Consider the following 56985-nt stretch of genomic DNA (forward strand, 5'->3'; position numbering starts at 1 on the left):
AAGCGTAATAGCTCACTAGTCGAGTCGGCCTGCGCGGAAGATGTAACGGGGCTCAAACCAGGCACCGAAGCCGCGGATTCATACTTATGTATGAGTGGTAGGGGAGCGTTCTGTAAGTCTGCGAAGGTGTATCGAGAGGTATGCTGGAGATATCAGAAGTGCGAATGCTGACGTAAGTAACGATAAAGGGGGTGAAAAGCCTCCTCGCCGGAAGACCAAGGGTTCCTGTCCAACGTTAATCGGGGCAGGGTGAGTCGACCCCTAAGGTGAGGCCGAAAGGCGTAATCGATGGGAAGCAGGTTAATATTCCTGCACGACTTGTAATTGCGATGGGGGACGGAGAAGGCTAGGTGGGCCAGGCGACGGTTGTCCTGGTGAAAGTGCGTAGGTGGTGTTTCTAGGCAAATCCGGAGACACAACACTGAGACACGAGACGAACGCACTACGGTGCGGAAGCCATTGATGCCCTGCTTCCAGGAAAAGCCTCTAAGCTTCAGATTACAAGTCATCGTACCCCAAACCGACACAGGTGGTCGGGTAGAGAATACCAAGGCGCTTGAGAGAACTCGGGTGAAGGAACTAGGCAAAATAGAACCGTAACTTCGGGAGAAGGTTCGCTCTTGACAGTGAAGTCCCTTGCGGATGGAGCAGTCGGGAGTCGCAGTGACCAGATGGCTGGGACTGTTTATCAAAAACACAGCACTCTGCAAACACGAAAGTGGACGTATAGGGTGTGACACCTGCCCGGTGCCGGAAGGTTAATTGATGGGGTTAGCGCAAGCGAAGCTCTTGATCGAAGCCCCGGTAAACGGCGGCCGTAACTATAACGGTCCTAAGGTAGCGAAATTCCTTGTCGGGTAAGTTCCGACCTGCACGAATGGTGTAACCATGGCCATGCTGTCTCCACCCGAGACTCAGTGAAATCGAATTCGCCGTGAAGATGCGGTGTACCCGCGGCTAGACGGAAAGACCCCGTGAACCTTTACTACAGCTTGGCACTGAACATTGAACCTACATGTGTAGGATAGGTGGGAGGCTTTGAAGGCGTGACGCCAGTTGCGCTGGAGCCGTCCTTGAAATACCACCCTTGTATGTTTGATGTTCTAACGCAGGGCCCTGAATCGGGCTCGCGGACAGTGCCTGGTGGGTAGTTTGACTGGGGCGGTCTCCTCCCAAAGAGTAACGGAGGAGCACGAAGGTTGGCTAATCCTGGTCGGACATCAGGAGGTTAGTGCAATGGCATAAGCCAGCTTAACTGCGAGACGGACAGGTCGAGCAGGTACGAAAGTAGGTCATAGTGATCCGGTGGTTCTGAATGGAAGGGCCATCGCTCAACGGATAAAAGGTACTCCGGGGATAACAGGCTGATACCGCCCAAGAGTTCATATCGACGGCGGTGTTTGGCACCTCGATGTCGGCTCATCACATCCTGGGGCTGAAGTCGGTCCCAAGGGTATGGCTGTTCGCCATTTAAAGTGGTACGCGAGCTGGGTTCAGAACGTCGTGAGACAGTTCGGTCCCTATCTGCCGTGGGCGTTGGATGATTGAAGGGAGTTGCTCCTAGTACGAGAGGACCGGAGTGAACGAACCTCTGGTGTTCGGGTTGTCACGCCAGTGGCACTGCCCGGTAGCTAAGTTCGGAATCGATAACCGCTGAAAGCATCTAAGCGGGAAGCGAGCCCTGAGATGAGTCATCCCTGACCCCTTGAGGGTCCTAAAGGGCCGTTGGAGACCACAACGTTGATAGGTGGGGTGTGTAAGCGCGGCGACGTGTTGAGCTAACCCATACTAATTACCCGTGAGGCTTAACCATACAACACCCAAGAAGTGTTCTGGGCCTTGTAGCGAATGAACGAACTACTTAAAAAATTCAGTGATAGCGACAAGCATCAAGCAACATCGTTATTCACGTCAGCTTTCTCAGATTGAAGAATTTGCCTGGCGGCCATAGCGCCGTGGAACCACCTGATCCCATGCCGAACTCAGAAGTGAAACGCGGTAGCGCCGATGGTAGTGTGGCATTCGCCATGCGAGAGTAGGACACTGCCAGGCATCAATTAAGCAACTGCAGCGATGTGGTTGGTCGCGATACAACGTCAGGTTGTGTTGGACAAAAGATTTAGATAGCGCACACAGTGCGGTCTTTACCGGTTAGTGTGCTGATATGGCTCAGTTGGTAGAGCGCATCCTTGGTAAGGATGAGGTCCCCAGTTCGACTCTGGGTATCAGCACCATGAAAGCAAAAGCCTCCCTGAAAAGGGAGGCTTTTTTGCATTTGTCTCTCGGCAAAATGCCACCATATCCTCTGCTGATCTCCATTTCTAGGGGTTTCATACTTCTCCATCACTCTTCATTTTTGTGGTTCGTTTGACCACAAAACCTATTAATTTCCCGATATTCATCGTGGTTTGATTGACGTAAAACGTTTTACATGTAAAATCCGGCGCGTTTTGCCTATTACGTGGAGAGAGAGCATGGCGCAGGATAACGAATATTGTTTGGGGGCGGTTCCCGCCAAGGGGCGCAAAGGTGTGTTGTCGCTGATGCTGGTGATGCTCGGCCTGACGTTCTTCTCTGCCAGCATGTGGACCGGTGGGGCGTTGGGCACCGGGCTGGTGTTCGATGACTTCATCAAGGCGGTACTGATCGGCAACTTGCTGCTGGGGATCTACACCGCCTGTCTCGGTTATATCGGTGCTTCAACCGGTCTCTCTACCCATCTGCTGGCCCGTTACTCCTTTGGGGTGAAAGGTTCCTGGCTGCCTTCGCTGCTGTTGGGCGGCACTCAGATCGGCTGGTTCGGCGTTGGCGTGGCAATGTTTGCGCTGCCGGTGCAGAAGGCGACCGGCATCGATGTGAACTGGCTGATCGCTATTTCTGGCATTCTGATGACGGCGACCGTCTACTTCGGGATCTCCGCCCTGATGGTGCTGAGCTTTGTGGCCGTACCGGCCATTGCGTTGCTCGGCGGTTACTCGGTCTGGCTGGCGGTGACCTCGACCGGTGGCGTGGCGGCGTTGCAGCAGGTGCAACCAAGCAATCCCATCGAGTTCACCACGGCGCTGACCATGGTGGTTGGTTCCTTTATCAGTGCAGGAACCCTGACCGCCGACTTTGTCCGATTTGGTCGCAAACCCTGGGGCGCCGTCATGATTACCATGGTGGCGTTTTTTTTGGGCAACACTCTGATGTTTATCTTCGGTGCAGCTGGCGCGGCGGTGACCGGTCAGGCTGATATTTCGGAAGTGATGCTGATGCAGGGGCTGCTGATCCCCGCCATTCTGGTACTGGGCCTCAATATCTGGACCACCAACGACAATGCCCTCTATGCCTCTGGCCTCGGTTTTGCCAACATAACGGGTCTCAAGAGCAAGCCGCTCAGTGTGATCAATGGATTGATTGGTACGGCTTGCGCCCTCTGGCTCTACAACAACTTTGTCGGCTGGCTGGCCTTTTTGAGTACGGCGATCCCGCCGATCGGTGGCATTATCATCATGGATTTCCTGCTCAATCGTGAGCGTTACCGTCAGTTTGCCGATCAGCAGTTCGAGACGGTGCGCTGGCAGGCGCTGGTCGCCACGGCAGTCGGGGTGGCTGTCGGCAAGTGGCTGCCGGGCATAGTGCCACTCAACGCGGTATTGGGCGCCGCCTTCACCTATTTCATTCTGGTTCGCCTCACCCAGCGGCCGGTTCTGGTACAGGAAGCTAGCAAATGCTGATTCAACATATTCGTTTGGCCGATCGGGAAGGGTTGTGGCAGATCCGCTGTCAGGATGGGGTCATCACCGCCATCGAACCCCATGACGAACATGCCGTAGCCGGTCGGGTACTGGACGGGGAGGAGGGTCTGGCTATCGCTCCCTTTATCGAACCCCATATTCACCTCGATACCACCCAGACGGCGGGCGAGCCGAGCTGGAACCTCTCCGGCACCCTGTTCGAGGGGATCGAGCGCTGGGCCGAGCGCAAGGCGCTGCTGACCCATGAGGATGTGAAACAGCGCGCCATCCAGACACTGAAGTGGCAGATCGCCAACGGCATCCAGTTTGTGCGTACTCACGTTGATGTCTCCGACCCCAATCTGATTGCCCTGAAGGCGATGCTGGAAGTGCGGGAAGAGATGAAGGAGTGGGTGGAGCTGCAGATCGTCGCTTTCCCGCAGGAGGGGATCCTCTCCTACCCCAATGGCAAGGCACTGCTGGAAGAGGCGCTCAAACTGGGTGCCGACGTGATCGGCGCGATCCCCCACTTCGAGTTTACCCGGGAATATGGGGTCGAAAGTCTGCACTATATCTTCGATCTTGCCGAGAAGTATCAGGTTCTGGTCGATGTGCACTGCGACGAGATTGATGACGAGCAGTCCCGCTTTATCGAGACGCTGGCGACTCTCGCCTACGAGCGGGGTATCGGTCATAGAGTCACCGCCAGTCACACCACCGCTATGCACTCCTACAACGGCGCCTATGCTTCCCGCCTGTTCCGGCTGCTCAAGATGGCAGATATCAACTTTGTGGCCAATCCGCTGGTGAACATTCACCTGCAGGGGCGGTTCGACAGCTATCCCAAACGCCGCGGCATTACCCGGGTGAAGGAGATGCTGGAGGCGAACATCAACGTCTGCTTCGGCCACGACGATGTGTTCGATCCCTGGTATCCCATGGGTACTGCCAACATGTTGCAGGTGCTGCATATGGGGCTGCATGTCTGCCAGATCATGGGCTACGAGCAGATCAACGACGGCCTGAAGCTGATCAGCAGCCACAGCGCCCGCACCCTGAATGTGCAGGATCGCTATGGCATCGAGGTCGGCAAACCGGCCAACCTGCTGATCCTGCCCGCCGACAACGGCTTCGATGCGGTACGTCGTCAGGTGCCGGTGCGTTACTCGATCCGCCACGGCAAGGTGATTGCCCAGACCCGCCCGGCCCAGACCGAAATCGTGCTGGGTCAGCCCGAGCCGATCGATTTTCGCCGCTGAGATTTCAATCAGGCTGGATGACGATTAGTTCCGCCTCTGGGCACAAGGGCCGCCATTGCGACATAATGGCGGCCTGACCCTGAGGGAGTGACAACATGCAAACCTGGTTCTATGTTGCTGCAGGGGGCGCCATCGGCGCCTGCCTTCGTTTTGGGATTGCCGAACTGATGGCCTTGCTGCTGGGGCGCCACTTTCCTTACGGGACGCTGGCCGTCAACGTGGTGGGTTCCTTCATCATGGGGGTGGCCTACGCCCTCATCAGCCACGGCCATATCGTCGAGCATCCAATGAAGCCGCTGCTGATGGTGGGGATCCTCGGTGCCCTGACCACATTTTCTTCCTTTGCCCTCGATACGGTAGTGCTGGCCCAGCATGGAGCCTATTTGAAAGCGCTGCTCAATATCGCGCTCAATCTCTTCCTCTGTCTGGCCATGGTTGTGCTGGGCATGCAGTTGGTTGCGAGCCGGGTTTAAGGTGTCCGGACGCCAGTGGCTCTGGTAAACTGGCGGCCATTCTTTGCTCTATGGGTGTTTAAGGGATGTCAGAACAAGCAACGACAACGCATTTTGGCTTTAAAACCGTGGCCGCGACCGAGAAGGAAACTCTGGTAGCAGGTGTCTTCCATTCGGTGGCAGCCAAGTATGATCTGATGAACGATCTGATGTCGTTCGGCATCCACCGCCTGTGGAAGCGCTTCACCATCGACTGCTCCGGTGTACGCAAGGGGCAGAAGGTGCTGGATCTGGCCGGTGGTACCGGTGATCTGACCGCCAAGTTCTCCCGCATCGTCGGCGAGACCGGTCAGGTAGTGCTGGCGGATATCAACGACTCCATGCTGAAAGTGGGCCGCGACAAGCTGCGCAATCTGGGGGTCGCCAACAACGTCTCCTACGTGCAGGCCAATGCCGAGGCGCTCCCTTTCCCCGATAACCACTTCGACGTGATTACCATCGGCTTCGGTCTGCGCAACGTCACCGACAAGGACAAGGCGCTCGCCTCCATGTTCCGGGTGCTCAAGCCGGGTGGCCGTCTGCTGGTGCTGGAGTTCTCCAAGCCGGTCAGCGAAGTGATCGCCAAGCTTTATGACCTCTACTCCTTCAAACTGCTGCCGAAAATGGGCGAAATCGTCGCGAACGACGGTGAAAGCTACAAATATCTGGCCGAGTCCATCCGCATGCACCCGGATCAGCAGACCCTGGCGGGCATGATGGAAAATGTCGGTTTCGAGCAGGTCGAGTTCTTCAATCTGACTCAGGGCGTGGTCGCCCTGCACCGCGGTTACAAGTTTTAAGGTTGCCTATGCCGATGGATGCCATGGTCACCGCGGTGATCGAAACCAGCCTCAACCAGTTACTGGCGCTGGACAAACAGAGCCCGGAGCGGCTGCGCAAACTGGTGGGCAAGGTGCTCAAGCTGGAGCTGCGTGAACTCAAGCCACTCTGGTTTGTCTTCTCCGAGCCTCGGCTGGATGTGCTGGCCCAGCATGAAGGGGAGGCCGATGCGGTGCTCAGCCTGTCGCTGACCGCCCTCGGTCTGCTGAAAGATCCGTCCGCCCTGACCCGTTATATCCGTGAGGAGAAGCTGGATCTGAGCGGTGATCCCCAGCTGGTACAGGCATTCAGCGTGCTGCTGGGTGAGCTGGATATCGACTGGGAAGAGGAGCTGTCGCGCTATACCGGCGACGTGCTGGCCCACACCCTGTTCAGCGGTGCCCGTCAGGCGCGCCGCCTGGTTGGCCGCGAGCTGTGCCGCACCCGCAGCCAGCTGGCGGAATATCTGACCGAAGAGGCCCGCCTCGCCCCCGGCCCGCTGGAAGTGGCGAGTTTCAACGATGACGTCGAGGTGCTGGCCCAGCAGCTCAAGGCCGTCGAACTGCGGCTGGCCCGCTTCGAACAGCAGGTGACCTGATGACCCCGAAGGAGTTCAAACGCCTCTATCGCATCATCACCATCTTGCTGGAGCAGGGCATCGACGAACTGGTGCCCGCCCGCTATCAACCCTGGCCGGGTCGTCTGGCCCGTCGCTCGCTGTTCTGGCTCAAGAACAAGCAACCGGATCTCAGCCGCGGTGCTCGCATCCGGCTCGCCTTCGAGGCCCTTGGCCCCATCTTCATCAAGTTTGGCCAGATGCTCTCGACCCGCCGCGACCTGCTGCCGCCGGATATCGCCGAAGAGCTGGCTCTGCTGCAGGACCGGGTGCCCCCCTTCTGTGGTCAGGCGGCGCGCCAGCAGATCGAGCTGAGCCTGGGTTGCCCCATCGAGACCCTGTTTGACGACTTCGACGAGACGCCGCTGGCGTCGGCCTCCATCGCCCAGGTGCACACCGCTCGCCTGAAGGAGAGTGGCCGCGAGATCGTCATCAAGGTGATCCGCCCCGACATCGAGCCGGTCATCGAAGCCGACCTGCGGCTGATGCAGGCGCTGGCCCGTCTGGTGGCCCGTTTCGTGCCCCAGAGCGCGCGACTGCGCCCCATCGAGGTGGTGGAGGAGTATCGCAAGACCATCCTCGACGAGCTGAATTTGATGCGCGAAGCGGCCAACGCCATCCAGCTGCGCCGCAATTTCACCGGCTCCGAGGCGCTCTATGTGCCTGAAATTATCACCGATCTCTGCCGCGAGCAGGTGCTGGTGATGGAACGCATCTACGGTATTCCGGTCTCCGACATCCCTGCGTTGGAAGCCAACGGCACCAACATGAAGCTGCTGGCCGAGCGCGGGGTGGAGGTTTTCTTCACCCAGGTGTTCCGCGACAGCTTCTTCCACGCCGACATGCACCCGGGCAACATCTTCGTCTCCTATGAGCACCCGGAAAACCCGCTCTGGATCGGCATCGACTGCGGCATCGTCGGCACCCTCAATCGGGAAGACAAGCGCTATCTGGCGGAGAACTTCCTCGCCTTCTTCAACCGCGACTATCGCCGGGTGGCAGAGCTGCACGTGGAGTCGGGCTGGGTGCCGGCAGACACCAAGGTGGACGAGTTCGAGTTCGCCATCCGCACCGTGCTGGAGCCCATCTTCGAGAAGCCGCTTTCCGAGATTTCGTTCGGTCACGTGCTGCTCAATCTGTTCAACACTGCCCGCCGCTTCCATATGACGGTGCAGCCACAGCTGGTGCTGCTGCAAAAGACCCTGCTCTATGTGGAAGGGTTGGGGCGTCAGCTCTACCCGCAGCTCGATTTGTGGCAGACCGCCAAGCCCTATCTGGAAAACTGGATGCACGAGCAGGTCGGGCCGAAAGCGGTGTGGAACGCCATCAAGGAGAAGGCGCCATTCTGGGCTGAGAAATTGCCGGAGCTGCCGGAGCTGGTCTATGAGACCCTGCGCCAGACCCGTCATCAGCAGCGTCATTTCGACCAGATGTTTGCCGAGTTCCGCCGTCACAGCCGTCGGCAGGGGCAGGCCCGCTACCTCTTAGGGGTTGGAGCCAGCCTGCTATTGGCGGGTGTATTCTTGCTGACCCAAAAACAACACATTGAGTGGGGACAAGCCAGTCTCGCCGGAGCAGCTCTCTGCTGGCTGGTCGGCTGGTTGCGAGCCCGTTCCCATTAATCAACAACCGCGCCGTCAGGCGCCTGTTCTGGAGAGAAAGTCATGGGTGGTATCAGTATTTGGCAATTGTTGATCATCGCAGTCATCGTGGTGCTGCTGTTCGGTACCAAGAAACTGCGCGGCATTGGCGGTGATCTGGGCGCGGCGGTCAAAGGGTTCAAGAAAGCCCTCTCCGACGAGCCGGCCGATGCCAAGGCCGAGCAGAAAGATGCCGAGTTTCCCCCGAAACAGCTGAACGAAGCGGCCACTCAGAGCAGTGAGTCCGCCAAGCAGAAAGACAAAGACCAGGCCTAAGCCATGTTCGATATCGGTTTTTGGGAGCTGGTCGTTATCGGTGTGGTCGCACTGGTGGTACTGGGGCCCGAGCGGCTGCCGGTTGCCATTCGCACGGCTACTCACTGGATCCGCCTCATTCGTTCGACCGCGAACTCGGTCAAGTCCGAGCTGGAGCAGGAGCTCAAGTTGCAAGAGCTGCACAACGACCTGAAGAAGGCCGAACAGTTGCAGATGAGCAACCTGAGCCCCGAGCTGCAGGAGTCCATCGAACAGCTCAAGGCGGCGGCCCAGTCGGTCAATCGCCCCTATCAGGTGGAGAACGAGATCCGTCCGCCGCGCCCCGAGCCGGTAGCCCAGGCTGAGCCTGCCACGCCGGTGGAGCCTGCAGTGCAGCTGAGCCACGACGTGCCGCCGGTCAACAGCCAGCGGGAGAGCGAGCCGGTGCCGGTCAGCGACTCCGCAGTAAAAGGGGAGGTGAAGCCATGAGTCAGGCCGAACAACCTCTGATCAGCCATCTGGTTGAGCTGAGAACCCGTTTGCTGCGCTCCATTTCCGCCATTCTGGTGGTGTTTCTTGGGCTGATCTACTTCTCCAACAACATCTACGACTTCGTGGCCCAGCCGCTGCTCAGCCAGCTGCCGGAAGGGACCAGCATGATCGCGACGGATGTGGCGACCCCCTTCCTGACGCCGATCAAGCTGACTCTGGTGGTCTCCTTCTTCGTGGCGATCCCCTATCTGCTCTATCAGGCCTGGGCCTTTATCGCCCCCGGTCTGTATCAGCATGAGCGGCGGCTGATCATGCCGCTGGTCGCCTCCAGTGCCGTGCTGTTCTATGCGGGCATGGCGTTCGCCTACTACGTGGTGTTCCCGCTGGTGTTCGGTTTCTTCACCAGTACCGCCCCCGCCGGGGTGACGGTGGCGACCGACATCGCCAGCTATCTGGACTTCGTGCTGACCCTGTTCTTCGCGTTCGGGGTTGCGTTCGAAATTCCGGTAGCCACCATACTGCTGTGCTGGACCGGCGTGACCACCCCCAAGAGCCTGAAGGATAAGCGTCCCTACGTCATCGTCGGGGTGTTTGTGGTCGGTATGCTGCTGACGCCGCCTGATGTCTTCTCCCAGACCCTGCTCGCCATCCCGATGTGGGCGCTGTGGGAGATAGGTCTGTTCTTCGCCCGCTTCTATGTGAAGAAAGAGGATGAAGAGCAACAGGAACAACCGGATGTGGAGAGCTGAGGCTCTGTTCGTCACCTGTTTGCCGGACGGCGAGAGGATGACGAAGTCCTCAGGAATAGCAGAACGAGGGGAGCTGAGGCTCCCTTCCTCTTTTCATGCTCCCGTTCGAGGCGTATGGTGTTGGCCCATCGAGTAGATGGTTTTCAAATACCTGATATGTCTTCCTTTTGTTCGGAACGCCTCATCCCATGATCGATATCGGTTTAAACCTGACCAGCAGCCAGTTCGCCGGTGAACAGCCTGAACTGGTGGCCCGCGCCCGCGCCGCCGGGGTCGAGGCCCTGATCCTCACCGGTACCGATCTGGCTGGCAGCCGCGAGAGCGCCGAGTTGGCCGCCTGTTGGCCGGGCTACTGCTTCTCCACCGCCGGGATACACCCTCACGACGCCAAGAGTGTCGATGAGGCGACCCTGCCCGCCTTGCGCGAGCTGGCGGCGCTGCCGCAGGTGGTGGCCATCGGCGAGTGCGGTCTCGACTACAACCGCGACTTCTCCCCCCGTCCGGTGCAGGATGCAGTGTTCGACGCCCAGCTGGCACTGGCCGCCGAGCTCGGGATGCCGGTGTTCCTCCATTGCCGTGACGCCCATGCCCGTTTCATCGAGATCCTCCGTCCCTGGCTGCCGAAGCTGCCGGGGGCTGTGTTGCACTGCTTCACCGGCTCCGATGAGGAGCTGGACGAGTGTCTGGCGCTGGGTCTGCATATCGGGGTGACCGGCTGGCTCTGCGACGAACGCCGTGGTCAGCTGCTGCGCGAACAGGTGGCCCGTATACCGGCCGGTCGGCTGATGATCGAGACCGACGCCCCCTATCTGGTGCCGCGGGATCTGAAACCCCGCCCGAAACGCAACGAACCCGCTTTTTTGCCGCACATCGCCCAGGTGGTGGCGGCCTGTCGTGGTGAAGCGCCCGAGGCCTTGCTGGCCCACACCCGGGCCACCTCCGCCGCGTTCTTCCAACTTCCTCTCCAGGAGTGATTCATGGCTACAACTCTTCCGGGCGCCTTTCCGGGCCGCCGCCTGCGCCGTCTGCGCAAACATGATTTCAGCCGTCGTCTGGTGCGCGAGAACGTACTGACCGTCAACGATCTCATCTATCCGGTGTTCGTGCTGGAGGGGGAGAACCGTCGGGAAGCCGTTCCCTCCATGCCGGGGGTGGAGCGCCTCTCCATCGATCTGCTGCTGGAAGAGGCTGCCGAGCTGGTAGAGCTGGGCGTGCCCGCCATCGCCCTGTTCCCGGTCACCCCGCTGGAAAGCAAGAGCCTGATGGCGGAAGAGGCCTACAACCCGAACGGACTGGCCCAGCGCACCGTGCGTGCCCTCAAGGCCCGCTTCCCGGAGCTGGGGGTGATCACCGACGTGGCGCTCGATCCGTTCACCACTCACGGTCAGGACGGCATCATCGATGACGAAGGTTATGTGCTGAACGACATCACCACCGAGATCCTGATCAAGCAGGTGCTCTCCCACGCCGAGGCCGGGGTCGATATCGTCGCGCCGTCCGACATGATGGATGGCCGCATCGGCGCGATCCGCGCGGCGCTGGAAGAGAACGGCTTCATCAACACCCAGATCATGGCCTACTCCGCCAAGTACGCCTCCTGCTACTACGGCCCGTTCCGCGATGCGGTCGGCTCTGCCGGCAACCTCGGCAAGAGCAACAAGGCCACCTATCAGATGGATCCGGCCAACAGCAACGAAGCCCTGCACGAAGTGGCGCTGGATATTCAGGAAGGGGCCGACAGCGTGATGGTCAAGCCAGGCATGCCCTATCTGGACGTGATCCGTCAGGTGAAGGATCAGTTCGGTGTGCCGACCTTTGCCTATCAGGTGAGTGGCGAGTACGCCATGCACATGGCGGCGATCCAGAACGGCTGGCTGAAAGAGAAGGAGTGCATCATGGAGTCCCTGCTCTGCTTCAAGCGGGCCGGGGCCGATGGCATCCTCACCTACTTCGCCAAGCGCGTGGCGCAGTGGCTGAAAGAAGATGCCCGTTAAGCGGATGTGTCCGAGCGTGTAACGGATAGAAAAGAGGGGAGCCGATGGCTCCCCTCTTTCGTTATGAATGTAGCCCGGACATAACTCCGAGCTGTGCCAATCGCGGTTGATGCGAGTGGCTGAGGGAGCCAACGGCCCCCTCTTGCTTATGACCTGCTGATTACAGCTTGGTCCAGGCATCGCTCCAGGCAGAGCCGGTACCCGGTGCATAGTGGCTGGTAGAACCACCACACCAGCCGCTGTAGGGCCAGGGTTTGCACTCGAAGTTGCCACCGGCGTTGCTGACTCGATCACCCGCTTGGTAGGTGGTATTGGGGGCGTAGGCCGGGTAGTCGCCATCATTGCCGCCGTTGCCGCTCTCTTCGGCCAGGGTGACCGGGAAGCGCTGTACCACCGGCTTCTGGCCGTCAGCCAGACCGGTGATCACCACGTCGTAGCTGCCATCGGTGACGTTGTTGCCCTGCAGTACCAAGGTGCTGGTGCCGTTCACCTTGCTGCTGGTGGTGCCGTGGCTGCGGCCGTTCTGCTCCAGGGTTGCGGTGATCTGTACCGGGTTGGCGGTGGTCACGTTGAAACGGATGCTGACCTGACCGTTGACGATGGTGTAGTCGGAGCCCATGGCGCTGACGGTGAAGTCGCTGCTGTTGATCACCGGCGGCTTGTTGCCACCATCGCAATCGCTGTCGCCCTGAACTTTCCAGACGCCCCAGTCACCGGTGGTTCCCGGCTCTTCATTCTGGGTCCACCAGCCTGCCAGCCAGTTCTTGCCGTTGTGGCTGACGATGTCGCCGCCCACGTAGACCTTCTTGGCATCCCAGCTGTTTTCACAGATGGCGCCCTGCTCCTTGACGGTCACGTTGCGCTGCTGGGTCACCAGCTGACCTGCGCTGTCGCTCACCTGATAGGTGAGGGTGTAGCGGCCAACCTTGTTGCTGTCGACGCTGCCGCTGACCTTGATCTGGGCGGTCAGATCGCCATCTTCTTCGTCATGGGCGCTGACGCCGGTCATCGGATCGAAAGCGGTGCCCAGCTCCAGCGTGGTATCGGTGACGCCGCTGAATACCGGCTTCATGCTGTAGACCTCGACGCTGCGCACCTGTTCGGTGACGTTGTTGTCGCGATCGCTCACCTTGTAGGTGAGGGGGTAGAGACCGATGCGCTGGCTGTCTACCGAGCCTTCCACCTGGATCTGGCCAGTCAGGTCGCCATCTTCTTTGTCGTTGGCGGTGACACCGGCCATCGGATCAAAGGCGGTGCCCTGCTTGATGCGGGTATCGCTCACGCCACTGAACACCGGCTTACCGTTGTCGATCGGCGGGGTGATTTCCTGATCGTGAATGAAGGGGCCGTAGCTCTTGATGAAGGATTCGTTGTAGGACTGACCGGCGGCATTGCGGCCCATGTCCCAGTTGATGGACCAGGTCATCACGCCGCGCAGGGGCTGACCCTGATTCTTCAACTTGTTGAAGGCATCGAACAGATCCTGCGGATTCTTGACGTAACCGGTGGCAGCGGCATCGATGTTGGTCGGGATGCCGAACACCAGCTTGTCATGGGGGATCTTGTAGTAGCCGCGGGTGCCGTTGATCAGCGAGTCGGCGATGTAGTAGATGAACTCTTCTTTCAGGGCATCGTTGTTCTGGGCAATCCAGCCGATACCGTCGATCCAGATGCCATCGCCACCCTGGTTGTAGAACTGCGGGTTGATCCAGTCGTAGTAGCCTTCCAGCGCCCGCAGATAGGGGGTGTAGAGGCCGTTGGCGGTCAGGTAGGGGAACTCCGGCGCCATGGTGATGAGGAAGTTTTTCCCTTGGGCGCGGTAGTGATCCTTGACCAGACGCAGGGCGGCCGGGATCACGGTCTGGTTGTTGGCGGCGGTGACGGCAGCCTGCTCCAGATCGATATCCAGACCATCGAAGCCATAGGTCTCCACCAGACGGATGATCTCGTCGGCGAAGGCCTGCTCCTGACCGGTACGCAGTTCGATGTGCGCATCGGCACCACCCAGCGCCAGCAGCACGGCACGGCCCTGGCGGTTCAGCTCGGCGATTTGCTCGATGAACTGGCTTTCGCTCATGCCGGTGGCGGTATCCAGCTTGAAGGTCGGGATCGGATTGCTGCCATAGACCTTCATGAAGGAGACATCGACCACGTTGTATTGCGGGTTGACCTGATCGAGTTTGACGCAGGGGGCGGTGCCGCCCTGATAACCGGCGCCGCCGCACCAGTTGTGCCAGTAGCCGACCACTACGCCGGATTGCGGGTTGACCATGCTCTGGCCAGCGGTTGCTGCGTGCAGCATGGGGCTGGTGGCGCCGATCAGGCAGCCCAGCAGGGAGAGTTTGAACTTGTTCATCATTGCTCCGTACATTGCAAAAGGAGGCCCATCAGGGGATGGGCTTCGGGGGCAGCTCCGCTGTCATAGGAAAATCCCTTAGACCGGTGGCTTTGCGTGGTGGTCTTTCGAACCACCTTGCCTTTTTCACCCGACCTCTGTCTGGTACAGAGAATCAAGCAGCCCCCAAATTAGCCGCATATGGTAGGAGGGGGAAGATAAATTAATCAATGTGCTCTTCTGTATGTCACATTTTGGAAAAATTTAATAATTCAATGTGTTCCATACGATGTTTGCTTAAATAACGCGATGCGCGACAAGGGGCCAACGCTGATGGCCACAGGCTTGGTGAGGACTTTGGCCATCACAATCGGCGCGAGCGAACTCCTGATTTGTCGCGCGGGAAATATGGGTCACAGGCCCGGCGGCTTGTGTCATGAGTTGACGCGCAGGGGGCAGGCGGAGCGCCGGTTGTGAGACGAATGGCAAAAAGGGGGCGGGAGTGTGATTCCAGCTTGATTATTGCATGGGTTGCCCACATGTTAGAAAGCCATACAGAGCTGCTAAAGCGGTCTGTTCAAGACCAAACAAGAGGTAACCGGGATGAATAACCCTTTGCTGACAATGGATTCGCTGCCCCCTTTCAGCCAGATCAAGCCGGAGCAGGTACAGCCTGCCGTGATTCAGGCGATTGCTGATTGCAAGCAGAAGATCAGCGATGTGCTGGCCCAGCGTGAACCCCATACCTGGGATAGCCTGATTGCCCCGCTGGAAGAGGTAAATGACCGTCTGTCACGGATCTGGTCACCGGTCAGCCACCTCAACTCCGTACTCAACAGCGAAGCACTGCGCGAGGCCCATGACGCCTGCCTGCCGCTGCTCTCCGAATTCCAGACCTATGTCGGTCAGCATGAAGGGCTCTATCAGGCCTATCTGGCCCTCTCCCAGAGCGATGATTTCCCGCTGCTGAGCGGCGCCCAGCGCAAGGAGATCCAGAATACCCTGCGTGACTTCCGCCTCTCCGGTATCGGTCTGCCTGCCGAGGCGCAGCAGCGTTACGGCGAAATTCAGGCCCGCCTCTCCGAGCTGGCCTCCCGCTTCAGCAACAACGTGCTAGATGCAACCCAGGGCTGGCACAAGCTGGTGGCCGATGAAGCCGAACTGGCCGGTCTGCCCGACAGCGTGCGTGCCGCTGCTCGTCAGATGGCCGAGCTCAAGGGCAAAGAGGGGTGGCTGTTCACTCTGGATATTCCCTCTTACCTGCCGGTGATGATGTACTCGGACAACCGCGAGCTGCGTGCCGAGATGTATGAGGCCTTCACCACCCGCGCCTCCGATCAGGGCCCCAATGCGGGCAAGTGGGACAACTCCGCCATCATGAGCGAGCTGCTCACCCTGCGCCGCGAACTGGCCCAGCTGCTGGGCTTTGCCAACTATGCCGAGCTCTCCCTGGCCACCAAGATGGCGGACAAGACCGAACAGGTGGTGAGCTTCCTCACCGATCTGGCGGCCAAATCCCTGCCGCAAGGCAAAGCCGAGCTGGAGGAGATCCGCGCCTTCGCCGCCGAGCAGCACGGCCAGAGCGAGCTGGCCGCCTGGGATCTCGCCTACTACGCCGAGAAGCTCAAGCAGCACAAGTTCTCCATCTCCGACGAGCAGCTGCGCCCCTATTTCCCCGCCAGCAAGGTGGTGAAGGGGTTGTTCGAGGTGGTGAAGCGGGTGTTTGGCATGAAGGTGCGCGAGCGCCTCGGCATCGACACCTGGCACCCTGACGTGCGCTTCTACGACATCTTCGATGCCGATGACGAGCTGCGCGGCAGCTTCTACCTCGACCTCTACGCCCGCGAGCACAAGCAGGGCGGTGCCTGGATGGATGTCTGCCTGGGTCGTCGCTATCGTCAGGATGGCTCGCTGCAAAAGCCGGTGGCCTACCTGACCTGCAACTTCAACGGCCCGGTGGATGGCAAGCCTGCACTGTTCACCCACAACGAAGTGGTCACCCTGTTCCACGAGTTCGGCCACGGCATTCACCACATGCTGACCCGCATCGACGTGGCCGGTGTCGCCGGTATCAACGGCGTGGCCTGGGATGCGGTGGAGCTGCCGAGCCAGTTCCTCGAGAACTGGTGCTGGGAGTCCGAGGCGCTGGCCTTTATCTCCGGTCATTACGAGACCGGTGAGCCGTTGCCTGCCGATCTGCTGGAGAAGATGCTGACGGCTCGCAACTTCCAGGCGGCGATGCAGATGCTGCGTCAGCTGGAGTTCGCCCTGTTCGACTTCCGTCTCCATCAGGAGTTTGACCCGGCCAATCCGGCACAGCTTCCGGCGCTGCTGGATGAGGTGCGCAGTCAGGTAGCCGTGATGACGCCACCGGCGTTCAACCGCTTCCAGCACAGCTTCTCCCACATCTTCGCGGGCGGTTATGCGGCGGGCTACTACAGCTACAAGTGGGCCGAGGTGCTCTCTGCCGATGCCTTCTCCCGCTTCGAGGAGGAGGGGATCTTCAACCCGGCGACCGGCCAATCTTTCCTGAAGAATATTCTGGAGAAGGGGGGCTCGAAGGAGCCGATGGAGCTGTTCCGTGCTTTCCGTGGTCGCGAGCCCAAGGTGGATGCCCTGCTCAGACACAGCGGGATTGCCGCCTGAGGCTGAGGGCCCCGGACCGCACTGAGCTTCAAGTAGATACTTTTTTGCGGCATAGTGGGATCAAACCGTGATTTTTACGACAAAAAGGGACCTTTTGATCCCTTTTTTCAAGGCTTTTTAATATCTTGCTGATTGCATATTTGCACTGCCCACGGCTCTTCAGTAGAGTCGTGTTCTAACCTTCAAGGAGAGAAAGCCACTTGCCATGAGGCGAGCACTCGATTCCGTCTATCAAATCATCTCCAGTCTGGCTCATTCGAGCGGCCAGGGATATTTCGATACTTTTGTGAGTGAAATCGCCGCTGCTGTGATGGCTGATGTCGTCCTGATCGCCAGCAGGGAATCAAATGCTTCCTATCTGACGGTGCAGGCTGCCTACCCCTCCTCCCTTGACCCCGATACCCTGACGCTGCCCCTGACTGACACCCCTGATGCCATTACCTGGCAGGAGGGAGAGGCCTGGTTCAGCGATCGTCTGTTGCAGCTGTTCCCCGCGATGCCGCTCGCCGAGGCGTGGCAAGCCCAGGCCTACGCCGGGATTGCCCTCAAGGATGCGGATGGCGAGACCATCGGCGTATGCTGCCTGCTCTATCACCAGCCGCAGGCCAATATGGGCAAGGTGATGGGGCTGCTCAGGTTGCTGGGGCCGCTGGCCGGGCGCGAACTGGCGCTGATGTTGCAGCGACAATTGCCACAACCTGTGCCCGATGCTCCCCAGGTGCTGCAGAGCATGCTGTTTCAGGCGCCGGTGGGGATCGGCAAACTCGATCTCTCCGGCCGGATTCTCTGGGCCAATCCGGCCATCGAAAAGATGCTGGGTTATTCCCTCGACGAGCTGCTGTATCGCTCCATCTCCGACATCAATCACCCCGAAGATTGGCAGCGCAGTCTCGAATGTTACGAGCAGATCCACCGTGGCGAGCGCAGCAGCTTCACTCAGGAGAAGCGCTACTTCTGCAAGGGGGGCGAGATCTTGTGGGGGCGGGTAACCGTCACTCTGATCCGCGACGAGCAGCAGCAGCCGGACTACCTGATGGTGCTGCTGGAGAATATCGATCCTCTCAAGCGCCATGCGGAGCAGCTCAAGCTCTCCCACCGGGTCTATGACAACCTCTCCGAGGCCATTCTGGTGTGCGATGCCGACAGCCGCATCGTCTCGGTCAACCCGGCCTTCGAGCAGATCACCGGCTACAGCGGTGACGAGGCGCGGGGCCAGCGGCCCAGCATGCTCAAGTCCGGGCTGCACGATCAGACCTTCTATGCCGACATGTACCATGCGCTGGAGCGGGTGGGGGTATGGCGTGGCGAGGTGTGGAACAAGCGCAAGAACGGCAAGCTCTATCCCCAGCAGCTGATGATCAGCACCCTGCGCGAAGCCGGCAAAATTCAGCAATATATCGCCATTTTCAGCGATCTTTCCCAGACCAAGCAGGCCGAGCAGAAGATCGCGACCCAGGCCAACTATGACAACCTCACCAGCCTGCCGAACCGCTGGCTGTTTGGCCGCTGCCTCACCCGCTTCTGCGAGCGGGGCGAGCGCTTTGCACTGATGGTGCTCGATCTCAACAACTTCAAGGCGGTCAACAACAGCATGGATCACCATGCTGGCGATGCCCTGCTGCGAGAGGTGTCGGATCGGCTGGTGAGCCGGGTACGCACCGAAGATCTGGTGGCCCGCATCGGCGGCGACGAATTTGCCTTTCTGGTGCCCGGCATCGTCACCCGCCGTCAGGCCGAGGTGTTTGCCAAGCAGGTGATCGGCAGCTTCGCCCGCCCGTTTATGCTGGCGAATCAGCATCTCTACGTCACGGCCACCGTTGGCATGACCCTCTGTCCGATCGATGGCAGCGAGAGCGACGAGCTGCTGCGCAATGCCGAGCAGGCGCTGTTTGCGGCAAAGCGGCAGGGGCGCTTGATAGGCTCTTACTGTTCCTCCATGCGGGAAGAGGTGCGCCAGCGCCACCAGATGCAGCAGGATTTGGCCGAAGCGATCAAGCTGGAGCAGCTGACCATGGCCTACCAGCCGATCTGGGACAACCGCAGCGGACGGGTCGCCAAGCTGGAGGCGCTGGTGCGCTGGTATCACCCCCAATGGGGACAGGTCTCCCCTGCCGAATTCATTCCGCTGGCGGAAGAGGCTGGCCTGATTCAGGGGCTGGGGGCGCTGGTATTGTGGCAGTCGTGCCGGGATCTGGCACGCTTGCAGCAGTCCGGCTTCCCGGATCTGCAGATGTCGATCAATCGCTCCACCATGGAGTTCCAGACCATCGACCCCGAGGCGAGCGAGTGGCTCAAGGTGATCCAGCACTTCGGGCTCGATCCTGCCGACATCGTCATCGAAATCACCGAGTCTCTGCTGATGGAGAGCAGCGATCAGCACAGGGTGCGGATTGATGCCCTGCGCGAGGCGGGCTGCAAGCTGGCCATCGATGATTTCGGTACCGGCTACTCGGCCCTCAACTATCTGCGCACCTTCCCGGTGGATCTGGTCAAGATCGACCGATCTTTCGTGCGCCATATCCCCTTCAACGAGCAGGATCGGCTGCTGCTCGACGGCATCATCAACATAGTGCACAACCTCGGCATGCAGGTGGTGATTGAAGGGGTGGAGACCCGCGAGCAGCTCAACTTCCTCTGCCAGAAGGGGTGTGCCTTCACCCAGGGTTATCTGCTCAGCCGCCCGCTGGCCTATGACGACCTCACCGATTACCTCGCCCTCAACCGCCAGGGGATGAACCTCACTGTCGTGAGCTGATCCACCGCTTCTGTTATCATGGCCGCTTCTGTACGTGCCATGAGTTTGCCCCCTATGCCCCATATTCAGGTTTTCAGTGAAGTCCCCGCCCGTGATGGCGAGCTCGATGCCCTGCGTTTACGCCTTGCCGACGTGGAGTTTCCGGCTCCGTTTGCGCTGGTACTGACTGAAGAGAGGCTGGAACTGCGCAAGCTGGATGAACCCAAGCTGGGTGCCGTTTATGTGGACTTCGTGGAAGGGGCAGTGGCCCATCGCCGCAAGTTTGGCGGCGGCCGCGGCCAGTCCATCGCCAAGGCGGTGGGGCTCAAGGCCGGTGCCACTCCGACCGTGGTGGATGCCACTGCCGGGCTGGGGCGCGATGCCTTTGTGCTAGCCTCCCTCGGTTGCAAGGTGACCTTGATCGAGCGCAGCCCTGTGGTGGCCGCCCTGTTGCAGGACGGGTTGACGCGGGCGGCGCAAGATCCCGAGATTGGCCCCTGGGTCAGCGAGCGGATGCAGCTGTTGCAGGGCCCGGCGGTGGACAATTTGCTGGCGTTGCCGGAGCGGCCCGAGGTGATCTACCTCGACCCCATGTTCCCGCACAAGCAGAAGTCGGCGCTGGTGAAAAAAGAGATGCGGGTGTTCCAGTCGCTGGTGGGGCCGGATCTCGATGCCGATGCTTTGCTGCCAGCTGCGCTCCAGATGGCAGAGAAGCGGGTGGTGGTGAAGCGGCCGGACTACGCCGGCTGGCTCAACGAGCAGAAGCCGAGCATGGCTATCGAGACCAAGAGCAACCGCTTCGATGTCTACGTGATGGCGGCGCTGGCGGGGTAAGTTGCGCCCGGCATATCTTCCGAGCGACAAAAGAAGAGGGCCAACCTGCTCAGGTTGGCCCTCTTGCTATTTATTGGTTGTCAGACTGGGCTGGTGGCGCGAAGCGGATCAGCTTCTCTTCCCCTTGCCAGTTCAGGCGCAGGGTCGCCAACTCCGCCAGACTGAGCCGCTCGCCACTGTGCAGCAGCAGATACTCGATCCCCTCGCTGGCTTCGATGGTGCGGATCTTGTCATCCCACTGGTTACCCTCGCGACTGGTGAGGATCACCGGCAGTTGCCAGCTGGCGGCAATTTCGAGCCAGTCGTAGAGATCGCAGCTGATGGGTTGATAATCCGGCATGATCGGCTCCAAAACAGCCAGGTTGCTGAGTCAGGCTTCCTGTACGCGGGTCGGCCAGCCCATCTTCTGCTGGCGTTCCACTTCAAAGCGCAGCTCGCTGGCGCGCAGGTAGTGTTCATCCATCCAGCCCTTGGGCAGGGTCAGGGTCAGTGACTCCTCTTCTGCCTGCAGGGTGAAGCTGGGCACTGTGCCCTGGGTGCGGCGCATGCAGAGGATCAGCGCGATGCGCAGGATACGGGCCAGCCTGATCGCCTGACGAGCGGTGACGGCACCCTGTTTCTCCAGCGGTTCCAGCTTGAATTCGTCCCGCTGGTTGAACAGCAGGGCCGACAACAGCTTCTTTTGCGCAGGGGTAAAGCCCGGCATGTCGATATTGTCGATGATATAGGCGGCGTGTTGCGGCGCCTTCTTGTACTCGATACAGAGGCCGATCTCGTGCAGCAGCGCGGCATAACGCAAGATTGGGCGACCGTAGCGTTTCGAGAGTCGCCAGGTCGGTTGCAGCTGGTTGAACGCTTCGACGGCGGTATCGCGTACCCGCTCGGCGTGCTCTTTATCCAGCTGATAGCGGCTGATCAGGCTGTCGGCGGTGCGATCCCTGGCATCACAGTCGTGATTGTTGCCCAGCAGACCGTAGATCAGTCCTTCACGCAGGGCGCCACCCGCGAGGGTCATGCTCTCGATATTCAGGGTTTCGAAGATGGCGATCAGGATGGCGAGGCCGGAGGGGAACACGGTCAGTCGCTCGGCCGCCAGCCCTTCCAGTTGCAGCCGGTCCAGCTTGCCGCAGGCGATGGCCTGACCCATCAGCTCCTGCAACTTCGGCAGGGTGACCCGCTCGCTCTTTCCTTGCGCCAACATGATCTCTTGCAGCGCCTGTACCGTGCCGGAGGCGCCGACACAGGTGCGCCAGCCGAGGGCGCGGTAATCTTCCGCCACCTTCTCCAGCACTGCCTTGGCGGCGGCAATCGCCTGCTCGAAGCGCGCCTCGGAGAGCTCGCCATCACCGAAGTGATTGTTGAGCCAGGTGACGCAGCCCATGTGCAGGCTGTTGAGCAGTTTCGCTTCGCTATGTTCGCCGATCACCAGTTCGGTACTGGCACCGCCGATGTCGATCACCAGCCGGTTGCCTTCCCCGGCAGAGGTCCAGGAGACCCCTTCATAGATGGTCTTGGCCTCTTCCTCGCCCGAGATGATCTCGATGCTGTGGTTGAGCACCCGTTCCGCTTCGCTGAGGAACTCATCGACGTTGGTGGCCAGACGCAGGGTGGCGGTACCCACGACCCGGATATTGTCGGCCGGAATGTCCTGCAACTGCTCGGAGAATAGACGCAAACAGTCCCAGCCCCGCTCCATGGCGGCGCGGTTGAGACGAAATTCCTGATCGAGCCCGGCGGCGAGGCGCACTTTGCGTTTGACCTTGGCGACGGTGCGCAGGGCACCGGCGACCTCGCGCACCACCAGCATATGAAAGCTGTTGGAGCCGAGGTCGATGGCGGCATAGAGAGGCGAGTTGTGCAACTGGGCCTGTCCTTAGCTCTTGCGTGGCGGACGACGACGGTTATTGCTGTTGCCGCCGCCCTGACGATCCCGCATGTTGCGGTTCACCGGCTGACGGTTGCGGAACACCCGTTTCGGCGGGGTCACGTCATCCAGCAGCGCTTCGCGGTCGTACTTGCTGACCGGAATGGCGTGGTGGATGTACTCCTCGATGGCCGGCAGGTTGAAGGCATAGTCTTCACAGGCCAGGCTGATGGAGTGACCGCTCTTGCCGGCACGACCGGTACGACCGATACGGTGTACATAGTCTTCGGCATCGTCGGGCAGGTCATAGTTGAAGACGTGGGTCACGTCAGGGATGTGCAGACCACGGGCGGCCACGTCGGTGGCGACCAGAATATCGAGCGCACCCTTGGTGAAATCCTCGAGGATCTTCATCCGCTTCTTCTGCGGCACGTCACCGGTCAGCAGACCGACGCGGTGGCCGTCGTTCTCCAGCCAGGCATGCACGTCTTCGCAGACATGCTTGGTGTTGGCGAAGACGATGGCTTTTTCCGGCCACTCCTCTTCCATCAGGGAGAGCAGCAGCAACATCTTGTCTTCGTTGGAGGGGTAGAACAGCTCCTCCTTGATCCGCACACCGGTCATCTGCTCCGGCTCGACTTGCACATGTTCCGGGTGGTTCATGTGTTCGTAGGCCAGCTCCTGCACCCGCAGGGAGAGGGTGGCGGAGAACAGCATGCTCAGACGTTCGGTCGGGGCAGGCATGCGGCGGAACAGGAAGCGGATGTCCTTGATGAAGCCGAGATCGAACATACGATCCGCTTCGTCCAGTACCACGACCTGAATGTTGCTCAGATCGATCACCTTGGACTTGAAGTAGTCGATGATGCGACCGGTGGTGCCGATCAGGATGTCGACGCCTTGCTCCAGCACGGCCAGCTGCTTGTCGTAACCTTCGCCACCGTAGGCGAGGCCGAGTTTCAGGCCGGTAGAAGCGGCGATGCTGTCGGCATCGTTATAGATCTGTACTGCCAGTTCCCGGGTGGGCGCCATGATGATGGCTCTGGGTTGGTTAACCAGACGGGGCTTGGTCAGCGGGTGAGTCAGTAGATAGTTGAATGTCGCGGCCAGGAAGGCAATTGTCTTGCCGGTTCCGGTCTGGGCCTGACCGGCGAGGTCATGACCTTCTACCAGCAGTGGCAGAGACAGTGCCTGGATGGGCGTGCAATAGTGAAATCCCTTTGATTCCAGACCAGCCAGAACTTCGGGTTCGAGGCCCATTTGGGCGAATTTGTCGGTCGTTAAGTGTGTTTTGCTCATGGCGGTAGGTTATCAGGTTAGGCTTGCAATAATAAACAGGATCATTTCAAATAGGGCAACTATTGCCTTTGTTGATATGTCAATAAAGCCTTAATTACTGACTGGAGTTGGAGATGAGTGACAAGATTGTTCAGCTGAGCGATGCCAGCTTCGAGGCAGATGTAATCAAAGCCGATGGCGCCGTTCTGGTCGACTTCTGGGCCGAGTGGTGTGGTCCGTGCAAGATGATTGCCCCGATCCTGGAAGAAGTTGCCCAAGAGTACGAAGGTCGCGTGACCGTAGCCAAACTGAACATCGACCATAACTCTGATACTCCGCCCAAGTACGGCATTCGTGGTATCCCGACCCTCTTGCTGTTCAAGAATGGCGAAGTGGCAGCGACCAAGGTCGGTGCACTGTCCAAGACTCAGCTGAAAGAGTTCCTGGACGGCAACCTGTAATAATCAAAGAGGAGCGCATTGCAATAATGCGCTCCTTGTGTTTTATCACCTAGACGCTCACCCCGATTGGTGCTAATTTATCGCTCGTTTGCTAACCTTTTTGCCTGACTCTTTGCTAACTACAGCCTGGCAATCAAATCCGATCAGCATCAATCCAGCAGACTGTCTCCTCATTCAATCCTTGCTTACAGACTTTCACCACTATGAATCTGACTGAATTAAAGAACACTCCTGTGTCCGAGCTGGTCAAGCTTGGCGAATCCATGGGGTTGGAAAATCTGGCTCGGGCGCACAAGAAAGATATTATTTTTGCAATCCTCAAGGCACACGCCAAGGGTGGCGAAGATATCTTTGGCGACGGTGTGCTGGAAATCCTGACCGATGGTTTCGGCTTCCTGCGTAGTGCAGACGGCTCCTATCTGGCAGGCCCGGACGATATTTACGTCTCCCCGAGCCAGATCCGCCGCTTCAACCTGCGTACCGGCGATACCATCTCCGGCAAGATCCGGCCACCGAAAGAGGGCGAACGTTACTTCGCGCTGCTCAAGGTCAACGAGGTCAACTACGACCGTCCGGAAAACTCCCGCAACAAGATCCTGTTTGAAAACCTTACCCCCCTGCATGCCAACGAACGTCTGCGTATGGAACGGGGTAATGGCTCTACCGAAGATATCACCGCCCGTGTGCTGGACCTGGCTTCCCCCATCGGTAAAGGCCAGCGTGGCCTGATCGTGGCGCCGCCCAAGGCCGGTAAGACCATGCTGCTGCAGAACATCGCCCAGAGCATTGCCTACAACCACCCGGACTGTGAACTGATCGTTCTGCTGATCGACGAGCGTCCGGAAGAAGTGACCGAGATGCAGCGCATGGTGAAGGGTGAAGTGATCGCTTCCACCTTCGACGAACCTGCCTCCCGTCACGTTCAGGTTGCCGAAATGGTGATCGAGAAGGCCAAGCGTCTGGTCGAGCACAAGAAAGACGTGGTGATCCTGCTGGACTCCATCACCCGTCTGGCCCGTGCCTACAACACCGTCATCCCGTCATCCGGCAAGGTCCTGACCGGTGGTGTGGACGCCAACGCCCTGCACCGTCCCAAGCGCTTCTTCGGCGCCGCGCGTAACGTGGAGGAGGGTGGCAGCCTGACCATCATCGCCACCGCGCTGGTCGATACCGGTTCCAAGATGGACGAGGTGATCTACGAAGAGTTCAAGGGTACCGGCAACATGGAACTGCACCTCTCGCGCAAGATTGCCGAGAAGCGCGTCTATCCGGCTATCGACATCACCCGCTCCGGCACCCGTAAGGAAGAGCTGCTGACCGCGCCTGACGAGCTGCAGAAGATGTGGATCCTGCGCAAGATCATTCACCCGATGGGTGAGATTGACAGCATCGAGTTCCTGATCGACAAGCTGGCAGCGACCAAAACCAACGACGAATTCTTTGACTCCATGCGGCGTCAGCAGAAGTAAGTCCGGTCACAAAATGACGAAACCGCGGCCCTGGTCGCGGTTTTTGTTTATCTGTTTTCCGGTCGCCCTAGTAGTATGAGATCCCGATGTCACAAGGATGGAGACGTCATGAAGCCTGTTTTCTGGTTGTTGCTGGGGTTGCTGAGCGCAATTCCGGCCTATGCGCAGGCTGCACCGGTTACGGTGACCGCCGAGACGCTGCAGACGCACCAGCGTTATCTGGCGAGCCGTCTGCAACAGGGGCAATTTGCCGCCATCGACTCTCTGCTGGCGACCCTCAGCCGCGAGCAGCGGGAGTTCCTGCTGCTGCAACTGCTGCGCGATATTCCGGCGGCCGAACCGGCCTCCCCCGCGTTGCAACAGTGGGTCGAGGCTCAGGCTGGCAAGGCCCCGAAGTGGCTGGTGGAGCAGCAGGTAGACGGTTTTCTGGTGCAGCAGCCGGTCTACGATTTTGCCGCGCGCGCCCGGCAGTTGCTGGGAGAGTGGCAGGTGCAGGCGCTGCAAGCCAGCTATCGCCGCCAGCTGGAGCTCGGCAGTTTCCGCTTCAAGAGCATCTATTACCGTGGCAATCCCGCGCTTGCCCAGCAGCAGCAAGCCCTGTTGCGGGCCCTCGACACCCAGCCGCAGTCGGTCTGGGTACGTGAAGCGCGCCAACTGGCGGCGCAGAATATCTATCTGCCCGACAACCGCCTGCTGCTGTATCTGTTGCAAGGTACCGGTGAGCCTGCGCTGTATGCCCGCTTGTGGCACCGGCCGGTGGATCAGGATGCACTCACGGCGTTGCTCACCATCAACCGTTTCCATCAGGGCAATGTTGCCAGCGACCTGCTGATCGCCGCCAGTGACAATCCCGGATTGAAAGCATCGGCCTTGCGCCAGCTCAGTGCGCTCTCGCCCTTGCCGCCGCAGGCCCAGAAATACCTGCTGGCCGAACTCTCCAACCGCCAATACGGCGCACTGGTGGCCGGTCTATTGATGGAGGTGGACGAGCCCCAGCTGCTCTCTGCGCTGGCCAGACGGCTCGGCCAGCGTGACACGCCCCCCATTGCTCCGAGCCTGCTGCCCGATTCGGGTACACCCGATGGACGGCCAGGGTTATAATGCCTGAACTCCTGAACCCGGTTGGGAACTTGCATGAAATACAAGGATTTGCGTGATTTCATCGCGCAGCTGGAACAAAACGGACAACTCAAGCGCATCACCCGCGAGATAGATCCCTATCTGGAGATGACCGAGATCAGCGATCGCACCCTGCGTGCGGGCGGTCCGGCTCTGCTGTTCGAAAATCCCAAAGGCTACACCATGCCGGTGCTGACCAACCTGTTCGGCACGCCGGATCGGGTTGCCATGGGCATGGGCCAGCCCGATGTGGGTGCCCTGCGTCAGGTCGGGGTCTGGCTCTCCTATCTGAAGGAGCCCGAGCCGCCCAAGGGATTCAAGGAGCTGATGGAGAAGCTGCCGATCTTCAAGCAGGTGCTCAACATGCCGACCAAGCGCCTCTCTTCCGCCCCCTGCCAGCAGGTGGTGCAGGAGGGGGATGCGGTTGATCTCGACCAGATCCCGATCCAGCACTGCTGGCCCGGCGATGTGGCGCCGCTGGTCACCTGGGGTCTCACCATCACCCGCGGCCCTTACAAGAAGCGGCAGAACCTCGGTATCTACCGTCAGCAGAAGATCGCCAAAAACAAGCTGATCATGCGCTGGCTCGATCACCGTGGCGGTGCCATCGATTTTCGCGAGTGGCAGGAGGCCCATCCCGGTGAGCGGTTCCCGGTGGTAGTGGCGCTTGGCGCCGATCCGGCGACCATTCTCGGCGCAGTGACCCCGGTGCCGGATACCCTCTCCGAATATGCCTTTGCCGGTCTGCTGCGCGGCAGCCGTACCGAGGTGATCAAGGCCATCAGTTGCGATCTGGAGGTGCCCGCCAGCGCCGAGATCGTGCTGGAGGGTTATCTGGAGCCGGGTGAGCTGGCGCCGGAAGGCCCTTATGGCGACCACACCGGTTACTACAACGAGGTGGACGAGTTCCCGGTCTTTACCATCACCCACATCACCAAGCGGCGCGATGCCATCTATCACAGCACCTACACCGGCCGTCCGCCCGATGAACCGGCGGTGCTGGGGCTGGCGCTGAACGAGGTGTTCGTGCCGCTGTTGCAGAAGCAGTTCCCCGAGATTGTGGACTTCTATCTGCCGCCGGAGGGGTGCTCCTACCGGATGGCGGTGGTCACCATCAAGAAGCGCTACCCGGGCCACGCCAAGCGGGTGATGCTGGGGGTCTGGTCCTTCCTGCGCCAGTTCATGTACACCAAGTTCGTGGTGGTGTGTGACGATGACGTCAACGCCCGCGACTGGAAGGATGTGATCTGGGCCATCACCACCCGGATGGACCCGGCACGGGACACCACCTTGATCGAGCATACGCCGATCGATTATCTGGACTTCGCCTCGCCGGTCTCCGGCCTCGGCTCCAAGATGGGGCTGGATGCCACCAACAAGTGGCCGGGCGAGACCAATCGGGAGTGGGGTCAGCCCATCGTGCAGGACGAGGCGGTGAAGCAAAAGGTCGATGCCATCTGGGATGAGCTGAAGATCCTCGACTGAGGCAAACATGGCTGCTTTGTTGCATTTGCTGCAAAAAGTGATGCGATCCGCAGTTATTTGAGTATTCTCGACTGACGGGGCCAGGGCTGCTGGTCGTCACTCCATAGTGAAACAATGAGCGAAGCGGGCCGAGCGAGCCCGCCACAAGGACAAGAATGCAACGTATCAAATGCCGCGTAGAGGAACTGCGCGAATATGTCGACACCATCTGGCATGTGGCCCTGGCGCCGCAGCAAGCGATCAGCTTCAAGCCGGGCCAGTATCTGCTGGTGGTGATGAGCGATTCGGACAAGCGCCCCTTCTCCATCGCCAACTCGCCGACCCGCCCGGGCGTGCTGGAGCTGCAAATTGGTGCCACTCCCGAAAATGCCTATGCCGGTCAGGTGCTGGCCCGCATGCGCGAGCAGGGCGAGATCGAGGTCGAATTGCCGGCTGGCAAGGCGTTCCTGCGCGATGAATCCCCTCGTCCGCTGATCCTGATGGCGGGCGGCACCGGCTTCTCTTACGCCCGCTCCATTCTGGAGTACCTGATCGACACGGGCAGCAAGCGCCCGGTGTTCTTCTACTGGGGTGTGCGTCAGGCTCACTGGCTCTACGAGCTGGAGCAGATGCAGCAGTGGGAGCGTGACTACGCGCCGCTCACCTTTATCCCGGTAGTGCAGGAGCCGGACGCTGACTGGACCGGCAAGAGCGGACTGGTACACAAGGCGATCATGGATGACTTCGTCAGCCTCCACGACTACGACATCTATGTCGCCGGTCGCTTCGAGATGGCCGGTGCCGCGCGGGAGGAGTTCAAGATCCTCGGCGCCGAGCCGGAGCGCATCTTCGGTGACGCCTACGAATTTATCTGACGGGATCCCCGTTTGGATGATGGAGCCCCCGGTTTTGCCGGGGGCTTTTGTTTTTTCGCCTGCGGCCATAAAAATGGCGTCGAATGGCGCATTCGCAGCCGCATTATCTCGTGATTTTTCGTCATTCTGGATATGAATGGCTACTAATCAGCCGTGGCTAATGGCATCTTTGTGAAGATTGTCAGCAAGCAGGGTAAGGATATCCGTAGTGATAGCGCAAGGAGAGGTCGGGTTGGGCGAACAGGGCAGGATATCGGCAACGGATGACAAGGCGGTGGGCGGCGCTGCGGAGCGGGGCGCGACCCTGTTCCCGTGCTCTCATGGTGGTGACCTGGCCCGTTTGCAGGCTGAAATCGCCGCGCTGAAGCATGAAAACGGCCTGCTACAGGAGAAGCTCAACGCCGCCCTCGATGGCACCGGCATCTGCCTCTGGCAGGGCACCATCCCCACCGGCGAGCTGCGGGTCTTCAATCTGCAGAACTTTCAGGTCGGTGACATGGCTCCCCATTTCGAGCAGTGGAGCGCCAAACTCCATCCCGATGATCGCGCCCACGCCATAGGCAGCTATTTCGCCCACCTTGAGGGCAAAACCCCCTTCTACGAGGCCGAATACCGCACCGTTAGCCCGGCTGGCGAGATCACCTGGCTGTGGGATCGGGGCCGTGTCGTCGATCGGGATAGTGATGGCAAGGCGCTGCGGATCATGGGCTCCCATATCGATATCACCCAGCGCAAGGCCTATGAACAGCGGCTGGCCGATCGCGCCAACAGCGACGCCCTCACCGGGTTGCTCAACCGGCAGGGATTTGGCAAGGCGTTCGCCCAGCAGAAACCGCAAGGGACGGGGGCGCTGCTCTTTATCGACCTGGATGATTTCAAGGGGATCAATGACCAGCTGGGCCATGCCTGCGGTGATCAGGTGCTGCAGCAGATGGCGGACTGGTTGCGCCTCATCATGCCGGGCTCGGCGCTATGCGGCCGTTACGGCGGCGACGAGTTTGTGGTGCATCTGCACCGGGATGTCTCGCACCATAGGCTGGCGCAACTGGCCGATGCGCTGATCAGCAGGATGCACGGCTATGTGCCCAAACCCGGCTGCTCGCAACGGGTAGGACTGAGCATCGGCATCGCGTTATGGGAGGGGGAGGCATTGACCTTCCGGCAGGCGCTGGAGGTGGCCGACAGGGCCATGTACGAGGCCAAGGCGCGCGGCAAGCGAGCCTGGTACCTGCTTCAGATGTGATCGCGTTGGCAGAGTCAGCCCAGAGCAAAAACCCCAGCCGAGCTGCAATGCTGTTCACTTAAGAGAATTTGAGTTCCAGTCCACGTAGTATCAGGGCTAAAAAATGAGGGAGGCATGATGCCTCCCTCTTTCTATTGCAAGCCACGCTGGATAAAGGCTGAAGGAACATCGACTGGAAACAGCCTTGCTCCCCCAACTCAAGTCGCACTTATGAATAATTAGTCAAAAATGTGCTTATCTGAACAGCATTGCAGCCGAGCTGGGGTTTCTGTTATTCGCCTTTGGCGCCGAGCTGTTCTTCGAGCTGAGCCAGCTTGCTTTCGAGGGCGGCCAGTTTTTCCCGGGTACGCAGCAGCACCTTGGTCTGCACATCAAACTCTTCGCGGCTGACCAGATCCAGCTTGCCCAGCTGGGCTTGCAGTACCTGACGCATCTTCTTCTCGGCCTCTTCACCCATGCTGCGAATGCCGGGCGGCAGGGAGTTGTGCACCTGCTTGGCGATCTCTTCCAGTTTCTTCGGGTCGATCATGATGTCCTCCTTAAGCGTTGGCGGACATTCTACCGACAATTCCCTCACTTTGCCGAGATCGCGGCGGCTTTTTACCATTTGTGCTGCCAAGCAAACGCCGCCCTTCGGGGCAATGCTGTTCACTTAAGAGAATTTGAGTTCCAGTCCACGTAGTATCAGGGCTAAAAAATGAGGGAGGCATGATGCCTAATGCCAGTCAGTTAAGCCTGACTGGTATTGTTTTTATTGGCTTTTTTCACACTATACCTCTGGGGCCTTGGCTTCACGCAGCGGGGGTAACTTCGCTCCCTTCGTTCCGGCAATACAAACTGCCCCGCCTGTTTCTCCAGCTCAGCCACCCGCTTCGGGATAGTACCCGGTGACAGGTACGGCATGCAGCTCAGTTCATGGATGAGATACACCGACGCCATGTGAAAACTCAGCTGACTCGCCGTGTACCCCTTCAGGCTCGCCGCCATCTTCACCATCTGGCTGCGCAGCAGGTTGTACGCCAGCAACACGCCCCACAGCTCTTGCCGTATCCCCGTCGCCTTCTTGCTACGCAGGGTCAGTCGATGTTGTTGCAGGCTGTGCTTCATCTCCCGATAGCCCAACTCGATTTCCCAGCGATGGCTGTAGAGTTCAGCGATGTCAGTCCCCGGGAAGCGCATCGGGTCGACCATCGAGGTTAACACTTGGCGCTCCTTGCCGTTGATGTTGCGAGTCAGCAAGCGGGCTTCCACCGTATCCGGCAGTTGTGGCCACTTCTTGCGTGCCTGTGGACTGGTCGTCAGGCGCACCAGCACATCCTGGCGCCCCAGCTTGCGTACCACCTCGTATTGCGTGCCCTTTTTGAGCGGCAGCAGCCAGTGCCGCTCGCTACCCGCAGTTTGCCAGGCATGTAGCAGACCGAGGGAGTAAAACCCCTTGTCGAACAGGGTCAGCGAGTGGTCCGGCGTGCGCGCGACAAGCTGTTCGGCCAGCACCATCTCGTTGACGGCGCAGCTCTCCATGACAGCCTGAACAAGCAGGTGACTGGTCAGCTCCATCTGGCAGAGCATGCGTACCTGCGGATAGGCTGTCTCGCCATGCTGGGTGCCGGGCTTGGCAAACGCGGCGGTATTGTCCAGGGTATCGGGCGTGCGCCACATCACGCCATCGACGGCGAGCAGTTGCAGCCCGGCCCAGCCGGGGTGATTGGCCTGCTGGTGCCAGAGCGAGGCTGTCTCGTGAAACAACCGCTCGATGCTCTTGTCCCCGAGCTTTTGGCGGGCTTGCAGGAAGGCGCTGGGGGCAACAAAGGGACGGTCACCGGGCAACAGGATATCGAGCTGATTGACCAGCTGGGTCATGGGGACATGGCGGAACATGGCCATGCCGATGATGGCCCAGACCAGGCGCTCCATGGGCATGCGGCGACGGCGCAGGGTCACGACATCCTCTTCGGCGAGCAGAGTTGTGATGAGCTCGGGGGAAATGAGGTCGGAGAGTGACTCAAACTGAGCGGGATTGCTGGCGTGGAGGAAGTCGAGAGCCTGTACGATACGCATAAAAAATCCGAAACCAATCAACAGGTTTCGGATTTTTACACATCAGCAGGATCGGTCAATGGATCCTTAACTGATCGGCATTAAGGCATGATGCCTCCCTCTTTCTATTGCAAGCCACGCTGGATAAAGGCTGAAAGAAGATCGACTGGAAACAGCCTTGCTCCCCCAACTCAAGTCGCATTTATGAATAATCAGTCAAAAATGTGCTTATCTGAACAGCATTGCGCCCTTCGGGGCTGCGTTCTCGTGTCTGCATCTGCTGAAAAATCAGGCTGGCTGGTGGTTGCGATCCAGCCAGCCTTGCAGCAGGCCGACCAGCAGGCCGGTCAGGTGGGCGATGTTGGCGGTGCTGGTGCCGAGCATGTCGAAGAAGCCGAGCACCATCCAGAACAGCATAAAGCCCATCAATGCAGGTGGCAGAGTGAGGCCGCAGGCCGGTTGCAGCTTGGCTCGCAGCCAGCAGTAGCCGAGCAGGGCATAGACCACGCCGGAGAGTCCGCCAAACAGCGGGCCGCTGGCGAAAAACTCGGCGATATTGGGCAGTGCGGCACCTACCAGCAGCAGGATCAGCAGCTTGCCGCTGCCGAGGCGCTGCTCGATCTGGCCCCCCAGATACCACCACCACAGCAAGTTGAACACCAGATGGAGCACCGAGAAGTGGATCAGGGCGGGGGTGAAATAGCGCCATGCCTGCCAGTCGGTGAACTGGGCCAGGGTCGGGTGGAACGCCAGTTCATCGTAGATGGGCAGGCCGATGGCATCGATGCCGTAGATGGCGAGACAGGCGATGATCACCACCAGCGTCAGCGGCCCCGCCTGATGGAGGAAGTCGGTGATGGGGTCCGTCATCCCCTTGCTGTAGTCGATGCGGGCATCGGCGCGGCCGGACTGCCAGGAGGCCTCCATGTAGCGCGGGTGGCCCGGCTCGGCCAGAAAGCGCTTCACCTCCAGCTGGGCTTGGGCGAGGCGCGGCTCGTCCGCCAGCCAGATGGTGACCCCCAGCTCGGACTGGGTCAGCTCGCAGGAGATGCCCAGCGTCGCCAGATAGTCCACCAGCGCCTGCGCCATGCGGGCGTTGTCGAGTACCAGCAGCTGGATCATGCCTCGCCTGCCTCGATGGGAAACTCCCGGCGCCATGCCTCGAAGCCACCATCCATGCTGTAGACCTCGTCATAACCCTGTTGCAGCAGGTATTGGGCGGCTCCCTGACTACTGTTGCCGTGATAGCACATCACGATGACCGGGGTATCGAAATCCACTTCATTCATAAAGCGCACCAGCGTGCCGTTGGTGAGGTGGAAGGCGCCGACCGCGTGGGCCGCTTCAAAGGATTGCGGGTCGCGAATATCCACCAGACGGGCTTCACCCGCGCTCAGTTTCTGGTGGGCATCATGGGCATTGATATGGGCAAACTGGTCCATCTGGATGTCCTGCGAATAGGTTGATTACGGGCCAGTGTACCGCAAGCTGTGGCGCAAACTAACCCCACAAAAGATAAGGGAGCCAGTGGCTCCCTTGTCGATATGGCATGCGGGTCAGTGGGTTAACCGCCGAGATAGGCCTGCCGCACTGCCGGGTTGGCCAGCAGGGCGGCGCCCGTGTCTTGCAGCACCACATGGCCGTTCTCCAGCACATAGCCACGGTCGGCCAGCTTGAGCGCCTGGTTGGCGTTCTGCTCCACCAGAAAGATGGTCATCCCCTTCTGGCGCAACTGCTCTATGGTGTCGAAGATCTGCTGGATGACGATGGGGGCCAGCCCCAGCGAGGGTTCATCCAGCAGCAGCAGGCGCGGTTTGCTCATCAGGGCGCGGCCGATGGCCAGCATCTGTTGCTCGCCGCCGGACATGGTGCCCGCCCGCTGCTCCAGCCGCTCATGCAGGCGCGGGAACAGGGTGAACACCTGATCCAGCAAGCCGTGCTGCTCGGCCTTGTCGACGAAGAAGGCGCCCATCAGCAGGTTCTCCTCCACCGTCAGGCGGGCGAAGATACGGCGCCCCTCCGGCACCACGGCGATATCCTTGCGCATGATGCGAGCGGTGGTGAGGGAGCTGATCTGTTCCCCCTCAAACCAGATGGAGCCGCTGCTGGGCTTGGGTTCACCGCAGAGGGTCATCAGCAGGGTGGTCTTGCCCGCGCCGTTGGCACCGATCAGGGTGACGATTTCCCCCTCTTTCACCTCGACGCTGACATCGTGCAGCGCCTGAATTTTGCCGTAGTGGGTCGATACGTTGCGAAGTTCTAACATCGTGACTCCTTGGGTCCTACGATTCGCCCAGATAGGCCTTGATCACTGCCGGGTTGTTGCGGATCTCATCCGGCTTGCCGTGGGCCAGCGGGGTGCCCTGGCTGACCACGAAGATGCGGTTGGAGATGCCCATCACCAGCTTCATATCGTGTTCGATAAGCAGCACCGAGACCCCGAACTCGTCCCGCAGGCTCATGATCAGCTCATCCAGCTCGTCGGTCTCCTTCGGGTTGAGGCCGGCGGCCGGTTCATCCAGCATCAGCAGCTCGGGACGGGTCGCCATGCAGCGGGCGATCTCGAGGCGGCGCTGCTGACCGTAGGCCAGATTGCCGGCGGCGCGGTTGGCGAGATCCTTGAGGCCGACTTTATCCAGCCAGAAGGCGGCCTGCTCCAATCCCTCCTGCTCCGCTCGGCGAAACTCCGGGGTCTTGAACAGACCGGCGATAAAGCTGGTGTTGAGGTGCTGGTGCTGGGCGACCAGCAGGTTCTCCACCGCTGTCATCTCCTTGAACAACCGCACGTGCTGGAAGGTACGCACAATCCCCTTGCGGGCGATAAGGTGGCCGGGCAGCCCCTGGATCTCCTCACCCTTGTAGCGGATGGTGCCGCCGCTTGGGCAGTAGAAGCCGGTCAGGCAGTTGAAGATGGTGGTCTTGCCCGCGCCGTTGGGGCCGATGATGGAGATCACCTCGCCCTTGTCGATATCCAGTTTTACCCCGTTGACGGCCAGCAGGCCCCCGAAGCGCATCGACAGATCAGAGACTTCCAATAACTTCTGAGTGGCACTCATTTTTTCAGCTCCCTATTCAAGGTGGAGCAAGTCACTGCCAGCCATTCAGCCACATAGCGCATCGACAGATCAGAGACATCTATGAACTTCTGATGAGTACTCATTTCTTCAACTCCAGATGCGGACGGGTCATCGGCAGCAATCCTTGTGGCCGCCAGATCATCATGAACACCATCAAGAGGCCGAACATCAACATGCGGTACTCGTTAAACTCGCGGGCCAGCTCCGGCAGCACCGTCATCACGATGGCAGCCAGCACCACCCCGATCTGGGAGCCCATGCCCCCCAGCACCACAATCGCCAGCACTATGGCCGACTCGATAAAGACGAAGGATTCCGGGCTGATAAAGCCCTGCCGCGAGGCAAAGAAGCTGCCGGCAAAGCCCGCGAAGGTGGCGCCTATGGTGAAGGCGGTCAGCTTGATGATGGTGGGGTTGAGCCCCAGCGATTTGCAGGCGATCTCGTCCTCCCGCAGCGCTTCCCAGGCGCGGCCGAGCGGCATCCGCAGCAGGCGGTTGATGACGAACAGGGTCGCCACTACCAGCACCAGCGCCATCAGGTAGAGGAAGATCACCTTGTGGTTGGCGTTGTAGGTAATGCCGAAGAAGTTGTGGAAGGTATCAAAGCCCCCATCCTTGACGGTGCGGTTGAACTCTAGCCCCGCCAGGGTCGGTTTGGGGATGCCGGAGATCCCGTTCGGGCCGCCGGTCAGGGTGGTCATGTTGTTGAGCAGGATGCGGATGATCTCGCCAAAGCCCAGGGTGACGATGGCCAGATAGTCCCCCCGCAGCCGCAGCACCGGGAAGCCGAGCAGGAAGCCGAAGGTAGCGGCCATCAGCCCGGCGATGGGCAGGCACTCCCAGAAGCTCAGCCCGAAGTAGGTGTTGAGCAGGGCATAGCTGTAGGCGCCGACCGCGTAGAAGCCGACATAGCCGAGATCGAGCAGACCGGCGAGGCCGACCACCACGTTCAGCCCCAGCCCCAGCATGATGTAAATCAGGGTGAGGGTGGCGAGATCGATGGCGCCGCGAGAGGCCATAAATGGCCAGCTCACCGCGAACAGCAACACCAGCACGGCCGTGAGGTTATAGAGCTTGGGCGCCTCTTCCGGGCTAGGCAGCACCAGTTTGTTGAAGCCGACCGAGAAGCCGCTGATGGAGGCCTGAAACAGCCGGGCGATCTGGCCGCGCAGCATCTGGAACCAGAACACCAGGGTGGCGCCCCCCAGCAGCCAGGCCAGCGACACATCGAGGCGGCTCACTACCAGCAGGCGGGAGCCGTCGGTCTCCAGCTTGAAGCCGAGCAGCCAGAAGGAGAGCACCAGCAGCACCAGGCTGGCGATACAGGCGTGGATAAATTGATTTCTCATCACACTTTCTCCACTTCCGGACGACCCAGGATGCCAGTGGGCATGAACAGCAGTACAAAGATGAGCAGGGCGAACGCCATCACATCCTTGTACTCGGTGCTGAGATAACCGGCGGTGAGCGCTTCAACCACGCCGAGCAGCAGGCCACCCAGTACGGCGCCCGGAATACTGCCGATACCGCCCAGCACTGCGGCAGTGAAGGCCTTCAGACCGGCCATAAAGCCGAGATAGGGGTTGATGACGCCGTAATACATGCCGAGCAGCACCCCGGCCACGGCGGCCAGCGCGGCTCCCAGCACGAAGGTGATGGAGATGACCACGTGGGTGTCGATGCCCAGCAGGTTGGCCATCTTGATATCTTCCGAACAGGCGCGGCAGGCGCGGCCCATGCGGGAGCGGTTGATGAACTGGGTCAGCGCCAGCATGGTGACAAAGGTCACCACGAAGATGATCAGCTGCATATAGGAGAGGCTGGCCTGAAAACCATCCTCACCCCCCAGCGTCCAGCCACCGGAGATCAGGGTGGGCATGGCGATATCGCGCGAGCCCTGGGCCATCCGCATCATGTTCTGCAAGAAAATCGACATGCCGATGGCGGAGATAAGGGGGATCAGCCGGTTGCCGCCGCGCAGCGGCCGGTAGGCGACCCGCTCGATGCTCCAGCCATAGGTGCCGGTGATGACGATACTGACCAGGAAGGCGCCCCCCAGCAGTAGAAAGGTGCTGTCGATGCCCATCATCATGAGCCCCGCCATCACCATGAAAGCGACATAGGAGCCGATCATGTAAACCTCGCCGTGGGCGAAGTTGATCATGCCGATGATGCCATAGACCATGGTGTAGCCGATGGCGATCAACGCATAGGTGCTGCCTATGGTTAATCCGTTCAGCAGTTGCTGAACCAGATAGAGGAGGTGTTCGGACATACTGCGTTCCCTGTACTTGCCCGCAAAGAGAGGAGGGGGTGAGCGTACTCACCCCCCAATCGGCAGATTATTTGACTTGGCTGGAGGTACCGTCAGCGTGCCACTGGAACACACCGAATTCGAAGCCTTTCAGGTCACCGTTCGGTGCCCAGCTCAGGGGGCCCATCACGGTTTCGACCGGGGTGGCCTTGATGGCGGCGGCCACAGCGGCCGGGTCATCTTCACCCGCTTTGGCGATACCGGCTGCCAGGGTTTGCACCGCGGCATAGGTGGTCCAGACGAACGGGCCGGAGGAGTCCTGACCCTTGGCCTTGAACGCCGCCACCAGCGGGGCGTTGGCGGGCACCAGATCGTATTTGTTCGGCAGGGTCACCAGCAGGCCTTCAGACGCCGGGCCGCCGATGGCGGAGATATCCTTGTTACCCACCCCTTCCGGGCCCATGAACTTGGCTTTCAGCCCCTTCTCGCCAGCCTGACGCAGGATCAGACCCAGCTCAGGGTGATAGCCGCCGTAGTAGACGAAATCGACGTTCTCTTTCTGCAGCTTGGCGATCAGGGCGGAGAAGTCCTTGTCACCGGCGGTGATCCCTTCAAAGGCCACCACTTTCACGCCAGCCTTGTCGAGTGCCGCTTTCACGCTGGAGGCGATCCCTTCACCGTACTGTTTCTTGTCGTGGATAACGGCCACGCGCTGGGGTTTGACCTGCTCGATGATGTACTTGGCGGCAGTCGGGCCCTGATCGCTATCCAGACCGATGGTGCGCAGGGTCAGCTGGTAACCGCGCTCGGTGATCTTGGGGTTGGTGGAGGCGGGGGTAATCATCAGGATCCCCTCGTCTTCATAGATATCGGAGGCGGGCAGGGTATTGTCGGAGCAGAGGTGACCGACCACGAACTTGACGCCGTCATTCACCACCTTGTTGGCAACGGCCACCGCCTGTTTGGGATCGCAGGCATCGTCATAAACGACCGCTTCGATCTGCTTGCCGTTGATGCCGCCTGCCTTGTTGATCTGCTCGACCGCCATCTTGCCGCCGGTGAACTGCATGTCCCCGTACTGGGCGACCGGGCCAGTGACCGGGCCTGCGATACCGATCTTGATGGTGTCTGCCGCGTGGGCGATGGAGATCGATCCAAACAGAGCCAAAGAAACCGCTGCGCTTACTGTTATTTTGCTCAACTTATGCATTGATTCGTCCCTTAATCAGTGGATTGTTTCATTTCCGTGTGTCATTCCGGATCTACATCCCGTGCATCCGGCTATAGGTATGGTTCTATCATTCCTCACGGGGCAATAACAAGCTGTTAAAGATACTAACCAGAGGGGGTTTAATGGGCTTATTTTGAAACAAATGACCTGTTATTTTTCGCAGATTAGAGCTTAATATCGATTTGTTGACTTAACATCTTGGTAACGACAGGCGATTCTGACAAACGCCAGAGGATTAATCTGGTGATATTTTACTCTGACAGCGCTCCCATTTTGACCACAACCTGTTTGCGCAAATAGAAATGAGCGCCTAGATTAGCCAGCATTGACAATTCCGTGGCAGAGCTCGTTAAAACCAAGCCTTTATTCGGGAAATCTGCTAATGTTCCGCCTTTGACAGTCAGGAGACAGAGATGGCCACTATCAAGGATGTCGCCTCGCGCGCAGGCGTATCCATCTCCACCGTCTCACATGTGCTCAACCACACTCGGCGGGTCAGCGAAGACGCGACCCAGAAAGTGATTGAGGCGGTGGCAGAACTCAACTACGCGCCCAACTCGGTAGCGCGCAGTCTTAAAATAAATTCGACCAAGACCATTGGCATGCTGGTGACCACCAGCGTAAACCCCTTCTTCGCAGAAGTGGTGCAAGGGGTTGAAGCGTACTGCTTCGAACAGGGCTACAGCCTGATCCTCTGCAACACCGAAAACCAGCCGCCTCGCCAACAGCATTACTTAAGAATGCTGATGGAAAAACGGGTGGATGGTCTGCTGGTATTGGGTACCGATATCGACACCCCGTTGCGCGACATGCTGCGCATCCACAAGAACGTACCGCAGGTGGTACTGGATTGGGGCACGGAGTGCGATTTCGCCAACGTCATCAACGACAACGCCCGCATTGGCGCCCGCATGGCCGTACGCCATCTGCTGGAGCTGGGGCACCGCGATATCGTCTGCATCACTGGCCAGCTCTCCAAGCCGACCACCCAGCAGCGACTGGACGGGGTACGTGATGCGCTGGGCGAGCAGGGTCTGACCCTCAAAGATGACCAGATCTTTGAAGGGGATTACGAGAGCCAGAGCGGCTTCGATGCCATGCAGCGCATCCTGGCCCTGCAGCCTCGTCCGACCGCGGTCTTTGCCTTCGACGATCCCATGGCGATCGGCGCGATTTGCGCTGCCTGGGAAGCCGGAGTCAAGGTGCCGGACGATATCTCCGTCATCGGCTACGACGATGTGGAGATGGCGCGCTTCTCCAGCCCGCCGCTGACCACCATCCGTCACCCGAAGGCCGAATTGGGCCAGCTGGCGGTGAAGCATCTGGTCAGCCGGATCCGCAACAAGGAGCTGGAAGTGGAATCGATGACGGTCCAGCCCGAGCTGATTATCCGTCGCTCGGTCAAACCGCTGCGTTAATCCCGCACCCGTTGCCAAAACGACAAACCCCCTCTGTCACGAGGGGGTTTTTGTTTATGGGCGGTTTGCGTTGAATCAGTGACCCGTAGACCCGATTTCAACCTCGTTGGCGAATATTCCATCCGTTTGATCCATCTCGCATTTTGTCTGTTAATCGTTTGATCAATATCAACAAACAAACGAGTTCTGATGGACTCCCACCTTATCCGTTCCATCCTGTAAGTTGGATATGACTGTCAAGGATGGTGTCTTATGTTCCCCCCTCGCAAGCTGGGTCACCAGATCACGCTGCTGGCAATCAGCGGCATCGTATTGCTCGCCGTAGTCCTGCTTACCTTCAACCTGTTTGAAAACCGCCAGCGGGCGGTGACGGCCGAACAGGGCGCACTGCAAACAGAGCTGCAAAATATCGAATCGGTGATCCGCAATGCCAGCCATGAAACCGTGCTGGCGGCGACCCTGATCGCCCAGCGGCCGGATGCGGCCAGGGCGGTGGCCGACCAGGATTGGCAGGCCCTCGCCAGCCTGTTCGACCCGCTCTGGCCTGCCCTCAAGGCGCAGGGGATCCAGCAGTTTCACTTCCACGTTCCCCCGGCTACCTCCCTTTATCGGGTACACAAGCCCGCAAGCCATGGCGACGACCTCTCCACCACCCGGCTGGCGGTGGTCGAGGTGAACCGCAATCATCAACCGGTCGGTGGGCTGGAGACCGGTCAGGGTGGCACCGGGATCCGTGGCGTGGTGCCGGTCACCTTCAACGGTCAGCCGGTTGGCTCGGTGGAGTTTGGCCGCGCCCTCGATGCCTCGCTGTTTGCCGATCTGCTGGGCAAGGACAGTCGGCTGGCCATCTATCTGTTTGAACAGGGCAAACCCGTGCTGCTGACCGGTACCGCCATGCTCGGCGAATCGGCGGACTGGTATCAGGGGGTGCTGGCGGGTGAGAGTCGCTTCGCCACCATCAAGCAGCAGGGGAGCGGTTTTCTGGTGATGGCGGCGCCGCTGCGCGACTTCTCCGGCAAGGCGGTCGGGGTGATCGAGCTGGCGCGGGATCACAGTGAGGTCGTCGCCGCGCTGGCGCGCCAGAGCTGGCAGATGGTGATGATTGCGCTGCTCGGCACCGCCCTGATTGCGGTGGCACTGGTGTGGCTGTTGGGCCGCCTTAACCGCCCGCTGCTGGAGAGCGTCAAGGCGCTGGAGGCGCTGGCCAATGGTTCCGGCGATCTCGGCAGCAAGCTGCCGGTGACCGGGTCGGAAGAGATCCGCCGCCTCGGCACGGCGTTCAATGCCTTCGTCGGCAAGATCCGCGACACCATGAGCCAGCTCACCGCCACGCTGGGCGAACTGGCTGGCGAGAGCGAGCGGCTATCGCGCAGTGCGGCGGGCAACCTTGGCAGCATGACGCGCCAGCAGGAGCAGACTACCCAGCTCGCCACCGCCATGACCGAGATGACCAGCACGGTGCATGAGGTGGCCCACAACACGGTGCAAGCGGCCGAAGCGGCCAGCGAGGCAGACAATCAGGCGGTCACCGGCGATGAGGTGGTGCAGCAGAGCGTCAGCATGATCGAACAGCTGGCCGCGGAAATCGCCAGCGCGGGCGACACGGTGAAAGAGGTCGCCAGAGCCAGCGAGCAGATTGGCTCGGTGCTGGCGGTGATCCAGTCCATCGCCGAGCAGACCAACCTGCTGGCCCTCAACGCCGCCATCGAGGCGGCCCGGGCCGGTGAGCAGGGGCGCGGTTTTGCGGTGGTGGCCGACGAGGTGCGCTCACTGGCGGGCCGTACCCAGCACTCCACCGCCGAGATCCGCGGCACCATCGAGCAGTTGCAACGGGCGGTGGGCACTACTGTGACCATGATCGAGCACAGCGTCTCGCGGGCGGGGGAGTCGGTGGAGCGGGCCAATCAGGCGGGGGACGCCCTCAGCCGGATCAAGGGAGCGGTCAACAGCATTCGCGATATGAACACCCAGATCGCCGCCGCCTCCGAGGAGCAATCCTCGGTGAGCGACGAGATCACCCGCAATATCGTCAGCGTCCACGAGATCTCCCAGGCCACCACGCTGGTGGCGCGGGATACCGCCCAGATTGCCACCCATGTGGCGACCCTGGTGGACAAACTGGGGGATCTGGCCGGGCAGTTCCAGGATGGCTCCAACGTAAGGATGGTGCTGACCCGCGCCCGCGCCGCCCACATGGGCTGGAAGACCCGGGTGCGCGCCTATCTGGATGGGCAGGAGGGGCTGTCGCGCAGCGAGGCGGTCAGTGACAAGGAGTGCCGCCTCGGCCGCTGGTATTTCAGCGAGGGGGCATCCTGTTGCAGTTCGCACCCAGCCTTCAAGGCGATCGCCACTCCCCACGCCAGACTGCATCAGGTGATCCAGCAGGTCATCGAGTTGAAAAACCAGCACAAGCACGAGGCGGCAGAGGCCCTCTACCGCGAGATCGAACAGAACTCCGGGCAGGTGGTGGGCTACATCGATCAGCTGTTGCAGGAGATGACCAAGCCCGCACGCTAGTCATGCGCGGGCCGGATAGCCAAAGGGCTGACAGCGATGTCAGCCCTTTTTCATGCTGTGCCGCGCAAAAGCCGTCACCGCTTAAGCTCCGGTACAAGGGGGCTCGCCGATAATGCCGCCGCCCCGAGCTGGCCCCCTGCGCCAGCTGCCGAATTTGGAACCGAGAGCGTGAAACCGACCAACAAATCCCTGCTGTCCCTCCCCGAGCGCCAGATCCCGCAACCGCAGCCTGACGAGGGCGAGCATGCGCCGTCGGCGGCAGAGACCCCGGCGCCAACCGTGCAACCCGCTGTGCCTGCCGAGCCGTCCATCCCGCCATCCCGCTTGGCCGCTACCGTGACGCCTGCAGCGCCGATCGTGGTGGTGCCGGTTGCGCTGCCATCCGTGCCACGCGCTCGCAATATGCTAGTCGGCGCCCTGTTCTGTGTCTGTCTGGCGCTGGTCGCCTCGTTCGTCTTTATTGCCCGTTCCCATATTGCAGTGACGCCGCTCGTGGCCAGCGGTGCGCAGCCGCTCGTGGCCAGCGGTGCGCAGCCGCTGGTGGAGATTGGCGTTGCCGATATTGACCAGCCCGAGGTGGTTTACTCCATGGATCTGGCCTTTCCAGCGCGGGAAACCACCATCCCGCAGCCGGTGGTCGCCCGCCACGAGCGACCGGCCAAGCTCAAGATCGGCGTCTACAAGCAGGTGAACAACGTCGAGAAGTGGCGGCGCTGGGCGCGCCAGCAGAACGTCACCTTCGAGGCGGTGCAAAAGAACCGGGATGGCGAGCCCCACTACTTCCTCTATCTATGCGAACAGGATCCGGCGCGGGTTGACCAGCTCAAGCGCGACGTGGCCCGCATCAGCGGCGAAACCCCGCTGCTGGTCCGTCGCGCGACCAGCACCCGCATCTAGCGGGAAATCAGCCTTTGTTGATCTCGCTGGCGGCGTGCACCAGCTGCTCCAGCTGGTGGTGGATCTGGGCGCGATCCAGCTGCTGCAACGGCTGGCGACTCCACAGCACCGGCGTCAGGCTCTCGGCATCGAACCCCAGCACCGGCTTGCACGGGTCCTGACTAAACAGGTTCTGGGCGGCAGCCTGGGCGCTGGTGGCCGCGTCGAGGCGGGTAAACATCAGCAGATAGTTGGCCGGGTGTTCGGTCAAATGGCAGGTCAGTTCGCCGATCTGCAGGCTGGTGACGCTCTCCTCCTGCTGCGGCGCAGGCAGCGAGAGGGAGAGAAACAGCTGGTGGATGGCGGCGTGATAAAGAGAGTTCATTGATGGCTCCAGATTGGTGATGGCGCCATTAGAGCAGGTCGCCGCTCGCGGCACTGTTAATGGTGGCTCTCTTTTTTTAGCTTTCCGGTCAGCGAGATAGCGCGCCGCGCTCAGTACAAAAATCGCGACCAATCCCGATAGTCCCTGTTGATGGCCTCTCCTAGACTGGCGGCGAAACATCACAAGAAGACAATCATCATGCAGATTCAAACACACACCGGCGGCTTGCAGGCCGTCGCTCACCACAGTGATGCCACCACCGGGGTTGGCCGGATGGGCCAGCTGGAGGCGCGTCAGGTCGCCACCGGACAAGATGCGATCCTGCTGGGCAGCCGCAGCGAACCGCAGAAAGGGCAGGGGCTGCTCTCGCGACTGGGGGCCCAGCTGGCTCGCCCGTTTGTGGCCCTGAAAGAGTGGATCGGCAACCTGCTGGGGACGGACAAGCATGCCGCTGCGCCGAAGGCGCAACAGACTCCTGTGACAGACAACCTCTCGCTGGCTGACCAAAAACGGTTGCTGCTGCAACAGGCATTGCCTTTCACCCTGGGCGGGCTCGACAAGGCCAGCGAGCTGAACAATATCAATGCCGAACAATTGGGGCAGGATCATACCCGTCTGGCGACCGGCAATGGTGCCCTGCGCTCACTGGCGACCTCCCTGATCGGGATCCGGGATGGTTCCATGCGGCAGGAGAGTCAGACCGCTGCAGCCGGGTTACTTGAACGCCCCATCGCTGGTATCCCGCTCCAGCAGTGGGGTACGGTGGGGGGCAAGGTGACCGAGCTGCTCGCTAACGCCACCCCCAAACTGTTGCAGGAGGCGATGAGCCAGCTGCACACCGCGATGGGTGAAGTAGCCGACCTGCAGCGCGCCGTAAAGGCCGAAATTGCTGGTGAACCGGCGCAAAGCGCGACCACGGCTGCTGATGCGGCGCCGGTCCAACGGGGTGAGAGCAAAGGTGTGGCCCGCGAGCAGGTCGCCATGACGCGGCAGACTCCAGCCACCGGCTACAAGCTGGCGCTGGATCTCATCAGCTATCAGGCCAGCTACCTGCTGCGGGATCAAACCTCGACGACAGTGACCCTGAGCAGCAGCGATCTCAACGCCCTGCATCAGCACATTGCCGATGGCTCCATCAATGGCTCCCACATGGCCAAATTGCAGACCCGTGGCGATCTGCAAACCCTGCGCACACTGGCGCTCTCGCTGGCCAGCGGCAGCGATGCCAAGGGGGCTTCCCTTGGCCATGCTCTCGACAGCCTCGCCTCGGCGCGCCCCAACCAGCGACTGGTGCTGGGCGGCCTGATGCAGTTTGCCAGTCAGGGGGATCAGGCCTGGGCTGACCATACCGCTGGCAAGCCGGAAGATCGGCTCGATGCCGGGGCGCGGCAGCGCTTTGATGGTGACAACATGAAGGCGGCGGTGGCGCGTCTCGGCGCCAGCGAAGCGCGGCAAGTGCTGCAACAGCTGGAAGGGGCTTTTGGTGATCGGGTGCGGGGCATCTGTGATCTAGCGGTTGAACTGGTCTCGCCCTTTGCCGACACGGTCCCGGAGGCCGTGTTGACCTCCCGGTTGACCCGTATGGGCACTGTGGTGAGCACCCTGATCGACCAGATCAAGGAGCACCTCGCGCTGCCCCTGTCAGCTCACAGTGATGCGTCCCAGATTGATTCTGCCGATCAGCTGACGCCGCTCGAACTGGCTGCGCTGGCCCACATCGGCGTCGATGACCGCTATCTGTAAACCGCCTGCAAGCCGCCCCTCCGGGCAAGGCCGGATGGCACGAAAACGGACACCCTCGGGTGTCCGTTTTTTATTCTGGCGGGGGGGCGGGGGCTCAGTGCAGGCTGCGATGGCTCAAAGGCTGGCGAAATCCACCTCGGGCAGGGTTTCGAAGCCGGGACGGGCGAACAGGTAGCCCTGCATCAGGCTGATACCCATCTCCCGCAGGCAGGCCATCTCTTCGCGGGTCTCGATCCCCTCCGCCAGCGGGGTGATCTTCAGCTCCGCAAACAGCGCCAGACAGTGGCGCACGATGGCTTGCCGGGTCGGGTCCTGGTCGATGCCGCGCAGCAGATGCATATCGAGCTTGATGATATCTGGCAGAAAATCGGCCAGCAGGTTGAGGCCCGAGTAACCTGCGCCAAAGTCATCCATCGCCGTCTTGAAGCCAAGGGCCTGATAGTGATCGACGATGCCGCGAATATGCTGGTTATCCAGCAACTGCTCCACCTCGGTCAGCTCGAACATGATCTGCTCGATGGGGAAGTTGTGCTCACGGGCCGCCTGCAGGGTGGTGCGGATGCAGCGCTCCGGGCGGTAGACCGCGTTTGGCAGAAAATTGATGCTCAGCATCCCCTTCATCCCGAGTCGGGCCGCCAGCGCGATGGCCTTGATGCGGCACAGCTGGTCGAAACGGTAGCGGTTGTCGTCGTTGACCCGGGCAATCACGTTCTGCGCCGGTTCGTTGTTGATCCCCCGCACCAGCGCCTCATAGCCGAATATGGTGCGCTGGCTGCAATCGACGATGGGCTGAAAAGCCATGGTGAAGTCGAAGTCGAGATCTGCTTTCTCCTGACACTGCTGGCAGATGGCGGGGGACGGGGCGGCAGGTATATCCATGACTTTCCTCTTGGGCGTGGCGGCGCTGGGCACTGTCTCAAATGATAACAGCTCATCACCCCCCTGTAGGTTCGATTAGCGAAGCGTAATCGGACGAACGAGAAGCTTTGATTGCGGTTGTTACCGTGCAACAGCGTCGGCCAGCTGGAGGGGAAAATTCGGCGGGCTGCATTTTTCGTTGGATACGGATAGTATCTGACCCAACGTGGGGAGACCGGAGGGAAAGGATGACTTCGTTCAACCTTTCAGTCTTTGGGTTTATATGTCTTGACCCTGCTTGCGATACGTTCCCAAACCAAGCCCGTTGTGAAGTTGGTTTGTTCTATATTAAGAACGTATTTTCCTTTAAATCTATATTTTGTCTTGCCAAAACTATCTTTTACTTTCGCAAATACAATTCTGGTGTGGATCCCATCGTCAATTGTTTTTAATATGTGAGCTTTAGCTTTTTCATTATCGACATTCTTCTCGTAAATAGTGGTTTCATCATCAGATATATTATTTTCCCAATCTCCGTTTGGAAATAACTTGGGAAACCAAATGATAGTATTTTCTTCTATCCCGTGAGAGGCTCCTCCTCGTTGCCATCCTGCATAGTTATGACCGAAGCAGTTTACTGCGCTCACTATTTTATCGAAGGCTACATCATCACTTAAGTCAATATAACCGCGTTCTATATATGTCTTGGATGATTGTTCCATGTATAGGTCCCATTTAATAAAGTTGGATTTCTGCTGTTTCATTTTTCTGATTAGAAGCACAGCCTGCTCAATGTCCTCGTGTAGCTTGTCAATTCCTTTTGAAGTGTCAATTCTGATAATCTGATGTCCAGTGGCATTAATAATATCATTTTCTCTTAGCCGATCATGCTCAACCTGCGTCAAATGGTGAGGCTCATCGACTTCAATATGTAGTGATAATTGAGGAAAGTATAGGTCTGTCAACGCTCTACCATATGGTCTTGCTACATATTGTTGAGTGATGATTTTTATTTCTAAATCATCTAGCAGATGCCAAATTCGAGTTATAACATAATTCTCAAATCGTTTCCCTCTAGTTCTCTCCAGTTGCCAGGAAATAAAATCCAGTTTACCCATTTCACAGCCTTCACTTAATTGTATTGATATGCATAATTATAGCTTGAAATGCAACTTTACAGAAGGGTTGATTAAGCTAGGTTAGGTGTTTTAGATTAAATAGAAACGGAAATTCTTTGGCACAGAAGTGCTTCATGGTTTTATATATTAAAAAGTCGTCTTGAGTGTTAGAAGAGTGAGATGCCAAGCATAGAAAAATATTCATCCCTTTATACTTTGCATAAATCAACCATTCACCAGTAAGGTTGTTCTTATTGGCTCTGTTTTTATAGCCTTCAATGAAAAACTCATGGGCGAATCGATCTTGCCATCCATGCTTTGATGGATTTGTTTCCTCTTCCGCAATTATCTTTTTGCACAGGGTATCAAATTTTTTGCTGTTTTCAAAATTCAGCCCCCATTCATTTATTAGATTTTTCATGATAAATGCGGGGGTTATAAAATGGGATTTATAAAACCCTTGCAATGGAGGATGTTTGAATCTGTTTTCTGCGGCATGTCGATGGTTTACACCGTCAATCGCCTGCATTAAATCAGTAACCACAAAAGAGCTGAATTTTCTGTTTTTTATCGCATCTGTTAATTGTGATAAAAGTAAGCTGCTTATTCTCGATTCATGTAAACCATAAAATCCAGTGTTGTTTTCTAAATATATAGAAACATCATAATTTGTGATTTTGAAAAGGCTCATTAATTCTGAAGATAACTTGACCATATGTGCCCCCATGAATTTTTAATTAACTATATAGATGTGATGGTGCTATATAAATAAAAAACGGCGCCTCGTGGCGCCGTTTTTAATATCACTCAACCCAACTCAGATCACTGCAGCAGCGAGATATCCGCGACTTGCAGGAACAGGTTGCGCAGGTTGTTCAGCAGTGCCAGACGGTTGGCCTTGAGGGCCTCATCGTCAGCCATCACCATCACTTCGTTGAAGAAGGTGTCGACCGGCTCGCGCAGGGCGGCCAGACGGGTGAGGGCAGCCTGATAGTCACCGGCAGCGAACAGCGGAGCCAGTTCGGCTTGCAGTTCGGCAACCTGGGTGGCCAGCGCCTTCTCGGCGGCATCGACCAGCAGTTCCGGTTTGACGGCAGTCGGCAACTCGCCTTCGACCTTGGCCAGAATGTTGCTCACGCGCTTGTTGGCGGCAGCCAGTGCCAGTGCGGCATCCAGAGTGCGGAAGTGGCTGACGGCCTTGACGCGACGATCGAAGTCGAGCGGACGGGTCGGGCGGCGGGCCAGTACGGCCAGCACCACGTCGGCACCGATGCCTTCGTCCTGATAGGCGGCACGGAAGCGGCCCAGCATAAAGTCGACCACGTCGGTAACGACGGTTTTGTTGGTCAGCTTGTCGCCGTAGACGCGTACCGCTTCTTCAACCAGTTCAACCAGATCCAGATCCAGCTGCTTCTCGGTCATGATGCGCAGGGCACCGATGGCGGCGCGGCGCAGGGCGAACGGGTCCTTGTCACCCTTCGGCAGCATGCCGATGCCGAAGATACCGGCCAGAGTGTCGAACTTGTCGGCCAGCGCGACGGCGCAGGCAACCAGACCGGACGGCAGGGCATCACCGGCAAAGCGCGGCATGTACTGCTCGTTGAGGGCCACGGCTACTGCTTCGTCTTCGCCATCGTGACGGGCGTAGTGCATCCCCATGACACCCTGGGTGTCGGTGAACTCGCCGACCATGTTGGTCATCAGGTCACACTTGGAGAGCAGACCGGCACGCTTGGCCTGAGTGACATCGGCGCCAATACGCTCGGCGATAAAGCCGGCGACGGTCTCGATGCGCTCGACCTTGGCCTTGACGGTGCCCAGCTGTTGCTGGAACAGCACGGTTTCAAGGCGCGGCAGGCGGGAGGCCAGGGTCTGCTTGAGGTCGGTCTTGAAGAAGAACTCGGCGTCTGAGAGACGGGGGCGAACCACCTTCTCGTTGCCGCTGATGATCTGGCTCGGGTCTTTGGACTCGATGTTGGTGACGAAGATGAACTTCGGCAGCAGCTTGCCGTTCTTGTCGTAGACCGGGAAGTACTTCTGGTCACCCTTCATGGTGTGCACCAGCGCTTCAGCGGGAACGGCCAGGAACTTCTCTTCGAAGTTGGCGGTCAGCACCACCGGCCACTCGACCAGTGCAGTGACCTCTTCCAGCAGGGCGTCGTCCAGATCGGCCACGCCACCGAAGGCGGCAGCGGCCGCTTCGGCGTCAGCCTTGATCTTGGCCTTGCGCGCCATGAAATCGGCAATCACCATGCCGCGCTCCTGCAGGATCTGCGGGTACTGGCTGGCGTTGTCGATGATGAATTCGCTCTCGCCCATAAAGCGGTGACCGCGGATGGTGCGGGCAGAGTCGATACCCAGAATGTGAGCGGGCACCAGATCCCCATCCAGCAGCAGGGTCACGGTGAACACCGGACGCACGAACTGGATGGTCTTGTCACCCCAGCGCATCATTTTCGGGATCGGCAGCTTGGCCAGCGCCTGGCTAACCAGCTCGCCCAGCAGATCTTTGGCCGGACGGCCTTCGACCTTGGCGGTGTGAACCAGCCACTCACCCTTGTCGGTGACCAGACGCTCGGCCTGTTCAACGGTGATGCCGTTGCCACGGGCCCAGCCTTCGGCAGCCTTGGTCGGCTTGCCTTCGGCATCGAACGCCTGCGCTACGGCCGGGCCGCGCTTCTCGACGCTCTTGCTCGGCTGCTCGCCAGCCAGCTCGCTCACCTTGAGGGCCAGACGGCGCGGTGAGGCAAACCACTCGACGTCGCCGAAGGCCAGATCGGCCTTGGTCAGTTCGCTTTTGAGGTTGTCGGCAAAGGCTTCGGCCAGGGAGCGCAGGGCTTTGGGCGGCAGCTCAGCAGTACCGATCTCTACCAGAAATGTATGTTGTGCCATGTCCGTTCCTTAACCTTGCTTGTTCTCACTGCGCTGACACATAGGGAAGCCCAGCGCTTCGCGGGAGGCGTAGTATGCCTCTGCCACGGCCTTGGTCAGGGTGCGAATGCGCAGAATGTAGCGCTGACGCTCGGTGACCGAGATGGCCTTGCGGGCATCCAGCAGGTTGAAGGAGTGAGCGGCTTTGAGGATGCGCTCGTAGGCAGGCAGCGGCAGCGGTTTTTCCAGTGCCAGCAGGTGCTGGGCTTCCTTCTCGTACTGCTCGAAGCAGTGGAACAGGAACTCCACATCGGCGTGTTCGAAGTTGTAGGTGGATTGCTCCACTTCGTTCTGGTGGAACACGTCGCCGTAGGTGGTCTTGCCCAGCGGGCCGTCAGACCAGACCAGATCGTAGACGCTGTCTACGCCCTGAATGTACATGGCCAGCCGCTCGAGACCGTAGGTGATCTCGCCGGTGACCGGCTTGCACTCGAGGCCGCCAACTTGCTGGAAGTAGGTGAACTGGGTCACTTCCATGCCGTTCAGCCACACTTCCCAACCCAGACCCCAGGCACCCAGTGTCGGGTTTTCCCAGTTGTCTTCCACGAAGCGGATGTCATGGATTTCAGGATCCATGCCCAGCTCTTTCAGGGAGCCCAGATAGAGTTCCTGAATGTTGTCGGGGGAAGGCTTGATGATCACCTGGAACTGGTAGTAGTGCTGCAGGCGGTTCGGGTTTTCACCGTAGCGGCCGTCGGTCGGACGGCGGGACGGTTGCACGTAGGCGCAGGCGATGGGCTCCGGGCCCAGGGCACGCAGACAGGTCATGGGGTGGGAAGTACCGGCACCCACTTCCATATCCAGCGGCTGAATGATGGTACAGCCCTGGCGGGACCAATAGTCCTGCAGCTGCAGGATCAGGCCCTGAAAGGTTTTGACATCGAATTTTTGCATAATTTTTTTCGCGCGAAGTGAAAATCAGAGCAAGATTTGCTGAATGTGAACCGAGGGAGTATACCGTCTGGCATGGTCGGATAATAGGCGAAATTGCAGCGGATTCACGGGATGGCACTGCGCCCTGGCTGGTCGGGCGGGATGTCCGGTACAGGATGTGAGCGATGCCGCCAGCCGAGTGGGCAGGGTCGGGGAAGCCGCTGAAATCATAAGGGAGAGAAAATGGAACTGCGCTGCGCCTGGGTGACCAAAGACCCGGAATACATTGAATACCATGACAAACAGTGGGGCAGGCCGGTCTATGACCCCCGCGAACTGTTTGCCAAGCTCTGCCTCGACGGCCAGCAGGCGGGGCTGTCGTGGATCACCATCCTGAAGCGTACCGAGAGCTACTACCGCGCCTATGCCGACTTCGATCCGCACCGCATCGTGCAGTTCGACGAGCAGGATGTAGAGCGGTTGATGCAGGACAGCGGCATCATCCGCAACCGGCTCAAGGTACAGTCGATCATCAGAAATGCCCGCGCCTATCTGGCGTTGCAGGAGCAAGGGATCGATTTTGCCGATTACTTGTGGGGCTTTGTCGGCGGTGCCCCCATCGTCAACCAGCGGCAGGGCAACGGCGATATTCCGGCCACGTCGCCGGAGTCGGATGCCATGTCGAAAGCGCTCAAAAAGCTCGGTTTCAACTTCGTGGGCAGCACCATCTGTTACGCCTTTATGCAGGCGGTGGGGATGGTGAACGATCATCTGGTCAGCTGTCCTTGCCACGCCGAGTGCCAAAAAGAGCAGCAAAAGAAGCCGGATTGAGCCCCTTTGTGGTATCCGGTTCAGTCGGGATACAGTGATGGCCGTTCAGAATTGCGCTCCCCAATCAAGGAGTCATTCATGTCTTTCATCACTGTTCGCGGACGCGCCTGCCGCGCCCTGATCCTGGCTTGCGCCACCCTGCTGACCTCACTGCCTGCCCTGGCGGTCAAAGAGGCGCGCGACATTCGTCAGGATGCCCGCAGCGACGCTCGGGATGTTCGTCAGGATAGCTACACCGGTCATCAGGACGCCCGTCAGGATGCCCGCGATGTGCGTCAGGATGGCCGCCCGCAGGCTCGCGACATGAAGCAGGATTGCCGTCAGGAAGAGTACCTGAACAACGTCGACTGCCGTCAGGACAAGCGCCAGTTCAAGCAGGATGTGCGGGAAGATGCGCGGGATATCCGCCGCCGCTGATCCTCGCTTCATGGCGGTGGCCCGATCTGGCCAACCGCTGGCAGCCAAACAGTGTGACAAGAAAAAGGCTCCCGAAAACGGGAGCCTTTTTGCATCTGGTCGCCGGGTGGCGGCTTACGCAACTCCCGCCTTTACCATGCACTCGCTGTATTGCTTGTCCACCTTCAGGATATGGTTGAGCAGCCAGCTCTTGAGGAAGATGATCATCTCCATGTTGAGATCCTGTTCGTCGCCATCTTCGCGGCGGATCAGGTTGCCCAGCTCGGCCAGCAGCCTGGCATGCTCCTGTTTGTGGCGTTGCAGCTCGGGGTAGCGCGCCTGTTCCATACTGCGCTCCTCGTCGGCAAAGTGCTGAATCGCCAGCTTGAGCAGCTCGTCCAGCCGCTGTTTGCGCACCTGCGCCGGACTGTTATCACTGACCGCGTGGTAGAAGCGGTTCATCGCATCGAACAGGCCCTGATGCTGACGATCCACGCTCGCCACACCCACCATGAATGTCTCGTTCCAGCGCAGCAGGTCGTGTTCATGGCCCGTTGATTGCTGCTGGCTCACCTCGAACTGGTCGCTGATCAGGCTGATCTCCTCATTGGACTGGTTCAGGTCGCGCGTGTGGGCCCGACTCTCGCGGGCCAACTCGAGGCATTCACGAGCAATATTGGCAACCTGCATGACGTTGCGATTGGTCTCTTCCGCGACCTGAGCCTGTTGCTCGGCTGCCGTGGCGATCTGGCCATTCATGTCGGCGACCCGGGTAATGGCCGAGACAATGGCATTCAGTGTTTCGCCGGTGCCAGCGGCCTGATTGACCGCCTGTTCGCTGACGTTGCGAGTGGTGTGCATGGTGCTGACGGCATGGCGGGTGTTGTTCTGCAACGCTTCGATCCGCTTCTGGATATCGACGGTGGCCGCCTGGGTGCGGGTTGCCAGCTGGCGAACCTCATCGGCGACCACTGCAAAACCGCGTCCCTGTTCGCCAGCCCGGGCGGCTTCGATGGCGGCGTTGAGTGCCAGCAGGTTGGTCTGTTCCGAGATGGTGCTGATCACCTGCAGTATGTTGCCGATCTGGCTGCTCTCCTGATCCAGCTGGGTTACTTCACCGGCGGATTGCTCGATATGGTTGGCTACCTGACGGATCAGGGCGATGGTTTGACTCACCTGCTGCTGGCCATCGTGGGCCTGCTGCTGGGTGAGCAGGGTATCCTGACTGGCTTGCTCGGTATTGTGTTCGATGTTGTGGACGGTGGCGGTCATTTCGTTGATGGCGGTCGCCAGCATGTCGGTACTTTGCTGCGCCCGCTGCATGCTGCTCAGGGTGCTGCCGGAATGGTTCATCAGCAGCGCCATCTTGTCGTGGGTCTTGTGAGAGACCTGCTGCACCGAGCCGATCAGGCTGTCGATATTGTCGAGGAAGCGGTTGAAAACCGTGGCGAGGTAGGCGAATTCGTCCTGTCCCTGATTATGCAGGCGGAAGGTGAGGTTGTGGCTGTGGTTGGCCAGCTCGACCAGTTGGGTCATCAGATGCTGCAATGGGCGCACCGTTTTGAGATAAATAAACAGCAGCATCAGCAAAATAATGGTCAGGCTGGTGACCAGCAGTAGCAGATCCTGGCTTTGCAACGCTTTGCTTTGGTCTTCGATCTTCGTTTCTTGTTGCATTAACTGCTGATGTTGCTGATCCAGCGCCCCCTCCACCTGGCTGGCGATGGTATCGGTTATCGCATCAAACCCCTCGCCTGGCTGCTTCATCAACAGGTTGCCTGCCTCACGCCCCCCTTTCAGATAGGCATCGACCATCCGCTTGCCAATATCGAGTTGCTTGGTAAGCAGGGGGGAGAGGGTATTTTGCAGTTGTGGCAGGGTATCCAGCAGTTGGCGGGCGGCCTGAGCGTGCTGTTCCGCCTCGCCGATGGAGTCCTGTTCGCCAGATACGGCCGCATCAGTGAGAAATTGCTGCACCTGAGTAGTGTGATAGCGCAGCTCCTGCAGGGCAATTTGGTGGTTGGCGCTGGTGATCAACTGCTCAGGCAGTTGCCCGAGCCGATCAGTCAGAGTGCTGCGCCAAATACCCCCAAGTACCATGGTGAGGAGAATGACGAGACTCGCTCCCAGCAACAGACGCCGGATCGAGAGGTTATGAAGCAGAGCAGGCATGGAAAGATCTCTGAGAGCTGTTGATAGTACCTTCAATAGTAGTCAACGGCGTCACATTGCGGCCTGCTGTTTCTGATTGTTTTGGTTTCGTACGGGGCTTTTGTGCTGGCTGATAACTTGGGCGGTTTGGCCGAATGACGGCTATCTGTCAGAAGAGGGCGTAACCCGTATCCTGACGTCACACCTTGGCACTCCTCTGGGGTAGAATGCGGCTCTCCGGTTTAGAGTCGGTTTTTTTCAGAGGTTTTTTCATGCATTTCAAGACACTTGTTCCAGCCGTTGCGCTGGCCGTAGCCCTGAGTGGCTGTACTACCAACCCGTACACCGGTGAGCAGCAGACCTCCAAGGCGGTCTGGGGTTCGCTGGCCGGTGCCGCAACCGGCGCGGCAATCGGTGCCATGTCCTCCAGCAAGGGTGACCGCAAGAAGGGGATCCTGACTGGCGTAGCGGCAGGTGCGGCGCTGGGCGGCGGTATCGGTTACTACATGGATGTGCAGGAAGCCAAGCTGCGCGAGAAGCTGCAAGGCACCGGCGTCAGCGTCACCCGCAATGGCGACCAGCTGATCCTCAATATGCCGAACAACGTCACCTTCGACAGCTCCAGCGCCCAGCTGAAAGCGGCCGGTGCCAACACCCTCTCCGGTGTGGCCATGGTGGTTGCCGAGTTCGACAAGACCCGCCTGAACGTGGTCGGTCACACCGACAGCAGCGGTTCCCGCGATCTGAATATGAAGCTTTCCCGCGACCGTGCCGATGCCGTTGCCGCCCAGCTGATTGGTCAGGGTGTCGCTGGCAGCCGTATCTCCACCACAGGTGTAGGCCCGGATCAGCCGATCGCCTCCAACAGCACCGCGGCTGGCAAAGCCCAGAACCGTCGCGTGACCATTACCCTGACTCCGACTGCCTAAGTCGTTCAGGTTTTGGTAACGAAAAGGCCCCGCCAGTGATGGCGGGGCCTTTCTATTGGAGCCGTGGCGAGCAATGGCGCCTTGTTTTTTGCTCCCTTCTCCCCTTGCGGGAGAAGGGGCGGGGATGAGGGGGATAACCGCCTCTTAGACAGCTGCAGTCAGCTGCACTTCCACCTTGTAACCGTCGTGGGCGAGGCGGGCTTGGACGCAGGCGCGAACCGGTGCGGTGTCGGCATCAGGGGAGCCAGGCATCCCGTTTTGCTTAGACAGCGGCAGTGAGCTGCACTTCCACCTTGTAACCGTCGTGGGCGAGGCGGGCCTGTACGCAGGCTCGCACGGGGGCTGTGCCAGCCGGGATCCAGGCATCCCACTGCTCGTTGAAGGCTGCGATGTCCTGAATGTCTTTGAGATAGATGTTGGCCATCAGGATCTTGTCGACGCCGGAGCCGTTGGCTTCCAGCAGGCGTTGCAGGCTCGCCAGCACTTCGCGGGTCTGCTGGTGGATGTCAGCCTCTTCGCTGACGGGCACTTCCACCACGTAGAGGGTGCCATTGTGGATGACCACGTCTGACCAACGCTGGGTGGTGCCGATTCGGGTAATGGTTGTCATGGAGTGCTCCGGTACGGGGGCTTATTGACCCTTGCGGATCAGATAGCGGTAGGGGGCCTGCTCTGTCTCGCTGGCGACCAGGGTGTGATCCATAAAGCGGCAGAAACTGGGGATGTCGCGGGTGGTTGAAGGATCGTCGGCGCTGACCAGCAGGGTCTCGCCATCCGCCATCAGCCGCACTTTCTTGCGAACCATCATAACGGGTTCCGGGCAACGAAGCCCGATTGCATCCAACTCATGGGTTGCATCGCAGAATAAATCACTCATCTATTATCAACCTTCAACCTATTCGGCTGCTAATGATACTCAGGGCTAAAAAATAATCAAACAAACGACCCATTAACCAGCATATGTAACCAAAATGTTATTCGGCCCTATCCAGCTTGCGCCGGACG

The 56985-nt window shown here is 59.5% G+C and carries 49 protein-coding genes, 1 tRNA gene, 2 rRNA genes, 1 pseudogene and 1 riboswitch (1 of these 54 only partly in view); of the genes and pseudogenes, 30 read left to right on the plus strand and 23 right to left on the minus strand.

Features of this window, described 5'->3' with window-relative positions:
• The 14 genes from I6G90_RS16065 to hemB all read left to right on the plus strand — a co-directional run.
• Window positions 1-1813 (plus strand): 23S ribosomal RNA (locus I6G90_RS16065); it begins 1075 nt to the left of the window's first position.
• 124 nt (window positions 1814-1937) lie between these two features.
• Window positions 1938-2052, plus strand: a 5S ribosomal RNA gene (gene rrf / locus I6G90_RS16070).
• Between the two features lie 106 nt (window positions 2053-2158).
• Window positions 2159-2234, plus strand: a tRNA-Thr gene (locus I6G90_RS16075).
• A 240-nt stretch (window positions 2235-2474) separates the two neighbouring features.
• Complete coding sequence (gene codB, locus I6G90_RS16080) at window positions 2475-3719, plus strand: cytosine permease (RefSeq protein WP_197928301.1); 1245 nt, start codon at window positions 2475-2477, stop codon at window positions 3717-3719.
• Window positions 3713-4978, plus strand: a complete 1266-nt coding sequence (locus tag I6G90_RS16085; RefSeq protein ID WP_197928302.1) for a cytosine deaminase — start codon at window positions 3713-3715, stop codon at window positions 4976-4978. Before codB ends, I6G90_RS16085 begins: the two co-directional genes overlap by 7 nt.
• Window positions 4979-5073: 95 nt before the next feature.
• A complete protein-coding gene (crcB, locus tag I6G90_RS16090; RefSeq protein WP_197928303.1) occupies window positions 5074-5451 on the plus strand; it encodes a fluoride efflux transporter CrcB in 378 nt (125 codons plus the stop codon).
• 65 nt (window positions 5452-5516) lie between these two features.
• Window positions 5517-6269 (plus strand): bifunctional demethylmenaquinone methyltransferase/2-methoxy-6-polyprenyl-1,4-benzoquinol methylase UbiE, encoded by a 753-nt coding sequence (gene ubiE / locus I6G90_RS16095; protein ID WP_111809362.1) that lies wholly within the window; start codon window positions 5517-5519, stop codon window positions 6267-6269.
• Between the two features lie 8 nt (window positions 6270-6277).
• Window positions 6278-6886, plus strand: a complete 609-nt coding sequence (locus I6G90_RS16100) for a ubiquinone biosynthesis accessory factor UbiJ (RefSeq protein ID WP_197928304.1) — start codon at window positions 6278-6280, stop codon at window positions 6884-6886.
• Window positions 6886-8526 carry a ubiquinone biosynthesis regulatory protein kinase UbiB gene (gene ubiB, locus I6G90_RS16105; protein ID WP_058053176.1) on the plus strand — a complete coding sequence of 547 codons (1641 nt, stop codon included), beginning with the start codon at window positions 6886-6888 and terminating at the stop codon, window positions 8524-8526. Before I6G90_RS16100 ends, ubiB begins: the two co-directional genes overlap by 1 nt.
• Before the next feature lie 42 nt (window positions 8527-8568).
• A complete protein-coding gene (gene tatA / locus I6G90_RS16110; RefSeq protein ID WP_058053177.1) occupies window positions 8569-8820 on the plus strand; it encodes a Sec-independent protein translocase subunit TatA in 252 nt (83 codons plus the stop codon).
• 3 nt (window positions 8821-8823) lie between these two features.
• Entirely contained in the window at window positions 8824-9288 is a 465-nt protein-coding gene (gene tatB, locus I6G90_RS16115; protein ID WP_005342398.1) for a Sec-independent protein translocase protein TatB, read from the plus strand.
• Complete coding sequence (gene tatC, locus I6G90_RS16120; protein ID WP_197928305.1) at window positions 9285-10040, plus strand: twin-arginine translocase subunit TatC; 756 nt, start codon at window positions 9285-9287, stop codon at window positions 10038-10040. The genes tatB and tatC overlap by 4 nt, the downstream gene beginning before the upstream one ends.
• A gap of 188 nt (window positions 10041-10228) precedes the next feature.
• Complete coding sequence (locus I6G90_RS16125) at window positions 10229-11014, plus strand: TatD family hydrolase (RefSeq protein WP_197928306.1); 786 nt, start codon at window positions 10229-10231, stop codon at window positions 11012-11014.
• 3 nt (window positions 11015-11017) lie between these two features.
• Window positions 11018-12034: a porphobilinogen synthase gene (gene hemB, locus I6G90_RS16130; protein ID WP_197928307.1), complete on the plus strand. Its 1017-nt coding sequence runs from the start codon at window positions 11018-11020 to the stop codon at window positions 12032-12034.
• A gap of 160 nt (window positions 12035-12194) precedes the next feature.
• On the opposite strand, the gene I6G90_RS21430 is transcribed toward hemB, so the two are convergent.
• Window positions 12195-14390, minus strand: coding sequence for an immunoglobulin-like domain-containing protein (locus I6G90_RS21430; protein ID WP_197928309.1), 2196 nt, complete (start codon window positions 14388-14390; stop codon window positions 12195-12197).
• Window positions 14391-14437: 47 nt separating this feature from the next.
• A riboswitch (cyclic di-GMP riboswitch) is annotated at window positions 14438-14522 on the minus strand.
• Window positions 14523-14972: 450 nt separating this feature from the next.
• Here I6G90_RS21430 and prlC point away from each other — a divergent pair.
• The 3 genes from prlC to I6G90_RS16150 all read left to right on the plus strand — a co-directional run bounded on the left by prlC (window position 14973) and on the right by I6G90_RS16150 (window position 20583).
• Window positions 14973-17015 carry an oligopeptidase A gene (gene prlC, locus I6G90_RS16140; protein ID WP_111809355.1) on the plus strand — a complete coding sequence of 681 codons (2043 nt, stop codon included), beginning with the start codon at window positions 14973-14975 and terminating at the stop codon, window positions 17013-17015.
• 205 nt (window positions 17016-17220) lie between these two features.
• Window positions 17221-19770 carry a putative bifunctional diguanylate cyclase/phosphodiesterase gene (locus I6G90_RS16145; RefSeq protein ID WP_197928311.1) on the plus strand — a complete coding sequence of 850 codons (2550 nt, stop codon included), beginning with the start codon at window positions 17221-17223 and terminating at the stop codon, window positions 19768-19770.
• Window positions 19771-19824: 54 nt separating this feature from the next.
• Window positions 19825-20583: a class I SAM-dependent methyltransferase gene (locus I6G90_RS16150; protein WP_408628283.1), complete on the plus strand. Its 759-nt coding sequence runs from the start codon at window positions 19825-19827 to the stop codon at window positions 20581-20583.
• 70 nt (window positions 20584-20653) lie between these two features.
• Here I6G90_RS16150 and I6G90_RS16155 read toward each other — a convergent pair whose 3' ends face one another.
• The 3 genes from I6G90_RS16155 to rhlB are packed head-to-tail and all read right to left on the minus strand — an operon-like array spanning window position 20654 to window position 23746.
• Window positions 20654-20923 (minus strand): Rho-binding antiterminator, encoded by a 270-nt coding sequence (locus I6G90_RS16155; RefSeq protein WP_197928313.1) that lies wholly within the window; start codon window positions 20921-20923, stop codon window positions 20654-20656.
• 30 nt (window positions 20924-20953) lie between these two features.
• A complete protein-coding gene (gene gppA, locus I6G90_RS16160; RefSeq protein ID WP_042656762.1) occupies window positions 20954-22444 on the minus strand; it encodes a guanosine-5'-triphosphate,3'-diphosphate diphosphatase in 1491 nt (496 codons plus the stop codon).
• A gap of 12 nt (window positions 22445-22456) precedes the next feature.
• On the minus strand, window positions 22457-23746 hold the full coding sequence (gene rhlB, locus I6G90_RS16165; protein WP_042656763.1) for an ATP-dependent RNA helicase RhlB: 1290 nt from the start codon (window positions 23744-23746) through the stop codon (window positions 22457-22459).
• A 113-nt stretch (window positions 23747-23859) separates the two neighbouring features.
• On the opposite strand from rhlB, the gene trxA reads away from it, so the two are divergent.
• The 6 genes from trxA to I6G90_RS16195 all read left to right on the plus strand — a co-directional run bounded on the left by trxA (window position 23860) and on the right by I6G90_RS16195 (window position 30356).
• The gene (gene trxA / locus I6G90_RS16170; protein WP_005339416.1) at window positions 23860-24186 is read left to right on the plus strand and encodes a thioredoxin TrxA; all 327 of its coding nucleotides are present in this window, start codon (window positions 23860-23862) and stop codon (window positions 24184-24186) included.
• A 203-nt stretch (window positions 24187-24389) separates the two neighbouring features.
• Window positions 24390-25655, plus strand: a complete 1266-nt coding sequence (gene rho / locus I6G90_RS16175) for a transcription termination factor Rho (protein ID WP_042656764.1) — start codon at window positions 24390-24392, stop codon at window positions 25653-25655.
• 108 nt (window positions 25656-25763) lie between these two features.
• Window positions 25764-26756, plus strand: coding sequence for a hypothetical protein (locus I6G90_RS16180; protein WP_182938546.1), 993 nt, complete (start codon window positions 25764-25766; stop codon window positions 26754-26756).
• Between the two features lie 33 nt (window positions 26757-26789).
• Window positions 26790-28259, plus strand: coding sequence for a 4-hydroxy-3-polyprenylbenzoate decarboxylase (ubiD, locus tag I6G90_RS16185; protein WP_042060819.1), 1470 nt, complete (start codon window positions 26790-26792; stop codon window positions 28257-28259).
• Window positions 28260-28414: 155 nt separating this feature from the next.
• The gene (gene fre, locus I6G90_RS16190) at window positions 28415-29113 is read left to right on the plus strand and encodes an NAD(P)H-flavin reductase (protein WP_058053186.1); all 699 of its coding nucleotides are present in this window, start codon (window positions 28415-28417) and stop codon (window positions 29111-29113) included.
• Between the two features lie 208 nt (window positions 29114-29321).
• Complete coding sequence (locus tag I6G90_RS16195) at window positions 29322-30356, plus strand: GGDEF domain-containing protein (RefSeq protein WP_232254367.1); 1035 nt, start codon at window positions 29322-29324, stop codon at window positions 30354-30356.
• A gap of 271 nt (window positions 30357-30627) precedes the next feature.
• Here I6G90_RS16195 and ubiK read toward each other — a convergent pair whose 3' ends face one another.
• The 9 genes from ubiK to I6G90_RS16240 form a co-directional block, all read right to left on the minus strand.
• Complete coding sequence (gene ubiK / locus I6G90_RS16200; protein ID WP_058053188.1) at window positions 30628-30885, minus strand: ubiquinone biosynthesis accessory factor UbiK; 258 nt, start codon at window positions 30883-30885, stop codon at window positions 30628-30630.
• Between the two features lie 200 nt (window positions 30886-31085).
• Window positions 31086-32414, minus strand: coding sequence for an IS4 family transposase (locus tag I6G90_RS16205; RefSeq protein ID WP_197928315.1), 1329 nt, complete (start codon window positions 32412-32414; stop codon window positions 31086-31088).
• A gap of 267 nt (window positions 32415-32681) precedes the next feature.
• Window positions 32682-33515: a rhomboid family intramembrane serine protease GlpG gene (gene glpG, locus I6G90_RS16210; RefSeq protein WP_042656769.1), complete on the minus strand. Its 834-nt coding sequence runs from the start codon at window positions 33513-33515 to the stop codon at window positions 32682-32684.
• Entirely contained in the window at window positions 33512-33835 is a 324-nt protein-coding gene (gene glpE, locus I6G90_RS16215; RefSeq protein WP_042060826.1) for a thiosulfate sulfurtransferase GlpE, read from the minus strand. Before glpE ends, glpG begins: the two co-directional genes overlap by 4 nt.
• Before the next feature lie 122 nt (window positions 33836-33957).
• Window positions 33958-34659: an ABC transporter ATP-binding protein gene (locus I6G90_RS16220; RefSeq protein ID WP_005339433.1), complete on the minus strand. Its 702-nt coding sequence runs from the start codon at window positions 34657-34659 to the stop codon at window positions 33958-33960.
• A gap of 16 nt (window positions 34660-34675) precedes the next feature.
• Window positions 34676-35449, minus strand: a complete 774-nt coding sequence (livG, locus tag I6G90_RS16225; RefSeq protein ID WP_197928317.1) for a high-affinity branched-chain amino acid ABC transporter ATP-binding protein LivG — start codon at window positions 35447-35449, stop codon at window positions 34676-34678.
• 100 nt (window positions 35450-35549) lie between these two features.
• Entirely contained in the window at window positions 35550-36818 is a 1269-nt protein-coding gene (locus I6G90_RS16230) for a high-affinity branched-chain amino acid ABC transporter permease LivM (protein ID WP_162626975.1), read from the minus strand.
• Entirely contained in the window at window positions 36818-37744 is a 927-nt protein-coding gene (livH, locus tag I6G90_RS16235) for a high-affinity branched-chain amino acid ABC transporter permease LivH (RefSeq protein ID WP_139409695.1), read from the minus strand. The genes I6G90_RS16230 and livH overlap by 1 nt, the downstream gene beginning before the upstream one ends.
• Window positions 37745-37811: 67 nt before the next feature.
• Entirely contained in the window at window positions 37812-38933 is a 1122-nt protein-coding gene (locus tag I6G90_RS16240) for a branched-chain amino acid ABC transporter substrate-binding protein (RefSeq protein ID WP_058053194.1), read from the minus strand.
• 434 nt (window positions 38934-39367) lie between these two features.
• On the opposite strand from I6G90_RS16240, the gene I6G90_RS16245 reads away from it, so the two are divergent.
• The 3 genes from I6G90_RS16245 (at window position 39368) to I6G90_RS16255 (ending at window position 43786) form a co-directional block, all read left to right on the plus strand.
• The gene (locus tag I6G90_RS16245) at window positions 39368-40372 is read left to right on the plus strand and encodes a substrate-binding domain-containing protein (protein WP_042060838.1); all 1005 of its coding nucleotides are present in this window, start codon (window positions 39368-39370) and stop codon (window positions 40370-40372) included.
• A gap of 252 nt (window positions 40373-40624) precedes the next feature.
• Window positions 40625-42889 carry a methyl-accepting chemotaxis protein gene (locus I6G90_RS16250; protein ID WP_197928319.1) on the plus strand — a complete coding sequence of 755 codons (2265 nt, stop codon included), beginning with the start codon at window positions 40625-40627 and terminating at the stop codon, window positions 42887-42889.
• 36 nt (window positions 42890-42925) lie between these two features.
• Window positions 42926-43786: a hypothetical protein gene (locus I6G90_RS16255; RefSeq protein WP_197928321.1), complete on the plus strand. Its 861-nt coding sequence runs from the start codon at window positions 42926-42928 to the stop codon at window positions 43784-43786.
• A gap of 7 nt (window positions 43787-43793) precedes the next feature.
• Here I6G90_RS16255 and I6G90_RS16260 read toward each other — a convergent pair whose 3' ends face one another.
• Window positions 43794-44150 carry a CesT family type III secretion system chaperone gene (locus I6G90_RS16260; protein WP_042060845.1) on the minus strand — a complete coding sequence of 119 codons (357 nt, stop codon included), beginning with the start codon at window positions 44148-44150 and terminating at the stop codon, window positions 43794-43796.
• Window positions 44151-44348: 198 nt separating this feature from the next.
• Here I6G90_RS16260 and I6G90_RS16265 point away from each other — a divergent pair, with 198 nt between their 5' ends.
• Window positions 44349-45893: an ADP-ribosyltransferase gene (locus tag I6G90_RS16265; protein WP_197928323.1), complete on the plus strand. Its 1545-nt coding sequence runs from the start codon at window positions 44349-44351 to the stop codon at window positions 45891-45893.
• Between the two features lie 114 nt (window positions 45894-46007).
• Here I6G90_RS16265 and I6G90_RS16270 read toward each other — a convergent pair whose 3' ends face one another.
• The 5 genes from I6G90_RS16270 to glyQ all read right to left on the minus strand — a co-directional run bounded on the left by I6G90_RS16270 (window position 46008) and on the right by glyQ (window position 51694).
• Entirely contained in the window at window positions 46008-46772 is a 765-nt protein-coding gene (locus I6G90_RS16270) for an EAL domain-containing protein (protein ID WP_197928325.1), read from the minus strand.
• 245 nt (window positions 46773-47017) lie between these two features.
• Window positions 47018-47869, minus strand: a complete 852-nt coding sequence (locus I6G90_RS16275; protein WP_197928327.1) for an AbaSI family restriction endonuclease — start codon at window positions 47867-47869, stop codon at window positions 47018-47020.
• 76 nt (window positions 47870-47945) lie between these two features.
• A complete protein-coding gene (locus I6G90_RS16280; protein WP_197928329.1) occupies window positions 47946-48584 on the minus strand; it encodes a hypothetical protein in 639 nt (212 codons plus the stop codon).
• A gap of 107 nt (window positions 48585-48691) precedes the next feature.
• Window positions 48692-50761: a glycine--tRNA ligase subunit beta gene (gene glyS / locus I6G90_RS16285; RefSeq protein ID WP_197928331.1), complete on the minus strand. Its 2070-nt coding sequence runs from the start codon at window positions 50759-50761 to the stop codon at window positions 48692-48694.
• A gap of 9 nt (window positions 50762-50770) precedes the next feature.
• Complete coding sequence (glyQ, locus tag I6G90_RS16290; RefSeq protein ID WP_016348984.1) at window positions 50771-51694, minus strand: glycine--tRNA ligase subunit alpha; 924 nt, start codon at window positions 51692-51694, stop codon at window positions 50771-50773.
• Between the two features lie 222 nt (window positions 51695-51916).
• Here glyQ and I6G90_RS16295 point away from each other — a divergent pair, with 222 nt between their 5' ends.
• Both I6G90_RS16295 and I6G90_RS16300 read left to right on the plus strand, forming a co-directional pair.
• Window positions 51917-52504: a DNA-3-methyladenine glycosylase I gene (locus I6G90_RS16295; RefSeq protein ID WP_042656833.1), complete on the plus strand. Its 588-nt coding sequence runs from the start codon at window positions 51917-51919 to the stop codon at window positions 52502-52504.
• 78 nt (window positions 52505-52582) lie between these two features.
• Window positions 52583-52921 carry a hypothetical protein gene (locus tag I6G90_RS16300; protein WP_042060731.1) on the plus strand — a complete coding sequence of 113 codons (339 nt, stop codon included), beginning with the start codon at window positions 52583-52585 and terminating at the stop codon, window positions 52919-52921.
• A 114-nt stretch (window positions 52922-53035) separates the two neighbouring features.
• Here the strand turns inward: I6G90_RS16300 and I6G90_RS16305 are convergent, their stop codons facing one another.
• Complete coding sequence (locus I6G90_RS16305) at window positions 53036-55072, minus strand: bacteriohemerythrin (RefSeq protein WP_197928333.1); 2037 nt, start codon at window positions 55070-55072, stop codon at window positions 53036-53038.
• 251 nt (window positions 55073-55323) lie between these two features.
• Between I6G90_RS16305 and I6G90_RS16310 the strand changes: the two genes are divergently transcribed.
• Entirely contained in the window at window positions 55324-55980 is a 657-nt protein-coding gene (locus tag I6G90_RS16310; RefSeq protein ID WP_197928335.1) for an OmpA family lipoprotein, read from the plus strand.
• 144 nt (window positions 55981-56124) lie between these two features.
• Here the strand turns inward: I6G90_RS16310 and I6G90_RS16315 are convergent.
• The 3 genes and pseudogenes from I6G90_RS16315 to tusA form a co-directional block, all read right to left on the minus strand.
• Window positions 56125-56214 (minus strand): annotated as a pseudogene (locus I6G90_RS16315) (endoribonuclease L-PSP); the annotation flags it as partial.
• 28 nt (window positions 56215-56242) lie between these two features.
• Window positions 56243-56590: a RidA family protein gene (locus tag I6G90_RS16320; protein ID WP_075111870.1), complete on the minus strand. Its 348-nt coding sequence runs from the start codon at window positions 56588-56590 to the stop codon at window positions 56243-56245.
• A 21-nt stretch (window positions 56591-56611) separates the two neighbouring features.
• The gene (gene tusA, locus I6G90_RS16325; RefSeq protein WP_005342448.1) at window positions 56612-56857 is read right to left on the minus strand and encodes a sulfurtransferase TusA; all 246 of its coding nucleotides are present in this window, start codon (window positions 56855-56857) and stop codon (window positions 56612-56614) included.
• Between the last annotated feature and the right edge of the window lie 128 nt (window positions 56858-56985).

The sequence above is a fragment of the Aeromonas allosaccharophila genome, assembly GCF_016026615.1.
Lineage (GTDB): Bacteria > Pseudomonadota > Gammaproteobacteria > Enterobacterales > Aeromonadaceae > Aeromonas > Aeromonas allosaccharophila.

What these genes read in the sequence shown, in the direction of transcription:
- glyQ (WP_016348984.1), bottom strand. Translation starts at nt 51,694, where the DNA reads ATGCAAAAATTCGATGTCAAAACCTTTCAGGGCCTGATCCTGCAGCTG.
- I6G90_RS16255 (WP_197928321.1), top strand. Translation starts at nt 42,926, where the DNA reads ATGTCAGCCCTTTTTCATGCTGTGCCGCGCAAAAGCCGTCACCGCTTA.
- I6G90_RS16270 (WP_197928325.1), bottom strand. Translation starts at nt 46,772, where the DNA reads ATGGATATACCTGCCGCCCCGTCCCCCGCCATCTGCCAGCAGTGTCAG.
- crcB (WP_197928303.1), top strand. Translation starts at nt 5,074, where the DNA reads ATGCAAACCTGGTTCTATGTTGCTGCAGGGGGCGCCATCGGCGCCTGC.
- livH (WP_139409695.1), bottom strand. Translation starts at nt 37,744, where the DNA reads ATGTCCGAACACCTCCTCTATCTGGTTCAGCAACTGCTGAACGGATTA.
- glpG (WP_042656769.1), bottom strand. Translation starts at nt 33,515, where the DNA reads ATGATCCAGCTGCTGGTACTCGACAACGCCCGCATGGCGCAGGCGCTG.
- tusA (WP_005342448.1), bottom strand. Translation starts at nt 56,857, where the DNA reads ATGAGTGATTTATTCTGCGATGCAACCCATGAGTTGGATGCAATCGGG.
- I6G90_RS16260 (WP_042060845.1), bottom strand. Translation starts at nt 44,150, where the DNA reads ATGAACTCTCTTTATCACGCCGCCATCCACCAGCTGTTTCTCTCCCTC.
- prlC (WP_111809355.1), top strand. Translation starts at nt 14,973, where the DNA reads ATGAATAACCCTTTGCTGACAATGGATTCGCTGCCCCCTTTCAGCCAG.
- I6G90_RS16305 (WP_197928333.1), bottom strand. Translation starts at nt 55,072, where the DNA reads ATGCCTGCTCTGCTTCATAACCTCTCGATCCGGCGTCTGTTGCTGGGA.
- I6G90_RS16300 (WP_042060731.1), top strand. Translation starts at nt 52,583, where the DNA reads ATGTCTTTCATCACTGTTCGCGGACGCGCCTGCCGCGCCCTGATCCTG.
- codB (WP_197928301.1), top strand. Translation starts at nt 2,475, where the DNA reads ATGGCGCAGGATAACGAATATTGTTTGGGGGCGGTTCCCGCCAAGGGG.
- I6G90_RS16145 (WP_197928311.1), top strand. Translation starts at nt 17,221, where the DNA reads ATGAGGCGAGCACTCGATTCCGTCTATCAAATCATCTCCAGTCTGGCT.
- fre (WP_058053186.1), top strand. Translation starts at nt 28,415, where the DNA reads ATGCAACGTATCAAATGCCGCGTAGAGGAACTGCGCGAATATGTCGAC.
- I6G90_RS16230 (WP_162626975.1), bottom strand. Translation starts at nt 36,818, where the DNA reads ATGAGAAATCAATTTATCCACGCCTGTATCGCCAGCCTGGTGCTGCTG.
- tatA (WP_058053177.1), top strand. Translation starts at nt 8,569, where the DNA reads ATGGGTGGTATCAGTATTTGGCAATTGTTGATCATCGCAGTCATCGTG.
- I6G90_RS16125 (WP_197928306.1), top strand. Translation starts at nt 10,229, where the DNA reads ATGATCGATATCGGTTTAAACCTGACCAGCAGCCAGTTCGCCGGTGAA.
- I6G90_RS16220 (WP_005339433.1), bottom strand. Translation starts at nt 34,659, where the DNA reads ATGTTAGAACTTCGCAACGTATCGACCCACTACGGCAAAATTCAGGCG.
- tatB (WP_005342398.1), top strand. Translation starts at nt 8,824, where the DNA reads ATGTTCGATATCGGTTTTTGGGAGCTGGTCGTTATCGGTGTGGTCGCA.
- hemB (WP_197928307.1), top strand. Translation starts at nt 11,018, where the DNA reads ATGGCTACAACTCTTCCGGGCGCCTTTCCGGGCCGCCGCCTGCGCCGT.
- I6G90_RS16155 (WP_197928313.1), bottom strand. Translation starts at nt 20,923, where the DNA reads ATGCCGGATTATCAACCCATCAGCTGCGATCTCTACGACTGGCTCGAA.
- I6G90_RS16240 (WP_058053194.1), bottom strand. Translation starts at nt 38,933, where the DNA reads ATGCATAAGTTGAGCAAAATAACAGTAAGCGCAGCGGTTTCTTTGGCT.
- I6G90_RS16180 (WP_182938546.1), top strand. Translation starts at nt 25,764, where the DNA reads ATGAAGCCTGTTTTCTGGTTGTTGCTGGGGTTGCTGAGCGCAATTCCG.
- I6G90_RS16265 (WP_197928323.1), top strand. Translation starts at nt 44,349, where the DNA reads ATGCAGATTCAAACACACACCGGCGGCTTGCAGGCCGTCGCTCACCAC.
- I6G90_RS16245 (WP_042060838.1), top strand. Translation starts at nt 39,368, where the DNA reads ATGGCCACTATCAAGGATGTCGCCTCGCGCGCAGGCGTATCCATCTCC.
- I6G90_RS16100 (WP_197928304.1), top strand. Translation starts at nt 6,278, where the DNA reads ATGCCGATGGATGCCATGGTCACCGCGGTGATCGAAACCAGCCTCAAC.
- ubiK (WP_058053188.1), bottom strand. Translation starts at nt 30,885, where the DNA reads ATGATCGACCCGAAGAAACTGGAAGAGATCGCCAAGCAGGTGCACAAC.
- tatC (WP_197928305.1), top strand. Translation starts at nt 9,285, where the DNA reads ATGAGTCAGGCCGAACAACCTCTGATCAGCCATCTGGTTGAGCTGAGA.
- I6G90_RS16250 (WP_197928319.1), top strand. Translation starts at nt 40,625, where the DNA reads ATGTTCCCCCCTCGCAAGCTGGGTCACCAGATCACGCTGCTGGCAATC.
- glyS (WP_197928331.1), bottom strand. Translation starts at nt 50,761, where the DNA reads ATGGCACAACATACATTTCTGGTAGAGATCGGTACTGCTGAGCTGCCG.
- I6G90_RS16280 (WP_197928329.1), bottom strand. Translation starts at nt 48,584, where the DNA reads ATGGTCAAGTTATCTTCAGAATTAATGAGCCTTTTCAAAATCACAAAT.
- I6G90_RS16205 (WP_197928315.1), bottom strand. Translation starts at nt 32,414, where the DNA reads ATGCGTATCGTACAGGCTCTCGACTTCCTCCACGCCAGCAATCCCGCT.
- rhlB (WP_042656763.1), bottom strand. Translation starts at nt 23,746, where the DNA reads ATGAGCAAAACACACTTAACGACCGACAAATTCGCCCAAATGGGCCTC.
- livG (WP_197928317.1), bottom strand. Translation starts at nt 35,449, where the DNA reads ATGAGTGCCACTCAGAAGTTATTGGAAGTCTCTGATCTGTCGATGCGC.
- ubiB (WP_058053176.1), top strand. Translation starts at nt 6,886, where the DNA reads ATGACCCCGAAGGAGTTCAAACGCCTCTATCGCATCATCACCATCTTG.
- I6G90_RS21430 (WP_197928309.1), bottom strand. Translation starts at nt 14,390, where the DNA reads ATGAACAAGTTCAAACTCTCCCTGCTGGGCTGCCTGATCGGCGCCACC.
- trxA (WP_005339416.1), top strand. Translation starts at nt 23,860, where the DNA reads ATGAGTGACAAGATTGTTCAGCTGAGCGATGCCAGCTTCGAGGCAGAT.
- I6G90_RS16310 (WP_197928335.1), top strand. Translation starts at nt 55,324, where the DNA reads ATGCATTTCAAGACACTTGTTCCAGCCGTTGCGCTGGCCGTAGCCCTG.
- ubiD (WP_042060819.1), top strand. Translation starts at nt 26,790, where the DNA reads ATGAAATACAAGGATTTGCGTGATTTCATCGCGCAGCTGGAACAAAAC.
- I6G90_RS16320 (WP_075111870.1), bottom strand. Translation starts at nt 56,590, where the DNA reads ATGACAACCATTACCCGAATCGGCACCACCCAGCGTTGGTCAGACGTG.
- I6G90_RS16085 (WP_197928302.1), top strand. Translation starts at nt 3,713, where the DNA reads ATGCTGATTCAACATATTCGTTTGGCCGATCGGGAAGGGTTGTGGCAG.
- I6G90_RS16295 (WP_042656833.1), top strand. Translation starts at nt 51,917, where the DNA reads ATGGAACTGCGCTGCGCCTGGGTGACCAAAGACCCGGAATACATTGAA.
- glpE (WP_042060826.1), bottom strand. Translation starts at nt 33,835, where the DNA reads ATGGACCAGTTTGCCCATATCAATGCCCATGATGCCCACCAGAAACTG.
- I6G90_RS16150 (WP_408628283.1), top strand. Translation starts at nt 19,825, where the DNA reads ATGCCCCATATTCAGGTTTTCAGTGAAGTCCCCGCCCGTGATGGCGAG.
- rho (WP_042656764.1), top strand. Translation starts at nt 24,390, where the DNA reads ATGAATCTGACTGAATTAAAGAACACTCCTGTGTCCGAGCTGGTCAAG.
- I6G90_RS16275 (WP_197928327.1), bottom strand. Translation starts at nt 47,869, where the DNA reads ATGGGTAAACTGGATTTTATTTCCTGGCAACTGGAGAGAACTAGAGGG.
- ubiE (WP_111809362.1), top strand. Translation starts at nt 5,517, where the DNA reads ATGTCAGAACAAGCAACGACAACGCATTTTGGCTTTAAAACCGTGGCC.